Raw genomic sequence first — 47,501 nt, forward strand, 5'->3', positions numbered from 1 at the left:
TTCATAACACGATTCCCCCCCATATTCAAGATTAGTCCGTACATTGAAAACAAGATGAATCCTTTAGATTCATTGCTATTTTCTTTTTTTTACTAACTAAGGGTGATCACTATGGTAGCCGCAAAAAAAGACAACTGAAAAAGATGAGAAAAAGACAGCGAAAACTACGGCAAAAACTGCAAAAAAGAATGAGGATAAAGTAAAAAAATCAGCTAAAGCATCGAGTAAAGATTCAAACAAAGCAACAAAGAAAACTGCTGAAAAAAAATCTAAGGACAGCACTTCTAAAAAAGAAGCTGCAACTAAAGATGAAAAAGTAAAAGCTAAAAAATCTGCGTCAACTAAAAGTTCGCCGAAATCTAAAGCTGACAAAAAAGAGGCCCCTAAAAAAGCCAGCACATCAAAAACAAGCACTAAGGTTAAAGAGGAAAAGCCAAAAGCTGAGAAGAAAGCAACAAAAAAATCTTCAACAGCAAAGAAAACGGATGCTAAGGCAAGCAAGTCTAAGGGAGAAAGAACCAAGACGACCAAAGCCAAATCCACCAGCAAAAAGACAAAATAAAAAGTAGCCCCAACTGGGGCTATTTTTTTAGCTTAAGCTCGAAATAGAGTAAGGTTGTAATGGAGTGAATATGAATAATAAATCCATCCCCACACCTAAGCGTGTATCACGCGTTCATTCCAATAGTTTTGATTACAGTTTAGATTTTAAAAAGATAAATTTTCGCGAACACCCTGAACTTTATAGAATTGGACGTGGTGAACAAGGTGTATTACTCGTAGAGCCTTATAAATCTGAAATTTTGCCTTATTGGCGATTTGCTAATGAAGAAAAAGCCATCGAAAGCAGTACCAAAATTTGGCAACTTTTTGAAGAGTATTTAGACACTGAAGATTTTGTCGGTGCAGATATGGCACGTAAATTTTTGCAGATGGGTTTTACACGTGCACGTCGCTATGCCAACCATAAAGGTGGTAAAAAATATGAGGGTCCAGTCCCTAATGATAAAAAAGGATTAAGTGGTGCACATGGACGCGAAGAGCTTCCAAGACAAAAAGAGGATCCCGTCAAAGCAGCTGCTGCACGAGTATTTAAACAAAAATGGGATGAAGCTAAAGTTCATCCTAAGTATGTAGAGCAAAAAGCAAAATTTTTAGATTTTCTACAAAGCAAAATTAAGTGAATATCCATTTAGGATGAAGATGATGTTGTTTGCTGATCAGTTTTAGCAACGTAAATACGGTTACGACCAGTATTCTTGGCAGCATAGAGTGCTATATCGGCAGCATCTAGTAAACGTTGATAGTCAGGATGACCATTATACTGCACACAACCAACGCTAACGGTTAAACTAAATTGCTGACCTTGTACTGTTCGGATCACTCCGTTTTCAATATATTGGCGAATATTTTCTGCAACTTTCATCGCACGGTTTACATTGGTGTCCACCAAGAGTAACAAGAACTCTTCGCCACCAATACGGAATGCATAATCGCTACCTTGGCTGTAACGCTGCAAAGCTTCGGCAATAAATTTCAGTGCAAGATCACCTGCCGCATGACCAAACTTATCATTGATCATTTTAAAGTAATCCGCGTCAAAGGCTAGCAAAGACAAAGGCGTTTCATTTTGACGTGCAAAAGTAATTTCACGTGAAATAATAGTACTAAGATAACGACGGTTTAGGAGTTGCGTCAAAGAATCATTGCCTGACTCAATATATTCAGCCACCTGAAATAATTGATCGACTAAATGCTGAATTTCACGATTTAAGTCTCGAATCTGTTGAATCAAATGTTGCAGTTGATCTTTATCCGTTATTTGTGTGGTTTGCTGCGTTAGCTCATCCACTTGATAAATTCGATCAATAATTAATTGAACTTGATCTGAACCCGAAAAAGCATATGCCGCTTTATGAATAAACCACAATCCAAATTCTGATTTTGAAAGTAAGGAATGATAAAAACTGACATTTCCCGAAAAGATTTTAAACATCAATTCATTTTCCCAATTGAGCAATGAACCACGTTGTTTATCTTTATGCACTGCAACATCTTGCATCGCTGAAAATAAGCGATAATTATGCTTGGTTTCTTGCTTTTTTTCCGTATTGATTTCATAAGATCGGCACATAATTTCAGTGCTAAATCCCATAATTTGCACAATATAACTACACATATGGAGAATATTTTGAGTTTGGTTTAGCTCTAAAATTTCAAATATTTTACGTTCTATTTCACGTACACCACGCATAATCAACCATGACGGAATGCCGACACGCGCGTGCACCATTCCAACTTTTTGCTGCCTTTTAACCGAAATTTCAAAATCATTATTTAGTGCAACATTAAATGTTTCTAATAACCATTTTCTTAAGGTGTCGATCAGCCTTTTTTGAATAATATCGTCTTTAAAAAATTCAGCTGACGCTGGTTCTCGCGACATTTGTTCATAAAAAACAGTAACTAAATGCTCAACATGCTTCTGGATAAATTGCAAAGCTGCAAGATGTTCATTTTCAGTATATTGATCACAAATATCTTTCCAAGTCTGACTTAGACCTGTAATACATTCTTGATTCATTCGGTGACACAAACCACAGCTATTACAAAGCTAGCAATCATACCTCGCTTTACTTACATAAAAAAACAAATTTATTTGATATTTCACATTTTATCTATCTTAAAAATTAATAGAAAAATACATAACTCAATTTCAATTTATTCCAATCTTGATCATCTTGTTGCTGGTATTCGTATCCTAGTCTTAAAGCATTTTGTTGGTTGACGATATATTGTAATTCAGCATCGAGTTTCAGATTCCATTGATGTGTATCTTCCCAATACGGAAGCTCTGCCTGAACCAAACTGTTGAGTTTTTCTGACCAAATATTTTGGCAACCCAGTGTCGGCCCAAGGCCCACTCGCCATCCATCATCTAGAGACTTACCGCCCTGCACCTGCATTTGAGACTGCACATAACACAAATGTGTACGTTCCTGATTGGCCCAGCTATATCCAGATTGTGCTTTGAATTCAGCAACGCCATGTTGTTTCGTTTCGCTAAATTGACCTGCATCTACAGACACTTGCTGCCAGCCAAAATTGAAACCCCAGCTTAGCGGTGTTTTAAATGGCGTAATGGGGTTGTAAGAATTGACCGATAAAAAATCAAAATGATTGAGTTTGAGTTGGTCGTCTCGATATTGGATCGAGCCATCCCAAAACATCAACTGCGTACCAATCCGAAAGCCACCTTGCGGATCGATCAAATCATGATAAGCCTGACGATGACCGAGTTCGATGTATTTTTCACCTTGAACTTCGCCTACTGTAGCTGAAAAATTTCGCGCATGATGTCCATTGACTGGGTCTAGACTTGGCTGCTTAGGTTCAGTCCGTTGTTTTGGTTGCGAAGATTGACTACGTAAGGCCAAGATTTGACGTAATTTAGGCTGCGTTTCTTCCGCACTCACCTTTCTCCCAATCAGTAATAAATACAGATGGTCATACGCCATTTCCAATATTTTCGCTTGCTCTACTTCATTAAACTGAGCGAGTGCTGTCGACAAGTTATCAGGTTTAATTTCAGCGAGTTTATGCGCTTCGCGTGCTAAACGATATCCATGTTGCTGCGCTTGTGACAAAAGCTGCGTTTCTAATGCAGGACGATAAACCGCTGCTCGAATCAGTTGTTCATCATTGATCGCTTTGATCGTCTCAACGGGAATGGAAGCAACTTTAAATTTTTCGGTTAAATTCAGTGTCGGGCGAACCAAATCCATTAAGCCCAATAATCGATATGCACAGTTATCACTGGCGAAATAATAGGGAAAACTGACATTTTGCATTTCCCAAATATGTTTAACCAAATAACTGGTTTCTTGCTCGGTTAGTGCTAGCTCATATTCCCACAAATCACGACTTTCAAAATCACCATATTCTTTCACTTTACGGTAGTACGGCATCAAGGAATATTCGCCAGGATATTGCCCTGTTAATCCTTTCCATGCATAAGACCAGTTATCTTCACCTGCAACTGTGGCTGCATAATTAATGGCGTAAGAAACCAGATTTAATTCTTTTTGATCTTTCGGATCGAGACGCAATAAGGTATGTCCAAACATAGAACTTGGATTACCCATAAAGTCTGTGGCGTAGATTAATGTCGCTTTATAAGGCTTAATTTTTCCAAACCATGCATCAAACTCAGGGCAACTTACCGCAGGTAACTGCTCTGAACGGATGGATAACTCTTGCATCAGCCACTGACTACGCGCTGGGAAACGACAACGAAAGGCTTGATTAGGTTCGGCGGTTTGAAATAGTGCAGCGACATCTGCCTCTAATTCAGCTTGAGCACTTTGACGGCCATTTTCAGCTAAAAAATAACCTGTATAGGCAACTTCACTTTGTCCTTTATGATCTGTATATAAAAGTCGTTGTCAACTGATGTGTTCAGACAGTTTTTTTGATTGTGCAAGTTCAATATATCGCTGTAGCTCTACGGTTTTAGAGAGGTTTGGATCTACAACTTGCTGAGCATATAAGATGCTCGGAATCATAAAAGTACAAAATAAAGCAATTGATTTCATTCAGTTATATTCAAATCCATTTTTATATATTTTAGATAATAAAAAACCCTGCCGAGAGACAGGGTTTTAAAAGCATCGATTAAACGTATGCTTTAAGTACTTCATCTTTCGCCATTACGCTTTGTAATGAAGCAAGTACTTGTAAAGAAGACTGGTTTTCAGCTGAATAGATTTCAGCAAAATTTGCTTTAGACACAGCAAAGAAACGTGCTTTATCTGTTGATTGGATGTTTAAAAGCTCAGCCAAAACATTCAGGCTCTCTCCTTGACCAACCGCCATATCACGTGCAAGTGATTCAGCATTTTCATTGGTAAATGTTACCGCTTGAGCAGTCACTGTACCTGTACCGCTACAACCTAAAGTACCAAAGGTAATACCAAGTAACTGGTTAGTAAAAATACCGTTGGTAGTCGCAGCTAAAATTTTAGGAATTTTACCTGATTGACCAGCCCAAACTTGAGAACCAACACCACAACCTACGTCACGGTCAGCAAAAGCAGCTGTAGAACCTAGTGCAACGACTGCAACTAAAGCTAATTTTTTTAACATAGCACTTCTCCAGGGAATTTTATTCCATTGTTTTTAATTATTAAAACATGTGTAGTTTTGATTACACACCTGTAGATTAACTTGATCTTTCAGATAAGGCAAAACATTTTCATCTAAAACTTTTGGCTAAAAATAATACGTTCTTTTTCACTATTTTTTGAGCAACCAAGTACCATTTTCATCACGTTTTCCAAGAATTTTGAGCACTAAAACCAAACTGAGTAATAGCAACAAATACCAAGAACCGAGTTTCCCCCAACCGACCATATGCCATGCATCGACCTGACTTGGATATAACCAAATTTGATAGAAAGTACTGATATTTTCTGCGATCCAAATCAAAAATGCCAGAATCAACAGTATTGGTAACATCGGCAACTGAATCACATGATTTTGTAATTGAAAACTGAGCTTGGTTTTCCAAAAGATCACCACACTCCAAGCAAACAAAAACATACGAATATCTGGCACAAAAAATTTGGTCATAAAATTAAGATATGACAAAACGGCTAAGCACAGCATATTGCAAAAACGCGGTAAGTTACTGAACGACACTTGATATAGACGTAGCGAACGTGCAAAGAAACTTCCCACCGCCGAATACATAAAACCTGCAAATAATGGCACAGTCAGCAGTTTAAAAACCGCAGGCTGCGGATATTGCCATGAGGCAATATGTGGATGAGTCAGAAATATTTCCATCCCCATTGCAAGGATATGAAACAGTGCTATGACTTTAGCTTCCGCCCAAGACTCGAGTTTCAGGTAGAGTAAACACACTTGAATAATCAGTGCATAAAACAATAAATAATCATAACGGAAAAAGCCAAAATATTCCTGACTTCCCATTGCTGCAGTTAATGCAAAAGCGATCAGCAGTAATATCCCAAATAAGGCAGCCGAAGCTGCCTTATAAGAGAACTCAAAACATGATTTTATAATCTTGACCACGGTTGAATCCTAAACCAATTTCCCTAAAGCCTTATAAATACTTGGCACTATATTCGTGTACCGTATCAATAAAAGCTTTTGGATTGGCTGGATCTACCCACTGGGTAATACCATGACCTAAGTTCGCCACATAACCGGTTTTTTCACCGTTGGCATATGCGTCATCTAACATGGCACGCGTCGCTTTCGCAATCGCTTCAGGCGAACCATATAATGTTGCTGGGTCTAAGTTACCTTGCAAAGCTGCACGGCCTGCGACTGTTTGACGTGCTACATTTAATGGCGTAGTCCAATCTAAACCAAAAGCATCTGCACCCGTTGCAATCATTGGCTCTAACCATTGACCACCACCTTTGGTAAACAAAATCACAGGGACTTTGCGTCCATCTTTTTCACTCTGTAAACCTACCACGATTTTTTGCATGTAGTTCAGTGAAAATTCAATGTATTCACGGTGTGCTAATGCCCCCCCCAACTATCAAAGATTTGTACGGCTTGCGCACCTGCATCAATCTGCGCATTAAGATATTCAGTCACCGCCACAGCCAAACGGTCTAATAAGGCATGCAGCACTTCAGGTTGTGCATACATCATTTGTTTCGTAAAACGAAAATCTTTGCTTGAACCACCTTCCACCATATAGGTTGCCAGTGTCCAAGGACTGCCTGAGAAACCAATCAAAGGAACTTGTCCGCCCAACGCTGAACGAATCGTAGTCACTGCATTCATGACATAATCTAGGTCTGATTTGGCATTAAACTTAGGTAAATTCAGTACATCTTGTTCGGTACGTACAGTTTTATGAAACTTCGGACCTTCACCTGCTTCAAAATACAATCCTAAACCCAACGCATCAGGTACAGTCAAAATGTCTGAAAATAAAATGGCTGCGTCTAAGTCATAACGACGCAAAGGTTGTAAAGTAACTTCACAAGCAAATTCTGTATTTTTACAAAGGGATAGGAAATCACCTGCTTTGGCACGTGTTTCACGATACTCTGGTAAATAACGGCCAGCCTGACGCATCATCCAAACCGGAGTTGCATCTACCGGTTCACGTAATAAGGCACGCAAGAAACGATCATTTTTTAAGGTCGTCATTCACTTTCCCAACTTAATTCGATATTCGCATCATCATATCAAAAAGGTTGTAAATATAATAACTTCTCAAGCATTTAAAAACCGATCATGTTGAGTGCCAAAAATGATATTTACACAAAACAACTACTGCATCTCCACTTTTTTTCTGTAATACTTAGCCAGTTTTTAATACACAGTAAATGAATAATTCTTAAGGTTGAATTACATGTTCGTTCGCACCATGCTCGCACTGAGCCTAAGTTGCATATTTGCTGGTACAGCTATTGCCGCATCTACTGCTGAACAACCATTAACGCCAAAAAAAGTGACTAATGTTGCAGTTCAGGATCCCATTGATCCGTTAGCGACTGAAGCTTCATCTGCAACTAGCCAGATTAGCGCTCAAGAACAAGAAGATCTGAACCAAGCATCGCAAACTTTAGACAGCCTGCAACAATCAGAAGATGTTAAAGCCGACATCGGTGCTGCACCTGCTACAGCGACTGCTACAACTCCAACATCAACTTCGCCTGCTGCCAAAGTTGCTTGGGGTTTAAATGACCTAAATAATGCTCAGTGGTATGACAACATTGGTAAAGGTCAATTCCCTGTTTATGCACGTGCGCATGTCATGCTCAATAATGCACATGCTTCACCGGGTGCAATTGATGGTACCAGTGGTAAAAATACCCTAAAGGCGATCGCTTCATTCCAACAAATGAATGGGTTGAAACCTACAGGGACTTTAACTAAAGAAACTTGGGATGCGCTGATTGCGAAACAAGGTTCTAAACCTGCATTCATTGAATACACGTTGACTGATGCAGACTTGAAAGGTCCTTATGCAGCATCAATACCACACGACTATGCATTACAAGCAAAAATGAAAGGCTTGTACTACACACGTGTGACTGAAATGTTAGGTGAAAAATTCCACATGGACGAAGACTTTTTGAAAAAGTTGAATCCAAAAGCGACATTTAAAAAAGTTGGTGAAAAAATCTTAGTAGCGAATATTCGTAACGAAGTTCCTGAAGATATTCACTTAATCGTTGCACATAAAGGCGCGAAACAACTTTACTTGTTTAATAGCCGCAACCAAATGATCGGTTCATTCCCGGCAACGATTGGTAGTTCAGATACACCATCGCCTACAGGTACATATAAAGTAACAGGTGTTGCACCAAACCCTTGGTACAGCTACTCACCGTCTAACTTTGTTCAAGGCAACAACAGAAAACCATTGTCTTTACCACCTGGTCCAAATGGTCCTGTTGGTAATATCTGGATTGGCTTGAGCAAAAAATCATTCGGTATTCATGGTACACCGAACCCATCTGCTATTTCTAAAACTGCGTCACACGGTTGTATTCGTTTGACCAACTGGGATGCAAATGACTTAGGTAAGAAAGTGAAATCTGGTGTGACTGTTAAATTCTTAGAATAATTTTAGTCATATTTAAAAAAGCCTGCTTCGTGCAGGCTTTTTTATAGTTGCGCCTTTATGCATAACAAAAGACTCAATCTTGGCTGAGCGTTGCAAAAATAGGATGAATTGTCGCTAAAAAACTATATATCCCTATTTAGTTCAATCCTAAAATAGGCATATGTTCAATAATTAAGATAAGGATGAATGCCATGAATGCTTTTTTACATCCAAGTGAAAACCGTGGTCACGTAAAAATGGGCTGGCTTGAGTCTAAACACAGCTTTTCTTTTGGTAACTGGTATAACCCGAAATACATGGGCGTTAGTGCGCTTCGTGTAATTAATGATGACTTAATTGCAGCACATGAAGGTTTTGGTCAACACCCACATGACAACATGGAAATTTTGACCTGTGTGTTAAAAGGCACCATTACGCATAAAGACAGCATGGGCAACCATGGTGGCATTTCTGCGGGTGAATGGCAGCTCATGAGCGCAGGTACAGGTGTGCGCCATAGCGAAATGAACCAAGGTGATGAAGATGTGCATTTACCACAAATTTGGATCGTTCCAAATGAACGTGATGCTGAACCGACCTATCAACAAATTAAATGTGATCCACGTGATCAACCCAATCAATGGCATTTAATTGTCGGTCCAAATGACAATGCAGCTATGCATATTCGCCAGCAAGCGGAAGTTAAATCTGCATTTTTGACGAAAGGTCAATCTTTAGATATCCATGCAACGCAGCATATCAACTATATCCATGTTATTTCAGGTTCAGTGCAAATTGCTGAACATAAAGTTGAAGCTGGTGGTGCAATTGCGTTCTTAGAAGATAGCCAAATTGAAGCGCTTGAAGATGCTCAAGTGATTTGGTTTGATTTACCCGAAGTAAAATAATTAAAAGCCCTCAAATGTGAGGGCTTTTTTTATACAGCTTGGCTAAGGCGTTCACTGCGTTTATATAACCATATCAACACTAAAGACGGAATAATAAATCCAGCAGCCACCATGATGCCATGTAGGATTGAGGCATAAGGTTCAGCAAGCATGGCATCATGCTTCATTGGAGATGTCAATGGATGGAATCACTTTAAACATCTCGAAATCAAGCATTTTGAGATGTTTTTAAATGACGCTCAGTAGCTCAACATTTAGATAAAATTCATCAATCAATGGTGACTTTATATTGTTGTATTGCCGATACAGTCTACAGTTTCTGTCTTAAGTTTCCACGCGATAAAAATGATTTTGCATAAAGACGCCAAACATAGAAGCAAATAATTGCCGATCTTGTTCAGCTTGAAAGATGCCCCCGAAATAGTCCCGATCTGTGGTTAAAATTAAATCTAAGAATGTTGCCTGCTTGGGAACGGCACCCTTTCTTTGGCAATATGCAAAATATGCACTGACATCTTCAAATAAAATCCACCACTCCTGTGGACTTCCAATCTGAATACCACCTAATGAATGCTCTAGATCAAACATCGCATTGAGCAGGTACTGAAAATTTTGCTGTGAACTCTGAAATCGAAATCTCGGATAATCTGTTGTTAGATTTAAATCGATCAGATGTAAATAGATGCACCGAGCACGCTCTAATCTACTTTTAACTTTTACATATTGTTGATAACGACGTCGATCTTTTGCTGTGACCGTTGTTAAGCGAGACAAATCCATATTGTCGTGTAAATCACTGAGTTTTACTTCACACGCTATTGCATTTTTAGCAGTACGCTGCGCAGCTTGAAATCGGTTCTCACCTGCTGTTTTAGTCAGTGCCAGTATCGCGTCAATAATATGCGCTTGAAAACCCATAGCACGAAGCTCATCCGTCGTTGTCGTAGTATCTTCTAAAATGTCATGTAATACAGCGACGATTTTAGCATCGGGATGTTGCACATTTTGCATCACACGAAGTGGATGCTGAATATAAGCTTGACCCGCTTTATCGACTTGTCCGAAATGGCGTTCAGTCGCCAATGAAATCGCGTTTTCTAAAGTTGAAATAAAGAATCTCCCCCTTCGTGGTCTTTTTTATTTTTCTTCATCATATTAACCAATGAATACAGATATTTGTAGCTCTAAGCGCTACTTGAACGACACAGATTGACTCGTAAAATACATATCTACCGTGGCTTATCGTGAGGTAGATCTTTTGAAAATACTTCTATGCCATTCGTGCCAACATTTCCAAAGTAATTTTTTTCACCTCTTCTTTACTTTGCTGAATATGGCTGCGCATTTTCTCTAATGCCGCTGTCACATTATGCCCAAGGATCAATTGTAAAATCTGTTGATGCTCTGCATAAGTGGCTTCAATTCGATAATCTTTAGAAAAATCTAAGCGACGAATAATACGAATTTTTTCACTCACATCCCGATGCACCTTTGCCATTTCACTATTACCGATTGCTTCAAGCAATTGGCAGTGAAATGCTTCATCTTGCATCGATAAAGTTTTTAAATCATGCAAAAACTGCTCAGGCGGAATACACCACACATTTACTAAGTCCTGTAAAGCCTGTTTGAGTTGTTCTGGTTCCATTTTGCAGAGCTGCTCAATGGCATAGCATTCCAGCAAAATCCGTAAATCATAGAGTTCTTCATAGGCTTTAAAATTGAGTGGCTTCACCTCCCAACCGCTACGAAAATTTACCCTTACATAGCCATCTTGCTGTAAACGGTATAAAGCCTGCCGTACGGGCGTACGGCTCACTTCATACAACTCGGCAATTTCAGATTCGGTGAAACGTGCGCCCGGTTTGAGCTGGAAATCAAAAATATCGCTTTTTATTTTTTGGAAAACCAGCTCAGACAAGTTTTCTGAGCTTTTCCCAACAATAGCTGAGCTCATGTTTATTCCATATAAACTAGCGGTTCACCGCTATGTACCGTTTGTCCTGCACGGCAGATAATCGCTTTCACTATGCCGTCATCATCGGCATAGACTGGAAGCTCCATTTTCATCGCTTCAATAATGGCTACAGTCTCACCTTTCTTCACAGACTGTCCAGCTTCGACAAAAATTTTCCAAATGTTGCCGGTCATCGATGCATTTAAGGCTGCATACCGGCTATAGTCGGTATCATCTTGCAGGATTTCCATTTCCGCAGGTGCATCAAACTCATCTTTCCAGCGTTCAACTTCAGTTGTAAATGCCTGCTGCTGCTGTGCTTTAAATTCGGCAATACTGTCCTTCTCTGTTTCCAAAAAGGCTTGATAGGCTGCAAAATCAAATTCAGTTTCTTCAATTTTGATTTCCGCCACACCATTGGCAAAGTCAGCACGGAATTGATCCAGTTCAGCTTCGGTTACTTCATAATATTTAATTTGATCAAAGAAGCGTAAGAACCATTGCTGATCGCCAAACTGTTTGTTCTTTTTAAACTTATTCCAAATAGGCAGTGTACGGCCAATCAATTGATAACCGCCTGGTGAATCCATGCCATAAATACACATGTACATCCCGCCAATACCGACTGTACCTTCTGCGGTAAAGGTACGTGCAGGATTATATTTCGAGCTGAGTAAACGATGACGTGGATCAATTGGTACAGCACAAGGTGCTGTTAAATACACATCGCCCAAACCTAAAATTAAGTAATTGGCATCAAAAAGAATGTTTTTGACTTGCTCACGGCTGTCTAAGCCATTAATGCGCTGAATGAAATCGACGTTATTTGGTAACCACGGCGCTTTAGCACAAACACTTTCTTGATAGCGTTCTACAGCACCTAAAGTGGCCGAGTCCTCAAATGCCATCGGCAAGTGAATAATACGGGATGGAATCTTGATTTGGCTCAAATCTCCCATCTCATTTTCGAGTCCTAATAAGAACTGAATTAAATTCGCTTGGCTGAAACACAATCCATCATATTTAATTTGCAGTGAACGCACACCCGGTGAAAGCTCTAAGATGCCATCAATATTCGCTTCACGAATCAGCTGCATCAGTCGATAAACACGTAATCGCAAAGCCAAATCGAGGACGTTTTCGCCATATTCCAGCAAGATATAACTGTCACCTGCCTGACGATAGACAGCTTTCGGCGCATGTGCATCTGCTTCACGCACCGCCAATATCCCTTCAGGCTTACACTCAAAATTTGCCAACTCTGACTTTTCAGGCGCTTGAGCAAAGTTTTGAATATCGGCAATTTGCTGAACTTCTAAGGCATTGGCTTGTTCCACACTCATTGGATAGAAACTGATGCTGTCATCTGCCTTCAGTTGACCAATCTTCCAAAGTTCTGCTTTGGCAATCGTCACTGGGCAAACAAAGCCTCCGAGGCTTGGACCATCTTTCGCCAAAATCACAGGGAAATCACCAGTGAAATTAATCGCCCCAATGGCATATTCACAGTCATGCACATTGGATGGATGCAAACCTGCTTCACCGCCATTTTCACGTGCCCAACTTGGTGTTGGGCCAGTTAGGCGAATACCTAAACGGTTTGAGTTAAAGTGCACATTCCATGTTGAAGCAAAAAATTCTTCTATATATTCAGATTTAAAGAAATCTGGTGCACCGTGCGGGCCATAGAGCACGCCAATTTTCCATTCTTTGCCATAGCTTGGAATACGTTCTGCTGCCAAAGCTTGCGGTACTGCTGTTGCAATTTCCAGTCCATCCAAAGGCAGGCTTGGATTGACCATCTTAATCATGTCACCTGCACGCAGTACTCGCCCTGCATGACCACCAAAATTACCCAATGCAAAGGTTGAGCGGCTGCCTAGATATTCAGGTACATTTAGTCCGTTGCGGATTGCAAGATACGTACGGCAACCCGACTCAACTTGTCCAAGTACTAATGTTTGCCCTGCTTTGATGCTGATCGGTTGCCAAAAATCGACATTCACACTATCTAGAGTCGCGCTACATGGCGCACCTGCAAGGGCTACAATGTTGTCTGCATGAAATTTTAGACTCGGCCCTTGTAAGGTAAACTCAAAGCCTGCTGCCGATTTTGGATTACCGACAATTTGATTGGCCAACTGAAATGCATAATCATCCATCGGGCCTGATGGCGGTACACCAATATCCCAATAGCCCACACGCCCCGGATAGTCTTGAATCGTACTTTGCGTTCCCGGTTGCAGCACTTCAATTACATTTGGCACGTATTTAAAATCATCCAGTAGACGTGTCCAGATTTGCATATTTTCAAAGCGTGCATCTGAAACTACGGTATGTGCATAGTCTAAGTTGGTACTGATGCCATTCAGGCGGTTTTCAGCCAAGGCTGTTTTTAGCTTAGCAATCGCACTGTCTCGGTCTGCGGCATGCACAATAATTTTGGCAATCATCGGGTCAAAATATTGTGAAATTTCAGTACCTGTAGACACCCACGTATCCACACGAATGTCTTCAGGGAAATATACATCCGTGAGTACACCCGGACTTGGCTGGAAGTTTTTCACTGGATCTTCCGCATAAATACGCACTTCAATGGCAGCGCCATTGGGCTGAATATTGCTGAGTTTTTCCCAATCTAAAGCATCACCTGCTGCCACTTTCAGCATGCATTCAATCAGATCTAAACCCGTCACCATTTCCGTTACAGGGTGTTCAACCTGCAAACGGGTATTCACTTCAAGGAAATACACTTCATCACGGGCAGCATCATAGATAAACTCAACCGTACCTACGCTGCGGTATTTCACCAATTGACCAAGCTCTACAGCAGCACGGTGCAATTTTTGACGTGTTGCTTCTGGTAAGTGCGGTGCAGGTGTTTCCTCAACGACTTTTTGGTTACGGCGCTGCAATGAACAATCGCGCTCCCCAAAAGCAACGACTTGACCTAAACCATCACCAAAAATTTGTACTTCTACGTGACGAGCTTTATCGACAAAACGTTCGAGAAACACGCCCGCATCTTTAAAGAACTGCTCGCCTAGACGCTTTACACTTTCATACGCATCTTTTAATGATTGTTCATCATCACAGCGGGTTAAACCAATCCCGCCACCGCCCGCAGTACTTTTCAGCATGATGGGATAGCCAATCTCTGCAGCAGATACGAGTGCTTCATCCAAACTTGCCAATAAACCTGTGCCGGGTGTCATGGGTACATTGGCTGCCGCAGCCAATTCACGTGCACGATGCTTCAAACCAAATTCTAAAATTTGTTCAGCCGTTGGCCCCATAAAAGCAATGTTATTTTCTTCACATGCACGGGCAAAGTCGGCACTCTCAGACAAAAAGCCATAACCGGGAAATATTGCTTCAGCGCCGGTTTGTTTGGCTGCTTGAATCAATTTTTCAATACTTAAATAAGTTTCTGCAGGTTTAACACCTTCAAGTGAAACCGCCACATCTGCATCTAAGACATGCTGTGCATAACGGTCTGTCTCTGAATACACGGCAACTGATTGAACACCGAGTTTCTTTAATGTACGAATCGCACGAACAGCAATTTCACCACGGTTTGCAATTAAAACTGTTTTAAACATGATTATTTCCCCGAATTTTTTAATTTGATTTTGCTGTTGTTGCTTGCAGTGATTGGATATAAGCGCGCCAGCCGCCAAATTCACTGATATTTTTTGCACCGTTTAGGCCATAAGGTTCACAAATAAAGCCTTTCACCCAACGTCCATCGGCAAGCTCGATATTGCCCATACCCAGTGGTGTTGGAATTTCAGCAACAAATTCACCAAAGCGTGCTTTTGGAATATCCCAAAGCTCGACAATAATTTTTTGACCCGCTTCCTGACGCGCTAAACCTGGTTTCGGAGGTACTGTGCCCGGCAGTGCATAGAGGGCGTAATCGGCAGAAGTGGTTGTGGTTTCAACATGCACGGCTTGGCGTGTTGTCAGTTGGAAATTGAGTGGCATGCCTGTGAGATGTGCGCCTACGACTGCAACTCGAAAATGTTGTGCGGATGGTGCAGACATGACTGAATTTGCTTCAGGCAATGTTTTCGCTACTGCACCGAGTGGTAATTTCAAATGCTTTTGCCATTTTTCGGCAAAATCTGCTAAAGCCGTATCGTGCCAAGCCGGTGCAATGAATGTGATTCCAAAAGGCAGCCCGTCGGCACGAAAGCCTGCAGGTACAGCGATGGCACTCAGGTCTGCTAAATTGGTAAAGTTGGTATAGGTGCCAAAGTGGCTATTATTTTCAATTGGCGATTCAGCCATTTCTGCAAGTGTGTGTATGGTTGGCGAGCTTGGCACCACTAAGGCATCAAATTGCGCTAAGGTTTGCTGAATGTCTCGAGCCAATTCTTGCTTTAAATATTCGGCGTTATAAGCATCCACCGCAGTGTACTGCTGGCCTTTTTGAATAATTTCTAGAACTGTTGGATCAAAGTCTTGTACCGATGTTTCTAATAAGTCTGCAACTGCAGCAGTACGCTCTGCAACCCATGACCCTTGGTAAAGTTGGCTCGCCAATTGACTAAAAGCACTGAAATCAATTTCAGTTAGTTCTACACCTAAATTTTTTAATTCAATTAATGCTTGCTGAAATGCAACAGCAGATTGAGCATCGCCAAAAAAATCTAATTGTTTTGGAATGGCTAAATTTAATTGTGCGCTGAACTTTGCAGGCGCTGTAGCAGGATTCACACGTGAATAACTATCGGTTACATCAAAACCTTCCATAACTTCTGCCACTGCAGTTGCATCAACGACAGTTAAAGCAAAAATTGAAATGCAATCTAAGCTTTTACACGCAGGCAGTAAGCCAGTATTTGAAAAGCGACCTTTGGTCGGCTTTAAGCCAACAATATTATTAAATGCTGCGGGTATACGCCCTGAGCCTGCTGTATCTGTACCGAGCGCAATCGGGACTAAACCGCGCGCCACCACACTGCCTGAACCTGAACTTGAACCACCGCTTACAAAGTCAGAATTAAAAGTATTCGGCACTGCACCAAATGGCGAACGTGTACCGACCAATCCTGTGGCAAATTGATCTAGATTAGTTTTGCCTACAATAATCGCACCCGCTTGTTTTAAGCGTTGCACCACATAGGCATCTTCAGTTTTTATGTCCGTAAATAATTTAAACGCAGCCGTTGACGCAAAGCCCACCACATCAATATTGTCTTTCACTGCAATAGGCACACCAAATAAAGGTAAGGCCCCAGCATTTTCGATTTGTTTTAAAGCGTCAATCTGTGCAGTTAATTGTTCTATAGAGGCAATTGAAATCCATGCTGGATCTGCATGATCAAATTGCTCGACCAAGGCATATAATTCTTCGAGTTGAATTGTGTTATTCGTGTAGCCCGCTTTCCATTCCGCTAAAGTCCAGCCTAAAGTTTTTATTGGGTTCATTGATGTGCTCATTCTTGTATCCAAGTTTGAATACTGTATTGCACACATCATGCCAACTATAATTATTATTTATTTTTCAATATCTTAATACAAAAATACAAATCATTTACCTATTCTGTATAGGCAGAACAATACGCTAAGTGTTCTATTAAGTTTCTCATCTCCACTATTTTGGTGCATAACTTTTAATATCGTGTTTTCAATAGATTCTTTTCATTTAGATGCGGATATAAATACAGTGAACTTTCTATTTTCACTCTTTATAAACTTTCAATTTAAATGTTTTTATGACTTTGAACTTAGAATAAAAACAACTGAGAAATATTTTGAATTTTATATATAGAAAAAGATACATCAATGAAGGCTAAAGCAATATTAATCTTAGAGATTGATAGAAGTGAATAGAAATAGAGAAATAAAAAAAGCAGTTGATTTGCAAAATTTAGTTGGAGAATAAAAACTAAAAAATGGTGCGCTCAGCGTGCACAAGATCGTATAAATATATAATTGTTTTATATGATTTTATTTTTATTTATAATATTTTGTACCGCTAAATGTACTACTAAAATAAAAAATGCTCTGGGTTCTAGTCCTTAATTCATAGTGCACAACCAACACGCATTAATTTTCGGAAAGCTACAGCTCTACTATGTCAAGGACAAGCTAATATATTAAATATCAATATTTTAATTTAATACTGACGCTAAGTTGTCGCATATTTCATTTAATCCATTTATGCATTTTACTTCATACTTATAGTTTGTTCGGGATGATATTCACATTACATAATCATATACTCACATGATCTTAAGATACGGATGCTAACAATGATTGTCATGAAGAAAAATAAAAAGCCCTCACTTGAGGGCTTTTACTTTTAAAAAATAGCTTTCAAAGCATTAAAAGCTGTCTTAACTGCATTAATAAAACGGATAATCAAAGGAATCCAATAATCAAGATTATTAAACACTTCCTTGATTTCCTTTTTAGCGTACTCAATAACCCAACTACGCTTTTCTTCACCAGATAAAGTACTGTTCTTTAGTTTCTCAGCTGCATCCATGTACTTTGCGATTTGGCTCAGAATCGGCCCACCTGATTCTGCAATTTCCAAGGTGGATTTAGATACTTGTTCAATGGTTATTGTAGTCATGCCTTATACCCCTTTTTCATGTTTAATGATGACTTCAGCCACAGCTTTTGCTGCAAGCCAATATTTTTCATTGAATGCAGCAAGTTCGGCTTCATTCGAAATAAAACCAAGCTCTACAATTAACCCGCCAGCATTCACGTATGCCAGTCGACCACGCGCAGATTTAGACTGATCAATCCAGCCATTGTCACCACGTAATCGACTACCAAGAGCATCCGCTACGGCTTTGGATAAGTCTTGAGCAAGCTTTTTGTCTTTTGGCAGTGCGATAGTTTCAATGCCATTCGCCTGTTTTGATGTTGCGGCATTCATGTGAAATTCGACTGCTACACTTGAGCCTTTAATTAATTTTACCGCAGCAGACAATGGATCGTTTTTAGTGCCAATACCATCGGTTTTGACTTGCAGCCCTGCTTCATGCAAATAATGAGACACTGCATTGCGGAAGTTGACCACTAGATCGGCTTCTTTGTATTTGCCGTTTACTGCACCCGGATCAGTATTACTATGCCCTGCTGTGATTGTGGCGAAGCCTAAAGGCTGATTGTGTAATTGTGGCTGTGCAATCTTACGACCTATCCAGCTCAAAGCTGGCAATACTGTACCAATAATGAAAGGCGCATATTGTTCAGGGATAAAATTAAAGTCTAATGCCCACTGCAGCACTAAAACCGCAAGCATTAAAAAAGCCCCCAGAAATGGGAGCTTTACAGATAAATATTTAAACGCACTTTCGTTAATCAGCTTCACGCTTCACCTCTCTTTTTAAATTTTGCATACGCTGTTCATATTCAGCTTTTCGCATTTCATGTTCAGTCTGTTCTCGTTTATTTCTCTGAATTGAGAAGTAAAATTGAATAATCAAACCGATTACAGCAACAGACAAGCCACCCCACGCAATAACATCAACTTTCGCTAAAAATGCAAAAAATGATGTTGCCCCTGCGGAATAGGTAACTTTCTGAGTAATTGCGACAGCACTTGCTTCAAGCACTGTCTGTGTTTCAGACATCGGTTTCCCCTAATTTTTGGCAATAAAAAAACACCTGAAGGTGCTATAAACTAACTGCGTCAACTTGTTCTCTTGTTTCAGCTTCATAAATCAATTGTCTTGCGATTCGCCCACGCTCATGTGCGCTCGCAATATGCTGTTGTAATGCTTCATATAGATGTTTCACTTGGTTGCTGCTTAATGCAACTACTGTATTATCAGCTAACGTCCACACTTGATCGACTCCAGCCATTGCTGCGCCCATGATGCGACCCTGAGAAACCTGATCTGAGTCGTATGTCTGCCCCTCAAACACAAAACCACTTATCTCAAGCGCGTTACGCTGTTGTTTCAATTCCTCCCATTTTTGATCCTTCAAGTCATCAAGTGTGCGCGGATCGACCCATTCCTTAGTTGCATAATCAAAATAACTATAATCGTCAGGCGGATCGCCAAGCGGAATAAATGCGCCACCATCCCAATAGTAATCCGGCGACTCAGGAGCGTACCCAATGATAAAATACGGCGCTGGTACGCTGACGCTTTTAAGATCAAATGTCTGCACTTCAATAATGTTCAGCAGCCTACCGTGGGCATCAATCATACTTATCTTCATCGTTTAGCCTCCAATAGCATCCAGTCGCACTTCATGTTTTGTTGCATCACGTTATGCTGATCTTGTGATGTTGCGTATGTACGCATTTTTACCCAATAATTTGCATTACCACTATTTGTAGGTACGTCTAAGTGCATAAATTGCGCATCAATGACAAGTATGTACTGAACGTCTCCGAACGAATCGTATACTTGTTTAGTAGGAAATTTTCGGTACTCTAGTGCTACCGTATCACGCATTAACCATATCTCGCAGTATGCTGAAACAGCGAGCGCATAACCTGTATAGCTACCGTACATTTGAACCCAGCTCATTACGCGCTTAGTGTTCGCCGCAGTAACTGCGAAGGATACGGTATCATTCCATGCGCTTTTTACAAGTGTCCCTGACGTTACTGATCCGTAAGCGAGTTTTAGCGTATCAACCTGCAAGTCACCAATCTTACCTGTTGTCACCGCCAAGTTATTGATCTTCGCAGTAGTCACAGCAGCATTATCAATCTGCGCAGACTTCACCGCCAACTGCTTGATATGAGCTGTATCTATAGACGCATAATCCATAAACGCCGACTTCATATAAGCGCCGATTGGAAACACAGTCCCTGTATTTAGGTCTGTATAAGGTGTGCTGCGGAAAATGAATGGGTAGTAGCCTGTGCTGCCACCGCTTCCGATTGCAAACGAGTCAAAATTTATGATGAAATTAGACTCTTTGCCAGTGTTAGCACCACCCCAACCTGCCACCTTGCCGTTGACGTCTAGTTTGATGTACTTCTGGGCGTATAAGCCATTGACTGATTGGCTGACCTCCTGAATTGATGCGGTGTTTTGGCCTACAGTTGTTTGCAAAGTGTTGATTTGAGATGCTGCTGCACTGTCCGCATCAGCCAAAACTTCTAGCTCTTGCTGAATAGTGGCAATACTACTTTGCAAGTCATCACCAACTTGCGCTTGTAAAGTGTCAATTCTCAAGCCAAGTGCTGAATCAGCATCCGCACGCGCAGTAGCTTCTGTTGTAATTGCAGCTGTGTTATCTGCGATCTGTGCAACAGTAGTGTCGATGCGCTGACTTAAAGCTATGTCGTTTTCAATCATTGCTGATTGCAAAGTCCATGTTCCCGCAAAGCCCTCGGTTGAGCCGATGTAATCTTCACTTGAGCCAACCATTGCCGGATTGACTTGCGCATACACACCGTCAATCTTGGTTGTATTTGCTGTTACTCGCCCATTAATTTCAGCAACATTCGCATTAGTTTGATCCAATGCACCCGCACTAGCTTTAGTTCCAAGCTCGACAGTTAAAGCGTTGATCTGTGATGCATTTGCGCTTGACTGCGATGCTGCCACGTTTGCTGTTGACAAAGCTGTTGCCGCGTTTTGGTTTGCTGTGTCTGCTGTGTCTGCTGCTTGATTAGCTACTGCATTCGCTTGAGATGCCAAACTTGCCGCAGAACCCGCTTCTGTGGCTGCTGTTTCAGCTTTGGTTAATGCAGTTGCAGCGTTTGTTTTCGCTGTGTTTGCATCACCCTCAGCAACAGTTACACGGCTATCTAAAGCCTGAATTGCTTGCGTATTCGCGGTATTGCCTGCGACTGCTGTATTCACTTGCTGCTGAACATTAGCAAGCGCAGTATCATTACTGCTCTTGTAGTTATTCAGTGCTGTTAAATTTGCAAAATCTCCATTTTCGCGATCTAAAATTTCTTGCGTCAAGCCATCATTAAGATCATTTACAGCTAGAATGCGTGCTGCTGTTTCCGCATTTAATTCATTGTTGAGTTGATCAACTTCAATTTGCACAGCAGTAATATCATCAATCAGATTGCCGATATCTCCATCAAGTCCTGCAATGGTGTCGATCTTATCGATCTTGGTTTGCAGATCTTGATGCAGCTGCGATTCAGTAATCTTACCTGACAAAATATCAAGAACAGCCGACGCATCTGCCGAAGTTGTAGCACTAACCCAATCCGACCATGGGCCAATATTCCCGATGCGATCAATCAAACGACCTCTGAAATAACTTGTCAGATTTGGCTGCATACCTTGAATGGTATGTGTATCCGTTGGATAAGCAAACAAACCTAAGAGCGAAGCGTTTGCACCATTGTCTGTAGTTGCAATCTCAATTTCTGTGTAAGCCGTGTCAAGCGCACCAACCGCAGGGAAACTCCAATCTAAACGATAGCCGAATAAGATACCTGTTGCTGCTAAATTAGCAAGCGCAGGCGGCGAACCTGTTTTTCCTGATAATGCGGTCAACATGGAATAAGTTGGCAATGATGCAACATCGAATGCAGAAATTGCAGTCACACGCGCTTCATAGTTGCCTGAGTAAATGCCTTGAACTTCAACTGAGTTATTGCCAGTGAGCGGCATTTTAATCCAGTTGCCATCATCTTTGCGCCATTCAACTTGATACTTTGTGGCACCTTGAGCCTGATCCCAAGTAATCAGCATGGTTTCAATAGATAGACCTTGCTGCACCATGTTTTCAGATGAAATTAAAACATTGGTTACTGGCGCTTGAGTGGTTGGGTTAATGATTGAAATTGGGCGCTCATCAATGAAGGCTCCAAAGTCGATTGCATTGTATTTCGCTGACTCGTATTGCAAGCCCGTGATTGAAAACTGATGTTTGTCGTCTTGAGTAATGCTCATGACGCGAAACTTCATGGTTTTTAAATCTTGAGCATCAACGACCCATACGTTTTGTGGAGCAACAGAGTCAAACGCAACTGTGACTGTGACTGCGCGTCCAATTTTTGATGAAACAATTCGTGTTTGCGCTTTGCCATCTTCACCATTGACAACAAGACGATCACCAGCACGGCACACTACATCATCACGATCTAAAGTAATGGTTTTTTGATCTGCTGATACCAATGATACACGACCACCATTCGCGCGACCTGCAAATAGTTCATCTGCAATTTCGATCACTTTCCCTGGCTGTGGAATGTAACCATCAAGACCTACTTTAAAACTGACTGAACGCACTTCAAGTTGTTCAGACTTTAATGCCCATAATCCTGCACGTTGCGCTTGACCTTCAGAAGTACAACCCCACGCATCAATCTCGGCAATTCGAACACCTAATTTTGCGATTGCTGGCTCATCACGCACATAAACATATTCAGTTTTATAGTGATTTGCAGGGTTGTCCCACGCCACTTTAGCAACAGTGTGTCGATCACGCGCACGTGTGCCTGAGTATTCAAAAATACCGTCAGTGACGTTCGCGCGGGTGTAAGTGAAATAAGTGTCTTGGGGAATATCTGCATCACAGACGATTGAGTTACCATCCCAATAACTAATTGCACGGAAGACACCTGCCAATTTAGTTAAAATTGCAAATGCATCTTCGGTGCTTTGCAAATAAACATTACAAGTGAAACGCGGCTCTTCGCCGCCTTTGCCATCTGATACTTTCTGATCGCAGTATTGCGCAAGACGATACAGCGACCACTTATCTAACATTGCAGATGTAAGTCGATCACCCAGCGCATAGCGCTTGGATGTACAAATATCGTAATAAATCCATGCTGGATTATTGGTATATGCACGCTTAAAAGTGCCATCCCACATGCCTGTATAGGTACGTGCCGCAGGATCATAATTTGAGGGCACTTGCAGCTTAATGCCCTTTAAATCCACTGCGATTTTCGCCACGTTTGAAAATGTTTCAGCATCGTATTGCAAGCCAAGTAACGCCGTATTTGGATAACTTAACTTAAGATCAATTACTTCAGTTAGCGCATCAACATACATCTTGTCACTGATATATTCTGATGTTGAGTTGGGTGTGATTCGACGTACGCGAATAGTCCATCCGCCATCCGATTTTGGCAAATCAATACGGTGTGAGCGTTCATAGTTTGCAGATGTTTTATTCGAAACTTGAGTATTTAAAACTTCGGTCCACGTGCCGCCATTAGTTTGCAAATCGATTGCATATTGAATCGTGATACCTTTCACATCGCCATTTTCAGCATTTTGTTGGCGTAACGGCCCCCATTTAAACCGAATGCGCACAGCATCCAGATCAGTGTTGGAAATAGCACGAACCCATGGCGTACCAGAAACCAATTCAACACTGATTGCAGTTTCAGATGAAATATCTGGAAAGCCTTCAATGTGTTCCTGATCGTTGGTGCCAAATCGAAAATCTGCCTGTACATCCTGAAAATTCGATCCCCCATTAGGGTTATGCAGTGGTGTCTCTTCCAAATAAACTGATTGCAGTCCATTGGCCAAACCTTCGACTTCGCCCTCTGATAGTCCATACAAAATTTTGATATAGGTTTTGGATTGCGCTGAATCTGGTGCAATCACGGCTTGTCTAGCCTTTTTCTCACCTGCTTTTGCGCCTTTAATTACTGCATTCATACTTTATCTCAGACAATAAAAAAGGCGCGATATGCGCCTGTATATTTTTAAAATATTTACATTAAATCTTCTGGATATTGACCCGCGCTTACGATAAAGCCACCCACTTCACGTTGACCGTAAAGCACTGGCACTGGATTGCCTTGAGCGACTGTTGTAACTGCACCGCCGAAACCTTTGTTTGCCTTGTTGCCGTCTTGGTTTTGGTCTTGATTGTTGTCAATTTTTGGCATTAACATCATTGCAATGCCTCCAACCATCATCCCGATACCGGCACCAATTAATGTCGTACCAAGTGGAGCACCCACCCCTGTATATACCAACACAGCCCCTACAACCACAAGTACTGCACCAATAATGGTTTGAAAAAGCCCACCATCCCCACCTGCGCCTTTGACCTTGGGCACCACTTTGATAACCTTTGCAGATGTAGTCATATCCAGTTCAGCTTCACTGATATTTTGCTTATCCTGAAATACTGCGAACTCTAAGCCCTGCTCATGTGCATGTAGCATAAAGTGTTCAAAGCCGGGAATCTGCACACATAAAGCCCGCATGGCTTCACGTGTATTTTCAACATCAAGCCGAAATTCTTTACCAAATTTTTTCGCTAAGATGCCGTAAAGTCTAATTTTTTTGAGCATATCGAACCACCTTTACCACACGTTCTTGCCACTGTGGGCCAAAGATTTCACGTACAGATTTGCGACCGTATGGATGATGCAGAATGATTGATGAGCCGACACATGATTCTGTTTGCTCTGATTTCAATTCAGTCTGATCACCAAGCCAAATCACTGCATGATTCACATGCTCAGTCCGCCCAACACGACATAGCAAAACATCGCCATATTGCATATCAGTGACTTCAATAAAACCTGCATCACCAAAGCCATCCAGATACAATGATTTATTATCTTTAGACTCCCACCATCGGTCCTGACGTTCAAAATCAATTAATTGAATATCAAGCTCTCGCTGATAAAAATCACGCACGATTGAATAACAGTCTTGAATTCCGTGAATATAGTTGCGACCAACTAGTGGCGCACGATAGCCACACGGTTCATATACTTCAAACTCGACATCTGGATAAGCACAAATCACCCATGGCTTTTGATGTAATTCAATCTGAATAAGATCAAGCTCGGATGCACGTGCGGAAGCATTTGGGTGCGAATGTACATAAGCCTTAATTTCACCTAAATCTTCTACTTCGGCTAAATCTTCAGGATGAATTTCAAATTGATCTTGATGAGAGGAAATATTACGACATGGCACATAGTAGTCATCAATAATCACTCCGCAGCACTCAAGCGGGAAGCTCTCTTCAGCATGTGCAAGAATGCCTGCTTTCAACATTTCGGTAAGTTTCATCACATTAAACTCGACGCAGGAAAGCCACCAAAGTGGATCTCATTGTTACGAATACGGCATGACGACAATCGGCCGGAGCAACGATCTAATGCCGGATTGTCTGTTGGTTCATCTTTATCAGTGAACATTGCTGCGCCTGTGTACTGGCATTCTTCACCGCGAAAATTACCCATCGCACACCAGTGACAGTAATTTGAGATCTGCCGAACTGGTATTTTTAGACCCTCAAAATCGATTGGGTTCGACAGTTCAAACGTCACTGCTTGCGCATTTTCAGAAGTCTTTTGCTCGATATACCACAGCTGCTCTTTCGCTTCATTTGATGCTGTCAGATTGCCTTGTGAGAAATTTTCAGCATCAAGATATTTGGCCAAAGTGGTAATCACTTTCAGCTTTGCACCAGCGAAATCACTAAACTGCAAACAGTAAGCTGATATTGCGCCTTGAATGCCACCAATATTATTCGCCATGCTTAAAGTTGGTGCAGACGCTTTGCCATCGGAACGCATTTCCAAACCCGACACTTCCAGCGCCATTGGCTCAAATGTTTGGCCCTGCCAGATGATATTTCGTTGCCATGCTTTTTCATTGCCAGAATCAAAAACTTTACCAATTGAGCCTGTATCAGCACCAATTAATTCAGCTGAGCCGATGGACGTATAAATGCGCTCCCAATCTTCATAAGATATATGCCCATGAAAACGTAAAATGCCCGCACCTAAGTTGCGAGCATCCAATTCAAACAGGGTGATTAAGCTTTCTACATAGAGTTTTTGAAAATCACTGTTTAGCGCCATTCATCATCTCCGAAACTGCTTGAGCAATCCCTGTTGGCTGAAAATCCGCAGGTGTTTTTGATGTTGGCATTTCATATTCAATTGGCGGTAACGCTTGCAAACGAATATCAATCCAGCGGTTTTCTGTGATATCAATAGGCTGAGTTAAATCAGCAACAATTGATGCTGTTTCAAGATCAAACTTTTTCTTATATGTTTTTACCGAAATGTCGCCATTTTCTAATGATGTATAGATGACTGAAAATAAGACATTCCCATTTGCATCTTTTGGCGTTTCAACATACCAACCTTCTTGTGCAAAACCAGTTGAACCTGTAATTAGATAATCCCCTGTGCCAAGTTTTTCTAAAACAATTTCTTGTTTTTGAGCCTCATCATTCAAATCGATTTTGTCAGAAAAAAGCTTAACAATTGGAGAGGCTGCTTTAATGAAACCGTTTGGATCTACAGTGGTATTTACGCTTGTAAAAAAATAAGCCCACGGAGACCAACCCGGACCCATATTTTTTACTCTAAAACCTAGTTCGGGAGAAGTATAGCTATAAGCGGTTTGAACCTTTCCCAACATACCAATTGGATCTAAGTTTCTGGTGAATACACAGCTATATAGAAATTTCGGCACACCATTCGGCAACCCTACATCCTTGTCGCAAAAAACAATATCCCCTATTGATAGATCATCAAGTGAAATAGCACTATTTATATTCAGCGGCTTGGCCTTAAGAGCTGCTTGGCAAATATTTCTCTGCTCTACTAAATCCAAATCATTCATTCCCACCAAACGACTCGCAGCGTGCGCATTGTTAGTAAAGTTTTCATTGAATTTTGTTGCAGCTGAACGAAAAGTATCACCACCTGCGCCACTTGGTGCTGTGCCTAAATTTGCAGTTTGAATAGCCATATTTTTCTCACAAAAAAGCCCCAACATGTGGGGCGTGAAATTGATTTAAATCAAGGGTAAAAGACTTGGGTGAAGGTTGTGGAGATTGACCAGACCAATCCACCAACCTGTCGTGGTTGGTATGAAGTTCCAGTCTTAACTCTCACCTCGCCATCCAAAGGAGAATCCCATAAAAATGAGTCAGCACCTTTGTGGCGATCAAAGAAGGCTTTAATTGCGATAATCTCATCCTTGTAGCCAGTTCTCTGATAGGCCCATTCGCCTTTTCGGTTGTTGATGCCAACCGAGATGCTTTGCTCATACCCATCGCCGAATCTGCTAGATAACACATTGAAGTTTTGAGTATCCGAGCTGCCTTCTAGATCGCACGGGAAAGTAAATTTTTCGTTGCTCATTTAGATAACAGCCCCCCTTGACGTTGCTCTCTGCGAATTACAGCCAGAGTCATATTTTCCATCATTTTCCCTAATTGCTTTGCATCAGATTCACTGGTTGTAGATCCATCAGACGCAATATGAATGGTTTGTGTGTAATAAACATCACCACCCGAGCTAGAGCTATTAGCACCACCCGAATTAATCGCACTCACAGCACCCATACCAACACGGTGAGTATCTGCAACCAATCCCCCTGTCGCATAACCCCGACGAATCGACTTTCGCAAATCCTCAAAGCCTTGAGGGCCGCCTAGAGCTTTGATTTCCTCTTGGGTTAAAACACCTTCGCCTTTGTGGACGACACCTGCTGGCTCGTATTTACCACCGCGACCTGTGTAGCCACCGTTAGCGAAGCCTTTAGGGGTAGCAGCCTGAATCATTGCTACAAATGTGCCCTGATCCAACGTTGCTTTTGCAGCAGCAGCAACCTTTTGCCAGACCGTGCCCTGCTCATTCGCATAAGCATCAGATGCAGACTTCCAGACGTTTATGCCTGCCTGAGCGAGAGCAAACGATTGCTGTGCTGCATACAAAGCCCGATATGCCGATGATGATTCGCCAAGCATTGCACTAAACATACCCGAAAGCGCACCTGTCACTTGCTGAGCTTGATCTAGTTGCAAGTTGAGTTTGGCGTTTTTGTAATCCTCTTCAATCTGCAATAAAGCGGCCTTGTACTCCTCCTCCTTTATGAGTCCATATTTCCTAGCTTCATCTAAAATAGCTTCACGGTCTTCCAGTTGCTTTTGCAGTGCATACAATTCAGTCTGCCCAGTCAGATCCGCAGCCAGTGAGTCTAAATTATCCTGAGCAGTCTTTCTTTTTTTCTCATAATCATCCACATACTTAGCTGCTGTTGCCTCTCGCATAGCTGCACGTTGTTTAGCATCTGCGATTTTGCTTATCTCTTGCATCTCAAGACGATAACGCTCCTGCATCAAGTCAACCTCATGCATGTATGCTTGTTTGATTTGAAATAGTTGAGTCTCTTGAGCCAACATCAACAACGCCTGCTCTTGCTTCAACTGCTCATCAAGCAAGGCAACTGCTTTATCTCTCTGCTCTTTGGTTAGCTCTAAATCACGAGAAGCATAGAATTTTCGCTCATTAAAACTATCCTCCAATAGTTGTGATTCGGTCTTTCTGAAAGACTCATAATCATCTAGCTTGGTTTTTAAAGCGTATTCAGCAATTGCAATATCATTGTCAGCGCGAGCTTGGTATTCAACTTTGATTTCCTTGGCGCGCTCAGGTGAATAACCTGCTTTGTCAATCTCCTGCAAGTCGTCTGCTAGCTTTGAGCGAATACGAGTTACTTCATCAGCAACATTAAGCTCTAGGTTTTTGCGAAGTTCTGCTTGCTGCTCCGCCATTTTGGCAGCTTCTTCAAGCAGTTTTTCCCATTCTTTAGAGCCCACATCACCAGCTGTGAAGCCGTTTACTCCAGCGGTATAGCCTTTGAATTTTTGCCAGTAATCATTGTTGTACTTGCCAATATTCTTACCTTTTTGGACATTACCTTCACCAGCATGATAAGCGCGTACAGCCTTCTCCAAATCTCCCTTAAAGAGCTTTAAAAGGTAGGACATGTACTTTGCAGCACCCTCAGCGGATTGAGCTAAATCCGTACGATCTTTTACACCGTATTGTTTAGCCGTGCCAGCAAGGAACTGAAAGCCACCAGTCGCACCAGTTTGACTATTTACTTGATTAGACTTTCCAGTATTTCCTGTTTCAATTGCATGAATTGCTGATAATGTGCCGCTTGGCAGTCCGTATTTAGACTCAAGACCAGAAAAATTATATTTGGCTGCGTTGGCTTGAACTTTTGAGCTTGCAGTTAAAACTTTCTGCTGCTTCTCAAGTTCCTTGGTTCGCTCCTTTTCAGCAGCATTTCTGGATTCAATAACCTTTTTGTTTTGCTCCTCAATGCTATTGATTTTCAGTAAATATTTAACTTGCTCTACAGTAATCGACTTGCCTTCTTTTTGAAGTTTTAGCGCATATTCTGAGATTAAGTTAATTTGTTCTGCGTTATAACCTTGAGCCAGCATTGCTTTGGTTAAGCTTGCATTAAACTCACGATCAAACAAAGACTTCTTAAATTCAGCTTGAGCCTTGGCTGCTTTTTCCGCTGCCGTTGCGTTTTTATCAAGAGATTTGGAATTTTCATCCACACCAACTGCTGCGGTTTGTGCTTTTCGGCCTGAAAGCTCAACCTCATAACCAAATAAGCTCAGCTTGGTCTTGGTATTGGTTGCCTCTTTTGCGTTTTTTTCAAACTCAACAGTATTCGCTTTGATTGCTTCATAAACTTCCTTGCTAATGCGAAGCTCATTAAACCGCTGTACTGCCTCAGTCATGCTAATTGTGCCATTGCGAGCATCTTGCACAACTTGCACAACTTCCTTATTTCCCTTGTAAAGTTGCTCAATTGCATTCAACTGCATGTTGATCTTGCTGCTAGATTCAGACAATGCTGCGTTCTGACGCTCGAAAGCTGCCGCCATATCATTAACAGCGTTATCTTTCTCAAGACCTTTTAAAGCCAGTAATTCATCTTTTGCTTTTTTCGCTACAGCGGCTTGCTCTTCAAGTTTTGCATTTGCTTCCGCTGTACGATTCTTAAGGTACATGTAGCCAGCGGCTAAGCCTGCAACACCCAAAGTAATTGCACCAATTGGGCCACCAGCCAAAGCAAGCATTCTTGCGCCAATTGCTCGACTTGCATTAAGTGCATTCTGAGCTGCTGTATTTGTCGCTATAGCTGCCGTGGTTTGATTTAATGCAATACGATGTGCAATTTCTGCTTGAGTTAATCGCATGGTTGCTGCTGCGCGTGCTGTTCTCGTGGTTGCGCTATTTAACTCTTGTCGAGCTAAACCAATTTCAGATATGGCTTGAGCTGCGATTTGTCGCGTTCTTTGCACTTCAAGTGCCGCCAATTGAACTTGAGATTGCAATACCGCTGTATCTGCTGCGCGACGTGCTACTGATGCTGCAATTGATCCCTGAATGGCAACTGTTTGAGCTAGTATGGTTTTTGTGAGTAACGCCACCCCACCTACCATAGCAATATTAGCAATTGTGCCTAGATTATCAGCAAGACCGCTGATTGCGGCTGACAGTCCTGCTGCTGCACCACTTCCTGCACCTGCCGCACCGACGAATTTGGTCACTTCATTGGATAGTTGGGTGAATGACTGCGCAATCGTGAAATCTGTTTTGTTAAAAAGATCATCAATATAAGGTTTGGCTTTACTTAGCGCTTTAACAAGCTCATCGCCTGTAATTTTACCCTCAGCCGCCATGGCTCGAAGCGAACCAACATTGGTGTCCATCCCCATTGCAATTGCTTTTAAAAGGCCCGGTGCTTGTTCAGCAATTGAGTTAAACTCTTCACCACGCAATACACCAGATGCTAAAGCCTGCCCAAACTGCATCAATGCAGCTTCAGCACTAGCAGCACTACCACCCGAAACAGAAATGGCTTTTGACACGGTTTCAGTTAATGCCGCTGTTTGCTTCATGCTAATACCAAGTCGATCCGCATTGTCTGCAAAGCGCTGGTAAACCATAGCTGTTGAGTCCCATGAGGACGCTGTTTTCTGAGCAATAGCAAAAGTATCATTCATTGCTGTGTTTAGCTCGGACTGTGAATCAGTCACAAGCTTTAATCTGTTTTGCAAACCCGTATAGGTATCCATCTTGGAGATAGCAGCACCAATGGTCACAATGCCAGCCATCTGCCCCACTAGTTGGCGAGTTGCTACAGACATTGAGTCCATAGATCGTGATGCGTAATCACCATTGCGTTCTATGTTTTGAAGTTCTCGTGCTACATTTCTTGCATTTCGTTCAGCATTTCTTGAGTCGATTACGATTCGCAATACAGATTCTTGGGCCATTTCGCTTTCCTTTAGGCAATAAAAAAGCGCCTAAAGGCGCTGGGTTTGGGTATTAAAAAACCCACCGAAGCGGGTTTGTGCTTTAGTTAAAGCTTTTTGTACCAGTCGAGCATTTCATTCAGTTTTTTTGTGAAGCCGGTTAGATCTACCTCGGAATCTTTGTTGTAATTGTAAGGCCACTCCCGATATCGAATAACCGCCTTTTTACCCTCTTTCATTTGTTTAACTATCAGATTTGCGTACATAGGATTGATTAACCCCTCTTTACCCGAGTAGTGGACATTATCATCAATTTTGATTGCACTTTCTGTTCCGGGGTAATGATTCCTACCAACACTTACAGCATACCTACCATCAATATAAAGAACCATTAATCTATCTCTACTGATAGAGCATATTTTTTTACCATTAAAGGCATCTTTTCTGCAGCTTGTATCCCATCCAAACAAAATGTCATTTGTGGTTTCGCTTAATGGCTTCTCTGTTATTGTGTCTTTTGGTTTTTCAGTTTTAAAGCATTCCCATGATTTATCACTTATTTCTATTTTAGAGAGGCTGCTGGCTTTAATATAACCTTCTTCTTTACTATCAATTTGGAGCCTGAAGGTTATATAGTCTTGATAGGTATCCTGATAAATATCAGCCTCAAGAAAAGTAACGGGCACATATTTATTATCAGTGGTGTACACCGCATCTCTATATGACATCTGCTCTTTATTGGCATAAATAGGCTTTGTGGCGCAGGCGGTTGAGTTGTACCAGGCTGTTTTACCTATCATGCTATTAATATAGTTTTTAGTCTCAACTGCTCGCTCAACCAACCTTTTGTTTTTTTGATCTTCCGGTGTCTCAAAGCCCCCATAAGCGTTTAGCGCTAGAAATGACAAAGTCACCATGTAAATTATTTTTTTCATTTCAATCCTTTGTAAATGAGCTTATTAATTTCTCGGCAATCTTAATCGCTTTTTTATCTTGTACAGCATTAGCTGCTTTTAGTAAGGCTTTTCCGTCAGAAATTTTCACATGATTGTAATTTGCAAAATAAGATTTGGTTCTACGCACACCATGCTCTTTACTCCAATATGCACTCATTTCAGTAAGCATTTCATCATTAAGCTTTATTATCTTTATGACTCTCTCAATAACAGCTTTATAATCACATGCTGCTAAATCCTCTTTATTTAATTGCCGCCAAGCCATAAAGAGTCTTTTGTAGTGCCCATGAAAAATATGTGGATCCTTGCACGAGTCCTCGAGTAAATTCGCTGCCTCTCTTAATTGTCCATTTTTCTTTAAACTCTCAAACCTATCAAGTAAATCCAACTTTGATAGCGCTTCACTCCTTGCAGGCACATCTAGATAATCAGTAATATCGACCAACATACCCCACCCCAAATATTTATTGTTCAGGACAAGATACTAATTTATCACTCAAAAAGAAACCTCCCGGAGGAGGCTTGGCTTTTCTAAATAAAATCTCACCTGAGCTTGCTGAAGATGCTTATAAGACTTTTTTGGATCTCAAATCCTGCATTAGATCACCAATATTAGAGGATATCGCAGAACGAACAGCCTCTGAGTCAGTATTTCCCATCGCTTTCGGTGAAGCTTTGTGTGTTTTGATTGTATTTTTATAAATCTGCTCACCGTTTTTCGTGACGATATAATCAACATCTAGATAAAAATCAACCTCTATAAAGCCAATCCAGTCGTATTCGAATCGCTGAATATCACCTGATATCTGAATATCTGCATTCCGATCAGGATTAAAACCTGCTGCGATTAACTCCTTTGTTAGTGAGGACTTTAGTAACACATCTGCTTTATCAGACATGTACATAGTTCCAATCGCTGCTGATGGCTTCTGAAATTCATTTGACTTAACTAGCCCTTTTTCGGCTGGAAGGTATTTAAACACTCCAACCCCTACATCCCCTTGGCCTTTGATTGTTGGTGATGCAACATAATTAATAGGCATTGTTGTTGAGCACCCACTCAAAACCAACCCAAACCCCAAAACCCCTGCAATTAATAATTTTTTCATGTGAATACCCTCTTATAAGTAATCACAAGATACTAATTAACCGAGAAAAAAGAAACCAACTCACGCTGATTTCTTCTGCATTCTCTTGTAAGCCTCATCAATAAACCGATTATCCAGATCAAAGATGACTACATTAAAAATATAACGCTCCACTGGTAACTCATACTGCTCACAATAGGCGTTAAGGTCGGCAATGCTTAATGCCAATGGTGTGCCTTGCTCATATCTGCGTGAGCGTGAGATGACGTTGTAGGCTTCAACTAAAGCGTTGGCTGTGTATGAGTATTGAGGCGGGTCAGGTAGTTTAATACCCAAAGCTTCACGCTGTTTTATTTCGTGTTCGCTAAGTCCGGCGTATCGGTTGAGATAGGTGTAAAGCTCTCGGACTTTCCCAAGGTTTCATCTCGATAAGCATTTGCTTCGGCCTGAATCTGGTCGGCTTGCGCTTTTACAAAGGCCCAGATTGCGACACCAATGTCACCCATATTGAAAAGTTTGGTTGCATTTTCAGGTGAGCATTCCGGTTCAATCTCTTTGCCATCTTCAACAAAGACTACGCCTTTCCAGTCAGCTACCAGATGACATGCAGCAGCTTCAAGCAATAGCTCATGATAAAGCTTATCATCACTACCGGCAGTCGCCACATCATAGCCTTTCGATGACAGTTGATTCTGTGCGCGCTCAACCGCTACCCGGTATGCCTTGTAATCAGAGCCGCGAATCTTGAACTCGGCCAATACATTCCCTTTGCCATCTTTATATTCTTTCCAAAGTGCGACTTCTTTGCTTTGTTGGATTGCTACTTTTAAAGCCATGTTTGATCTTCCAGAAGAAAACCGCCCGAAGGCGGTCTGATGTTAAGGTGCGATAATGCGCGTAATAGTTGGTGATACGTTGATATGGTTAAAGCTCACATCAAGCATAATCGTATCTTCGCCACCACCATCCGGGTGATTGGCTTCAGACACTTCTAATTGCGGGAACTCAAATGCATAACCATTGCCCTTGCCATCTTCGATAGAGAATTCTAGTGGCATGGTATCACGCGATTTCACATAGTCCACATATTCCGCAGCTTGAGCACCAAAAATAAATTGGCTGCTCAGGGTAATATCCATCATCTTTTCCAGATAGGTCTGTGCTGAAAGCTTCTGATTGCCGATACAGCGGATTGCTTCCAGATTGTTCGAGATATTCAGCTCAAGCGACTGCATACAGGCAGTACCAACAATACCCTGCCCATTTACAGTCAAGTCACCAACATTCAATGCAGAAACCATAACAGCTTCAGGAACAGGAATTGGGGTAACAACCGGATTTACTGTAGTGCGTTCAAAGTCAGTACCAACAAGACCAAAGGTTGTTGTAATTTTACCAGTGGTCGCAATAGACATTGATGCCTCACCAATGCGCACACCACGGTAGATAAAGACCTGACCAATATCAGAGTGAAACTTTACAAAGGTGAATGTTTTGCGGACATCACCACCAAATTGAAGAACATCACCTGCCCACTCATTCATAGCCACAGCTGACCAGAAGTCGTCAAATAGACCAACAGATAATTCAACTTCAAGTGAACCAGTAATTTCTGCTTCAGTTGCCATACCACCTTGACGGAAGCGAGTATCTGAAACACTGGCTGAGGTTTCCGTGGTTACCGATTCAGACAGTCCATCTGAGACTCGGCGTACTGTTTTCCAGACTGGTACTGCTGGCAATACTTCCGGCGTTTCCTCTGCTGCATAGTAGAGGCGAATTTTTGCACCACTCGACATGGCTTAATACTCCTAATTTTTAGGCATAAAAAAACCACCTTTCGGTGGCATTGGTTTAGAAATAATTAACCCTGCACTTGGCGGGGTTTATGTCTGTATAAATGAATAAATAAGAACAATGATCATGAGCACCAAAAGGACGTAAAAAGACCTTTTCCAGTACAGTCCTTTTGCTACAATCTCGTCTAGGTCTTCATTCCATTTTTTGAAATTTTCAGAAGTGGATTCGAGAAATCTACGACTATCCTGAACTTCTTTCCGAAGCTCCTTATTTTCATTCCAGTTATCAATAACAATTTGCTGTTGAAATTTCATTCGATTGATGACTTCTTCAACAAGTTCTGCATGCGTCATTACCTCAAGCTCTTGGCGCATTTCGATGTATTCATCCAAATCATCACTCATAGGTCAGCACCAAAATTAAGCAATAGGGTATTTTTATTAATCCAGTCTTGACGTTTCTGCTTGTTGATTTTCTTTTCGCGTTTACGCTGGTGCATACCAAGACTAAAAAGAGTTCCTTTTGCTTTCGATATCTTGTCATCCATATCAATTGCATTTAGCTCATCAAAAGCCTTGTGTCTGGCATTCAATTTGCCTGTCCAGTGATTCCATAGCACATCATCACATTCTTCTTGGTATTTGATGACAGCCTCTTTGCATTCAGGCTTTACTTTGTTTGCACTGATTGAATTAAACCATCCAAATAACTTTCGCAGTGGAATACAAAGCATCTCCTGAATACCACCACTTGAAGGTATGGTCATTTTGACCATACCCCATCTCGGATTTGAAGCAAGCTTTCTGTGCTGGCTCTTCCAATCCAACCCCATACCTTCGACAACCAATTTCATTGGCACGTAAGGCTGATTGTTGTATTCAACAATTGATAATTGAGTATTGTGAAAAAATACAGTCTGCGGTTGCGCTACCATCTTCATAGCATTCTCCTGATCATGCTCAAAAAAAGAAACTGGCAGGCACGTTGAACATGGAAACGTGCTTTTCGAACCGTCGTTCTAGCCAGTGGTTTGCCTGAAAACAGGCATAAAAAAACCGCCCAATAAGGACGGTTTGATTGAGTGTTTAAGCTAGTTCACTCGAAACTCGGCTCTAATTATTTTTGCGTAAAAGTCTTGGTCATCCATGCTTTGCGGTGCATGAACCTTATAGACTTCAAGATGAGATGTGCCGAATGATTGCAGCAATTCTCGCCACTGGTCACACAATGCGGTCATGGCAAGTGTTCCATTGCTTTTTGGTGTAAAGCACTGAATTAAAATCATACCGTAATCACGGATACATGGGCCATCACCGATAGACGCAACTTGGCTGTCAGCGTACTGTATAGAAACTTTACACCATGGTTTATTTGTTGGCGCTTTGAAGTGCTGACCACCGCCTAACGGCTGGCTTTCAATGCGCAGATTGGCTTTATCTACGCCAGTGAATTGACCTATTTTTTTATAAATTTCAGTTTCAGCCTGAGTAAGTGTCATCATTTGTATTTACTCGCTACTGATTGATAAGACAGCGCGTAAACGCCATTAGGCGCTTGCTGACTCCAACCGTTTTCTAAACGTGTGCCGTATGGGCTCAATGTTTGGATATACACAAGACCACCTATTTTCGCTGTAGATGCGACTTTCAAACCTTTTGCTAGTGTTGCACCGCCTGACAGGTCAAAACCTTTCTCATAGCTGTTTTGAGGTGAATCTAGCGTTACCTTATGCGATGCCCGAAATTCACCGTCCATCACAGGCGAGCGCACAATAACTTGCTGCAATGTTTCACCTACAATCTTTTTGAGATGGCTGTCTGCATTCTTCACCACTTCAAGCGCAAAATTAGTCGGTTTGTTTTTCCATCCCATCGCTATTCTCGATATTCAACAGTCACATCACCAAATAAAACTTCATGCGCCAATTCACTATTAATCACAACTGGTCGACATTCAATATCAGTCTTGATTCGAATTAAGAAGCCTTTTTCCAAATCCACATAAAAGGCATCTCGAATCTGCTCACCATTTAAAAACACCGATTTAATGTTAGTAGCGCGAACACCAACATGAAACGCCTGATCTGAATCAACTGCACGTTGAATTAGGTTTGAATCATCAATGTAAATCATCAGCTTCACTCTCCTGAAACATTGAAAATAAATCCTGAGCAATACGCTGTATTGAATAAGCTTCAAATTCAGTACTAGGCTTTTTCTCACCCATTAGCTTTCTAATTTTCTGCCAGATATGCACAGCCTCATGCAATAAAAGCCCATGCACTTCAATCAATGTTCTTTCACTACAATTGCCCAACTGAACAATACAGTGTTTGCCACCATCGTAATAATCAACCTGAGCACCTGCACCCAAATGCATGAACTCTTGCGTATCGCTCATATCATCAAACAACAAATCAAATTGATCTTGGTTGCGAACTAGAGTGTATTTTGAATGCTCAAAGGGTGAGATATGCCATTCGGGTACATAGTTGTTGCTGATCATGTGCCCACCTTTCTAAGTTGGCAAGTCCAAATACCGTTTGTTGGGTCTGCACCAATATTCACGACCTTGAAGTCACCTTTACTGGTCACCCAAACATCATCAATCTGTGGAACCTGAGTCACTTCGTTTTGCAGAACAATCGCTTTTGCATCTTCGGCTTGATAGTCGGCAGGCTTCACTAAGTCTTTTAAATATGAGCCAAACAGGACGCCACGCCCTGAATATGATTCACTTCCCATAATTGGATAAGTCTGCGTTTCAAAATCAAACTCGCCTGAGTAAATTGGCTTCTCACAGGTGAAGGAGTCGACTGCATCAGCAAGCTTTTTATCAAAGGCTTTGGCAACCTTTGATTGGATCTTATTTTTGATCATGCTCGATACACCTCAAAACCAAAGCCTTTCGGCTTTAAATCCAATGAAGCAATGTAAGCCCGCGCAATTTGCTCAAACTCAGATACTTCAATGCTGCCCTCGGCAAAACTTTCAGTGACCTGCACTGTGTCTGCTTTTACGCTTTCACTGGTAGTTTGACGAGCAATACCGGTATAAATCACACCTGCAATAATGCCTTTAATGATTTCACATGCAGCATCAAGTAAAATTGGATCAATTGGATTTGGAACAAAGCCAACTTCATTTTTCATCCATGTATTGGCTAAAAGAATGAGGCGAGCTTTATCACCAGCTGGTGCAAAGTCTGCCCCTAGAATTTGGTCAGCCTGTTCTTGGGTAATAAAGCTCATTGGTTATTCCTTTGTTTTGTTAGCTTGTGCAGAATCTTCAGCTGCTTTTGCTGCCTTTAATTCTGCGGCAGTTGGCTTTTTAGGCTTTGCTTCAACTTGAGCTTTAAGTGCTTCATTTTCAGCAGTTAGCTTTTTGACAGCTTCACACTCTTTGTCCAACTGTTCTTTCAGCTCAGCATTTTCAGCAACAACCTTTTCACATTCAGCTTTCGCATCATCAATGGTTTGTTGTAATTCAGGTGTGATGCCAACTTTTGCTTCAATGGTGACGATATTGGAATTATTGCGCTTAATCAGATCTAGATAAGCCTTAGGAACATCACCAGCCACTTCTGAGCACGGTTCCAAAGTATCAGCTTCGTGATAAGCACTAGCTTTGCGGAGGATATAACCTTCACCTTGAAGTTTTGCCACATTTTCGGGAGAGAAGTCATCCGTGAAATATAGGCGTTTATTAGATTCTTGTTTCATGTTTTCTATTTCCAATCAGGCAAAGAAAAGCCCCTTTCGGGGCACTTCATTTATGCAGATTTAATTAAGACGCCAGCTGTATCTTTCACGCTTGATGCGATTAGATCCCAGTTAGTTGGAGTGCCAATTGCTGCATCAGTTGGAGATTTGCCACCAGTAGCGGTATCCCATGCGTAACCTTTCACACCTGCACCGAATGTCCACTCAGCTTGGTAGGTGTACTTGATATTCTCACCACCAGTGCCAGGCACCAATTCAGCATTGAAGTCATTGTTGTCATTCACGACAACAGCACCTTCTACGAGGCCTAGCGAGTTATAGAATGCAGTACCAGCATTATCACCAACCAGTGCAGGCGCATCAGTTACCACAAATACACGACCAAACGGATCTCGCACAACGTTTACACCGTCATAGCGGAAAAGGTTTTCAGAGTTGGCCAACGCATTATCAAAAAGGTTATGCATTGTGGTTGAGTGAACAATCCAAGCACGAATTGCGCTTGAACGGTCGCCAAGTTTCGCAGCACCCTTGTTTAGCAAGCGGAAGGATGCGGCATCAGTGCCATCACCATGCACAGCATTGAGATTGCCTGAAATCGCAGAAGATGCCCCCAAAATACCCGCATTCAGCATATCCGCTAGACGCGCCTTAGCCAGCTGTTCACCAATAGTTAAAGCAGCAAGTTCAGGGTTTTGAAGAATCCAAGAATACTGCTGTTTTTCATATTCAATGGGTGGTGTGCCTGCTGCGACTTTTACAGCTACATCAAGTAATTGTTCTAAACGTTTTGCAGTAACTGTGCCTGTACCATACGCATTACGACGACGCACAATACCAGCAATTGCCTTGAATGATGCTTCAATGTTGAAATCACCACCGAAAGGCTCATTGATCAATTGGATTGCGCCCTGTGATGCTTCATTGAATTTATTAATGTCCTGTGCCACTGTTTCTGTCATTGCGGCATAGGTTTGCTTGTTAAATACCTGTAAATCAAAAGGCATATGCCTCTCCTTAAATTAATTTATGCTTGTTCGCCCACTTGCTTCATGTAAGCAATTTTTTCTTCTTTGGTTTTGCATTCAGCCAAAGATTTAGGGCCCGATTTGTTTCCATCACCACCCTGAAAACCCGCACCACCAGCTTGAGAACCTTTTAAAATTGAATCCTTATGTTGGTATCCGCCAACCAAAGTTTCTAAAGCTTCGTCAAAGTCTGCGATTTCACCCGGGCGAGTGCGTGAATAGATTTTTTGACCGTCTGTACCCACTGCTACAACCTTGCCATTTTCGATTTGGAAGTTTTTCCCAAACGTGGCTTGAATCATGTCTACCGGCACAGCGATGTTGTCTTGAATGAACTTAGAACGAGCAAAACCACCGCCAATCAATTCACTATGTAATTGCTGCTGAACAGAATCACGTTCTTGTGTAAGTTTTTGGAGTTGTGGCTCATAGGTCTGTTTTAGTGCTTCGGTAATTTCAGCCTTCACCTTGTCTACCTCACCTGCATCCACAAGTTTTTTAGCATCAAGGTTTTGAACAATGTTTAACGCTTCTTTTACTTTCACTGGGTCAAGCCCTTCAAAAGCCTTGGCCTGCGCTTCAAACTGCTCTTTGGCTTCACGATGGGTTTTCGCTTCACCATTCAAACGTGTGATTGTTGCCACTGTCTGCGGTGCATCAAAAGCCACTTCTTTACCATCATCATGAACATAAACAGGCTTACCATCCTGAACCACTACATGACCGTTTTCGTCTAATTTCAATTTCATAAGTCATCCGACCCTTTTAGGTGAGCATCCGCTCGTTACGCTGTCCGCATCCGCTTTCAGCAGGTGTAAAAAAAGCACCCGATTTGGGTGCTCTAATTTGAATTTGGTTATTTAGGTTGAAATGGTTGGTCTCGAAAATCCGTGCCTTGCATGACTGGCTTTAACGCCTGAGATGCAATCCAGATCTCATTACGACATACAGGACAACTCAGCACATACACTGTTTCATTTCGATCTGATTTTACTTGAGCTTCATTTTTCTGAAACTCAAGCACCGAATGACACTTACCACATGATGCTGTGTAGGTTTGCAGCTCAGGCGGTGTGCCTCGACTAATTACTTTCATTATTCACCCAATACATTGTTAAATGTCTTTTGATCTAAAGCTTTAAGCTCTGCCAGTGTATAACCCCGTTTATTCAAAGGATCAGCAAACTTATCAATGCTGTACTCACCTTTCTTGTAAAGTTCATACTTCGATTTACCCAACCAAGTGCGCTGAAAGAACTCATCCGACTGCTCGAAGAACTCTTTAAACGATGTATTTGCATCCAACTGCCCAATTAAGTGTTTGCGCTCACCCTTGGGAATGTCCTTAACCTTGCGTTCATCCATCACAAATGGTCTCAACCCTGCAATTTCACCATCTTTATTGCAAGGCACATAGGTTGTGCGGTTATTTGGATGAACTGGAAAACGTGGCCGCGCTGAATCATCGATAGCAAACACATCCCCATCAATCGATGCACAGTATTTGCAGGTGCGCCCGTCCAAAGTGGCTACAACCTTCACATACTCGTACCCAAGCGCCTTGTACGTATCGATATAAGTTGCAGTACTAATGTGACTGCGGGCTGTTCTTACTTGACGTTCAATTGATTCACGTGACGACTTAAGTAAGCCATCTTTATAATCTAAAGCCTTTCGCCCCTTGATTCGTTGCACAATCTGCTGATTGGTCTGCCCTTGTGAAATACCATCACGAATTGCACTTTCAACTTTCTTTCGTAGTGTTGCTGCAATATCTGCAAATAGATAATCAACCAAAGCACCACCTGAAAAAGGTGCTTTCTTTGCAGCCCTATATATCTTTTCAGCATTGACTACCGCAGCAGTACCAGCAACCAACTTCGCAGAATATGAAGCCTCATAAACGGCCAACTGTAATGCTGATTTATCGAACTGCTCAAACAAGTCCACATCAATTGATTTGAACCACTCATTCAGAATGGTCTTAATATCTTCAATATTTTTACTAGATTTAGCCTTACTCGAAAAGTTTAGGCTTTTAAGTGCATTTCGCTCTGAGTCTGACAGCTCGTTTAAGATATCTACTAAGCGGTTTAAGTGGCTATTGGAAAGATTATTAAACTGAGCTGTAAGTTCATTTACTGCTTGAGATGATGCGCGGTAGAGATAAGCTGAATGTTGGCTCAGCGCATCAACCAAGGCTTTCTGCGCTGAAATGTTCATGTTTAATCCTTATCATCTAGTGAATCTATTCCACCATCTTCACGCTTTTCAATTTTCTTAACGATGTCTTCCCATTTATCTTCTGGGAAAGTACCGGTCTGCTCGTAGTGATACCAGACATACATCGGCAAATCACCTGCAAGACAAGCTTCATAAATCAATTTTGAGCGTGTTGGGTCATATTTTGGTTTATTAAAGTCCTGAGCAATCGTAAAGCTCAGCTCATCCACTTTTAGATCATGTTCAGGCATCACAAATTTGGCACACCAGCGCAGTGCATTGGTAAAGGCTTCAGATACATTCGCCACAACGAGTGACAAAACTGAATGTTGGACTGAGCTATCATTGTCTGCCTGAGTCGCTGTTTTATTAGCAGAACCGACTTCAATTAATCGAGCACCAAGCTCCTTCATTTGGTTCCACTTATCATTCATACGCTCATAAGCCAGTCCATTCTTTTCCGCTTGGACCATCTTGGCATCTGTAGGTATGCCTGATCGACTACCTACACTGGCTCCTGACTCCTTTACCATGTCGTACTGTTCTGGTGTAATATTCGGAAAGCACAAAGTAGGCTGTCCAACAATGAATGCCGATTCCTCTACATCAGCAGTACTGGTGTAATAAGACAACTCCATAGTTGCCAACTCATACAGTGGTGCTGTACCAATTTCATCTGAGTTGTCTACCGCGCCGCAGAATGTGAATGGAATATAATCCCAAGGCTGACCGTGGTAATCCATTGGAATGTATTTCTCGCCTTCTACCCATTCGCCTTTTTCATTTTTAGTGAAAATTTGAACTGTGTAAACAAAGCCACTACCAACCTCTTCAAGCGCCAAAATTCGATACTGATCGCTGGATTCAACCTTAAATCCATTACGGGTTTTTACCGTCTCAAGCAGCTTCACAAAACTTAGCTTTTTCTGGTTACCAACAATGATGTAATCCCAATCAATAATTGAACTAGCCTGAAGAATATGGATCATCGGAAAAGCACCTTTAGACTTTTCCTCTGCCTTACTGCGACTTGGCGCAACATTTGGAAAATCAACATAAACACCACAGCGGTAGTTTCGGTTAATTAAACGTGTTGCACGTTGGGCACTCTGATAAATAGATCGACCCGCACCATCAGCATTGCGCTCTAAATATTCCAATTCATCTGGTTTATTGAATATTGGTGATTTGCCATAAGCCAAGCCAATATGACTCGCCAAAGTACGGCTTGTCACACCGGGGAAAATTGCACGCATCAAATATTCGTTATAGCGATTTGAGCCATCTGGATCATTCTTTGAATTAAACAGAGATGGCTTAGGCAGGTACTTCTCTTTTGCTGCCTTAATAACTTCCTGACCACCACAAACATCATCCAACTTATTCCAAGTCGCAATGTGCTTATCATAGTCGGCATGTGTTGCTGTAATACTCATATTAGAATCCAAACATTGGTATATCGATGCGTGTGACCTGTGGGATTTTATTCATCGCCACAGCAAAATATCTAAACCCATCCGCACCATGCGATGTGTGGTCATGCAAAGGCTTATCTTTCCAACAACCACGCTTGTCATCCCATTCTTTGCGATAATTTTCCAAATGGGAGATACCTTCTGCACACTTGGTTTCATCAAACTCGCATCGAGGTAGGATTTCACGGGCTAATTCAATGCCGTCCATGATTCCAATGTTAGGGACCACTTGAAAGCGAACTGAATATCTCGACCCATCAATGTCATAACCTTCTTTGGCAATATCAAGACGAGATTTACCATCATTCATCAATGAACGGTTTTGAATATCATGCGGAGCGTAATGTGCTGAATAGTTATAGCCACGATCTTTCAGGACTTTGAAGTAATGACGCATCCCTTCACCTGAGTTTTCGTAGTAATCAATCACTTGATAACGGTCATCACCAATCTTGCGAACAAACCAGATCACCATAGAATCCGATACACCCAAATCCCAAAAGGTCATCACCTCTAGATGTGAATTGTCAGGCAATTGACCAATGCGACCATTCTCATACAAGAATTTGAATTGCTTCTTGTAGTAAGCGCCTTCTACTGACTGAGCAAATGCTTCAGATGGAATAGATGGATACTCACGCTTAATATCCTCACCAAGCGTTTTCTCTTTCTGCCAGTACCATTGCTGCTGCTCTGGTGTGGTATGGATGTTGTATTTGGCTTTTAGTTCAGCAAAGTAATCTTTTAAGCGTTGCGGAATCTCTGTCGTTACGGGTAGTGAGTAGTCTTGGTTTTTCCACCACGAGAAGAAAAAGAACTTCCAGTCTAGGATGCCAAGCGTTCTGCCTTGCAGTTGCAACTTCTCAGCGGTCTGGCAATAGTCGTAAAAATAACCAGACTTACCCTCAGCTGTAGATTCAAGCGTAATCTTTCCACCTAAACCAACCGCTTCAAAAGCACCAGTGACAATCTCACGAGCTTTATCTGGGTATTTAGCACAGATCTTACCGAACTCGGATATATGTAATCGCTTTAGCGTTCCACCACGGAATGATGTACTGACCGTGACTGATCCACCTTTGGAGAATACAAGTTCTTCCTTGGTCTCAATGCTTAGTGGATTGGCTGCACGTAATGGGTGTGGCAACTTCTCATAAGCATACTTAACCTTTTCCCGAAACAAACGCTTAGCATCATGCAGGGTATGTGCAATCAAGGCACACTTATCAGACATGAACAGTGCAGCATCCAATTGAATGATGCACATCTCAGTCGTAAAGCCGAGCTGACGCGCTTTTAAGATGATGTTTCTCGACCACTCATTTTCAAAGTATTCAAGCTGCTCAAGTGTCATCTTGAACTTAACTTGCTTGCCGTTTTTATCGGTGATGTAGTAGAGATTGTTCAAGCGAAAGTGCTGATCAATAAGTTTTGCTCTATGCTCAGGTTTAAGCATATGCCCTCCTTATTAATCGCTGCTAAGTTCATCCATCAGGTCAGATAGTGATTGAATCTCAAGCTGTCCTGAATGCTCAATCTTGTCTTTGAACGCACCAACCGAAACATGCTTACCGAGCAATTCAAGATTCTTAACCTTGTCAGGCCATTTGATCTTTTTAAGCCAACCTTCGCCATCATCCACACTGATTGTTTCGATGTTTGATATGTATTGACGCCAAATCTTAGGCCATTCGCGCAACGGTTTAACATTGCCGTCGTCGTCCATGATGTCTAGTACATCCATTTGATCAATTTCGACTAGGCGCTTTAAGACATAATCAGCATCAATTTGGGTGCGTTCTTCTCGCTTTGCTTGAGCTTCTGCAATAGCTTTTGTGATTGTAGTATTTTGTAGTAGTTTGACAGCATTGGTATTAGCCAATTTCGCTGAAAACCCTGCTCTGATATACGCTTGCGTAGCATTCAGGTCTATCAGATATTCTTCGACAAACCTTTGCTGTTTAGGCGTTAGGTTCGCCATATCTTTACTCCATTTTTAAATACATTAAATCGTCTGGCATTGTTAAATGCACACCCAACTTCACAGATGCAAACGCAACTATGTAGTCGCAAAACTCTGAAAACTGCTTCTTATTTGCCTTGCTAGATTTCACGTGGTCCTGAATAAACATTCTGACCACACGATTGTATTTAGCTGTATGAATGAGCTTCTCTTGACCATCGAGCAATCGCAACACATCCCGATAACCAATTACAGCCTCAAACGCTTCTAGTGCATCTGGATTGTCCCGGATATAGATTTTTGCCAGAAACTTTTTCTTCATTTCATATTTGATCTTTTCAGGCTCATCACCTGTGAATTTAGCCATTTGACCGAACCACATGTGAAGCAATCTATTTTGCGCCTTGCTTCGGTCTTCCTGCTTTTGATCAATCACCACCCTTAACGGCTTACCACTCTCAATCGCCTGAGTGTAATTGGTATGCATGTAGTTAATGGCTTTGGTGATATCGGCATGGGAGTTGATAGGAAACACGGCTTTTTGCATTTCCTATCCCTCTCAAGTTATTGCGCTTGATATAGCTTTTCTTTCAACAAATAGCCTTCAAGTTGCCAGATTTTATTACGTGCATTTTCATACGCAATCTTTTGACCAATTTCAGCATTGAAGTTTTCAGGACTTACACATGCTGATTCACCTGTAACAGTGAAGCCATTTTTTAAAATGATTACGCAGAATGTGAGTAAATCAAGCTGTACTGGCGGCTGAACCACGCGCATTTCTTCAGGGATTGATTTGAATTCTTCAGTTGCAGTGAGCGCACCAGCAAAGCCATCACCAGCAGTAAAGTAATGAACACTTTGAATAACTGAATTAATATGATCTGGTGTTAAGCGTGGTGCATTAAGACCCTTGTCTTGAATTTTCTGTTCAATCTGTTTTTCGTTTGACATTTCCTGCTCCCAATAAAAAACCACCGCTTGGGTGGTTAAGTTAATCTACATCATGACTCGACTTTTCAGCTCTTTAAATGCACCATCGAATACCATATTCATGAGTTTTTCTTCTTTCTGCATTTTCCAAATGTAATCAGTCGAGAACCTAATGAAGCATGAATAATTATCTTTCTTTGCTCTAATTACCACTTCTCTAGGCATTTCTTTATTCACATATTCTGCAAGCACAGAATACTGAATGTCACCATCCATTGCGCCATAAAGCAAACTAAATGCACTTCCGTCTTCTTCTTTTCGCTTGAAGTCATATTTATTCGACAAGAATATCTGCAAGTTATCCATGACTTTCACCTGTGTTTATTTGAATCAATTATATCAAAAAACATCATCCTGATCTTTAAGATTCATCATCAACTCAGTCTTAACCAACCACTTCTCAAACATGGCTTCACTTTCTGCCCGATTACCCAATTCAAAACGATCAAACGCAGCATGGCAGATTGCACATAAGGGAATTACAAATAGGTCAGAACTTTTGATTCCTCTGCCTTTGCCGTGCTTGGCGCTATTTGAATGAGCCGCTTGACTGTTTGGATTACCACACCGCACACACGGAAGCTTACGAATCTCAGCCAGTCGCTTTGAATCACGCATACAATGCTTCACGTAAATTCTTAATTCGCTCTTTCAGCTTAATCATGATGCCATCAATCGTTAGCATCTCTGCCCGCGTCAATCCCGATCTACTGAGATTCTGATACTTAGACAGCTCAGCACTGCAAAATTCTAAGTCTTGTTTCGCTTGTACTTTGTCTGTCATAAGTTCACCCAATAAGAAAA

General features: G+C 41.6%; 49 protein-coding genes and 3 pseudogenes. 3 read left to right on the plus strand and 49 right to left on the minus strand.

The window, feature by feature from the left end:
• Positions 1 to 96: 96 nt before the first annotated feature.
• Positions 97 to 537 (minus strand): hypothetical protein, encoded by a 441-nt coding sequence (locus AVJ20_RS18315; protein ID WP_162689741.1) that lies wholly within the window; start codon positions 535 to 537, stop codon positions 97 to 99.
• Between the two features lie 95 nt (positions 538 to 632).
• On the opposite strand from AVJ20_RS18315, the gene AVJ20_RS06350 reads away from it, so the two are divergent.
• Positions 633 to 1,184, plus strand: a complete 552-nt coding sequence (locus tag AVJ20_RS06350; protein ID WP_111884589.1) for a DUF4385 domain-containing protein — start codon at positions 633 to 635, stop codon at positions 1,182 to 1,184.
• A gap of 8 nt (positions 1,185 to 1,192) precedes the next feature.
• Here AVJ20_RS06350 and AVJ20_RS06355 read toward each other — a convergent pair whose 3' ends face one another.
• The 5 genes and pseudogenes from AVJ20_RS06355 to hemE all read right to left on the minus strand — a co-directional run bounded on the left by AVJ20_RS06355 (position 1,193) and on the right by hemE (position 7,197).
• Positions 1,193 to 2,584: a diguanylate cyclase gene (locus AVJ20_RS06355; protein WP_111884590.1), complete on the minus strand. Its 1,392-nt coding sequence runs from the start codon at positions 2,582 to 2,584 to the stop codon at positions 1,193 to 1,195.
• Positions 2,585 to 2,690: 106 nt separating this feature from the next.
• Positions 2,691 to 4,565: pseudogene (locus AVJ20_RS06360) on the minus strand (DUF4105 domain-containing protein).
• Positions 4,566 to 4,674: 109 nt separating this feature from the next.
• On the minus strand, positions 4,675 to 5,145 hold the full coding sequence (locus AVJ20_RS06365) for a DUF3015 family protein (RefSeq protein WP_078190276.1): 471 nt from the start codon (positions 5,143 to 5,145) through the stop codon (positions 4,675 to 4,677).
• Between the two features lie 150 nt (positions 5,146 to 5,295).
• On the minus strand, positions 5,296 to 6,087 hold the full coding sequence (locus tag AVJ20_RS06370; RefSeq protein WP_228157169.1) for a DUF817 family protein: 792 nt from the start codon (positions 6,085 to 6,087) through the stop codon (positions 5,296 to 5,298).
• Positions 6,088 to 6,127: 40 nt separating this feature from the next.
• A pseudogene (gene hemE / locus AVJ20_RS06375) lies at positions 6,128 to 7,197 on the minus strand (uroporphyrinogen decarboxylase).
• Positions 7,198 to 7,402: 205 nt separating this feature from the next.
• Here hemE and AVJ20_RS06380 point away from each other — a divergent pair.
• The gene (locus tag AVJ20_RS06380) at positions 7,403 to 8,623 is read left to right on the plus strand and encodes a L,D-transpeptidase family protein (protein ID WP_111884592.1); all 1,221 of its coding nucleotides are present in this window, start codon (positions 7,403 to 7,405) and stop codon (positions 8,621 to 8,623) included.
• A 191-nt stretch (positions 8,624 to 8,814) separates the two neighbouring features.
• Positions 8,815 to 9,510 (plus strand): pirin family protein, encoded by a 696-nt coding sequence (locus tag AVJ20_RS06385; RefSeq protein WP_111884593.1) that lies wholly within the window; start codon positions 8,815 to 8,817, stop codon positions 9,508 to 9,510.
• A gap of 29 nt (positions 9,511 to 9,539) precedes the next feature.
• On the opposite strand, the gene AVJ20_RS18320 is transcribed toward AVJ20_RS06385, so the two are convergent.
• The 43 genes and pseudogenes from AVJ20_RS18320 to AVJ20_RS18420 form a co-directional block, all read right to left on the minus strand.
• Positions 9,540 to 9,677 (minus strand): hypothetical protein, encoded by a 138-nt coding sequence (locus AVJ20_RS18320; protein WP_162689742.1) that lies wholly within the window; start codon positions 9,675 to 9,677, stop codon positions 9,540 to 9,542.
• Between the two features lie 532 nt (positions 9,678 to 10,209).
• Positions 10,210 to 10,620: pseudogene (locus tag AVJ20_RS18635) on the minus strand (guanosine-3',5'-bis(diphosphate) 3'-pyrophosphohydrolase); the annotation flags it as partial.
• Between the two features lie 160 nt (positions 10,621 to 10,780).
• Positions 10,781 to 11,467 (minus strand): GntR family transcriptional regulator, encoded by a 687-nt coding sequence (locus AVJ20_RS06395; RefSeq protein WP_111884594.1) that lies wholly within the window; start codon positions 11,465 to 11,467, stop codon positions 10,781 to 10,783.
• 2 nt (positions 11,468 to 11,469) lie between these two features.
• Positions 11,470 to 15,069, minus strand: coding sequence for an urea carboxylase (gene uca / locus AVJ20_RS06400; protein WP_111884595.1), 3,600 nt, complete (start codon positions 15,067 to 15,069; stop codon positions 11,470 to 11,472).
• Positions 15,070 to 15,088: 19 nt separating this feature from the next.
• Entirely contained in the window at positions 15,089 to 16,903 is a 1,815-nt protein-coding gene (gene atzF / locus AVJ20_RS06405; protein WP_111884596.1) for an allophanate hydrolase, read from the minus strand.
• Between the two features lie 877 nt (positions 16,904 to 17,780).
• Entirely contained in the window at positions 17,781 to 18,056 is a 276-nt protein-coding gene (locus tag AVJ20_RS06410; protein WP_111884597.1) for a hypothetical protein, read from the minus strand.
• A 3-nt stretch (positions 18,057 to 18,059) separates the two neighbouring features.
• Complete coding sequence (locus tag AVJ20_RS06415) at positions 18,060 to 18,806, minus strand: N-acetylmuramoyl-L-alanine amidase (RefSeq protein ID WP_111884598.1); 747 nt, start codon at positions 18,804 to 18,806, stop codon at positions 18,060 to 18,062.
• Entirely contained in the window at positions 18,793 to 19,068 is a 276-nt protein-coding gene (locus tag AVJ20_RS06420) for a holin (RefSeq protein ID WP_111884599.1), read from the minus strand. Before AVJ20_RS06420 ends, AVJ20_RS06415 begins: the two co-directional genes overlap by 14 nt.
• A 43-nt stretch (positions 19,069 to 19,111) precedes the next feature.
• The gene (locus AVJ20_RS06425) at positions 19,112 to 19,651 is read right to left on the minus strand and encodes a DUF4376 domain-containing protein (RefSeq protein WP_111884633.1); all 540 of its coding nucleotides are present in this window, start codon (positions 19,649 to 19,651) and stop codon (positions 19,112 to 19,114) included.
• Between the two features lie 8 nt (positions 19,652 to 19,659).
• Positions 19,660 to 24,051 (minus strand): host specificity protein J, encoded by a 4,392-nt coding sequence (locus AVJ20_RS06430; protein WP_228157167.1) that lies wholly within the window; start codon positions 24,049 to 24,051, stop codon positions 19,660 to 19,662.
• 56 nt (positions 24,052 to 24,107) lie between these two features.
• The gene (locus AVJ20_RS06435; protein ID WP_111884600.1) at positions 24,108 to 24,695 is read right to left on the minus strand and encodes a tail assembly protein; all 588 of its coding nucleotides are present in this window, start codon (positions 24,693 to 24,695) and stop codon (positions 24,108 to 24,110) included.
• Positions 24,679 to 25,428 carry a C40 family peptidase gene (locus tag AVJ20_RS06440; protein WP_111884601.1) on the minus strand — a complete coding sequence of 250 codons (750 nt, stop codon included), beginning with the start codon at positions 25,426 to 25,428 and terminating at the stop codon, positions 24,679 to 24,681. Before AVJ20_RS06440 ends, AVJ20_RS06435 begins: the two co-directional genes overlap by 17 nt.
• Positions 25,428 to 26,225 (minus strand): phage minor tail protein L, encoded by a 798-nt coding sequence (locus AVJ20_RS06445; protein WP_111884602.1) that lies wholly within the window; start codon positions 26,223 to 26,225, stop codon positions 25,428 to 25,430. Before AVJ20_RS06445 ends, AVJ20_RS06440 begins: the two co-directional genes overlap by 1 nt.
• Positions 26,209 to 27,126, minus strand: a complete 918-nt coding sequence (locus AVJ20_RS06450; RefSeq protein WP_111884603.1) for a hypothetical protein — start codon at positions 27,124 to 27,126, stop codon at positions 26,209 to 26,211. Before AVJ20_RS06450 ends, AVJ20_RS06445 begins: the two co-directional genes overlap by 17 nt.
• A 50-nt stretch (positions 27,127 to 27,176) precedes the next feature.
• Positions 27,177 to 27,521 carry a phage tail protein gene (locus tag AVJ20_RS06455; RefSeq protein ID WP_111884604.1) on the minus strand — a complete coding sequence of 115 codons (345 nt, stop codon included), beginning with the start codon at positions 27,519 to 27,521 and terminating at the stop codon, positions 27,177 to 27,179.
• Positions 27,518 to 31,471, minus strand: a complete 3,954-nt coding sequence (locus tag AVJ20_RS06460) for a tape measure protein (protein ID WP_111884605.1) — start codon at positions 31,469 to 31,471, stop codon at positions 27,518 to 27,520. Before AVJ20_RS06460 ends, AVJ20_RS06455 begins: the two co-directional genes overlap by 4 nt.
• Before the next feature lie 86 nt (positions 31,472 to 31,557).
• Positions 31,558 to 32,385, minus strand: a complete 828-nt coding sequence (locus AVJ20_RS06465; RefSeq protein WP_111884606.1) for a hypothetical protein — start codon at positions 32,383 to 32,385, stop codon at positions 31,558 to 31,560.
• Position 32,386: 1 nt separating this feature from the next.
• Positions 32,387 to 32,854: a hypothetical protein gene (locus AVJ20_RS06470; RefSeq protein WP_111884607.1), complete on the minus strand. Its 468-nt coding sequence runs from the start codon at positions 32,852 to 32,854 to the stop codon at positions 32,387 to 32,389.
• Between the two features lie 118 nt (positions 32,855 to 32,972).
• Positions 32,973 to 33,515, minus strand: coding sequence for a hypothetical protein (locus AVJ20_RS06475; protein ID WP_058952016.1), 543 nt, complete (start codon positions 33,513 to 33,515; stop codon positions 32,973 to 32,975).
• 60 nt (positions 33,516 to 33,575) lie between these two features.
• Positions 33,576 to 33,830 (minus strand): hypothetical protein, encoded by a 255-nt coding sequence (locus tag AVJ20_RS06480; protein ID WP_111884608.1) that lies wholly within the window; start codon positions 33,828 to 33,830, stop codon positions 33,576 to 33,578.
• Positions 33,831 to 33,844: 14 nt separating this feature from the next.
• Positions 33,845 to 34,330 (minus strand): hypothetical protein, encoded by a 486-nt coding sequence (locus tag AVJ20_RS06485; RefSeq protein WP_111884609.1) that lies wholly within the window; start codon positions 34,328 to 34,330, stop codon positions 33,845 to 33,847.
• 42 nt (positions 34,331 to 34,372) lie between these two features.
• Positions 34,373 to 35,293, minus strand: coding sequence for a phage tail tube protein (locus tag AVJ20_RS06490; protein WP_111884610.1), 921 nt, complete (start codon positions 35,291 to 35,293; stop codon positions 34,373 to 34,375).
• Positions 35,294 to 35,380: 87 nt separating this feature from the next.
• Positions 35,381 to 35,698, minus strand: a complete 318-nt coding sequence (locus AVJ20_RS06495) for a hypothetical protein (RefSeq protein WP_111884611.1) — start codon at positions 35,696 to 35,698, stop codon at positions 35,381 to 35,383.
• Positions 35,695 to 36,234, minus strand: a complete 540-nt coding sequence (locus AVJ20_RS06500; protein WP_228157168.1) for a phage antirepressor N-terminal domain-containing protein — start codon at positions 36,232 to 36,234, stop codon at positions 35,695 to 35,697. Before AVJ20_RS06500 ends, AVJ20_RS06495 begins: the two co-directional genes overlap by 4 nt.
• Before the next feature lie 150 nt (positions 36,235 to 36,384).
• Positions 36,385 to 36,795, minus strand: a complete 411-nt coding sequence (locus tag AVJ20_RS06505; RefSeq protein WP_111884612.1) for a phage tail terminator-like protein — start codon at positions 36,793 to 36,795, stop codon at positions 36,385 to 36,387.
• Positions 36,792 to 37,166 (minus strand): hypothetical protein, encoded by a 375-nt coding sequence (locus AVJ20_RS06510; protein ID WP_111884613.1) that lies wholly within the window; start codon positions 37,164 to 37,166, stop codon positions 36,792 to 36,794. The genes AVJ20_RS06505 and AVJ20_RS06510 overlap by 4 nt, the downstream gene beginning before the upstream one ends.
• A gap of 2 nt (positions 37,167 to 37,168) precedes the next feature.
• Positions 37,169 to 37,426, minus strand: coding sequence for a hypothetical protein (locus AVJ20_RS06515; RefSeq protein ID WP_111884614.1), 258 nt, complete (start codon positions 37,424 to 37,426; stop codon positions 37,169 to 37,171).
• Positions 37,413 to 37,799 (minus strand): hypothetical protein, encoded by a 387-nt coding sequence (locus tag AVJ20_RS06520; RefSeq protein WP_171319226.1) that lies wholly within the window; start codon positions 37,797 to 37,799, stop codon positions 37,413 to 37,415. The genes AVJ20_RS06515 and AVJ20_RS06520 overlap by 14 nt, the downstream gene beginning before the upstream one ends.
• Positions 37,796 to 38,173, minus strand: coding sequence for a glutamate 5-kinase (locus tag AVJ20_RS06525; RefSeq protein ID WP_416240540.1), 378 nt, complete (start codon positions 38,171 to 38,173; stop codon positions 37,796 to 37,798). The genes AVJ20_RS06520 and AVJ20_RS06525 overlap by 4 nt, the downstream gene beginning before the upstream one ends.
• Entirely contained in the window at positions 38,170 to 38,544 is a 375-nt protein-coding gene (locus tag AVJ20_RS06530; protein ID WP_111884615.1) for a hypothetical protein, read from the minus strand. Before AVJ20_RS06530 ends, AVJ20_RS06525 begins: the two co-directional genes overlap by 4 nt.
• Positions 38,545 to 38,547: 3 nt before the next feature.
• Positions 38,548 to 39,015: a hypothetical protein gene (locus AVJ20_RS06535; protein ID WP_111884616.1), complete on the minus strand. Its 468-nt coding sequence runs from the start codon at positions 39,013 to 39,015 to the stop codon at positions 38,548 to 38,550.
• A 50-nt stretch (positions 39,016 to 39,065) separates the two neighbouring features.
• Complete coding sequence (locus tag AVJ20_RS06540; RefSeq protein ID WP_111884617.1) at positions 39,066 to 40,022, minus strand: major capsid protein; 957 nt, start codon at positions 40,020 to 40,022, stop codon at positions 39,066 to 39,068.
• A gap of 20 nt (positions 40,023 to 40,042) precedes the next feature.
• Positions 40,043 to 40,792, minus strand: coding sequence for a DUF6651 domain-containing protein (locus tag AVJ20_RS06545; protein WP_111884618.1), 750 nt, complete (start codon positions 40,790 to 40,792; stop codon positions 40,043 to 40,045).
• A 107-nt stretch (positions 40,793 to 40,899) separates the two neighbouring features.
• Positions 40,900 to 41,139, minus strand: a complete 240-nt coding sequence (locus AVJ20_RS06550; RefSeq protein WP_111884619.1) for a hypothetical protein — start codon at positions 41,137 to 41,139, stop codon at positions 40,900 to 40,902.
• Complete coding sequence (locus AVJ20_RS06555; RefSeq protein WP_111884620.1) at positions 41,139 to 42,266, minus strand: minor capsid protein; 1,128 nt, start codon at positions 42,264 to 42,266, stop codon at positions 41,139 to 41,141. The genes AVJ20_RS06550 and AVJ20_RS06555 overlap by 1 nt, the downstream gene beginning before the upstream one ends.
• 2 nt (positions 42,267 to 42,268) lie before the next feature.
• Positions 42,269 to 43,702, minus strand: a complete 1,434-nt coding sequence (locus AVJ20_RS06560; protein WP_111884621.1) for a DUF4055 domain-containing protein — start codon at positions 43,700 to 43,702, stop codon at positions 42,269 to 42,271.
• Between the two features lies 1 nt (position 43,703).
• A complete protein-coding gene (locus AVJ20_RS06565) occupies positions 43,704 to 45,197 on the minus strand; it encodes a terminase (RefSeq protein WP_111884622.1) in 1,494 nt (497 codons plus the stop codon).
• A 12-nt stretch (positions 45,198 to 45,209) separates the two neighbouring features.
• Positions 45,210 to 45,722 (minus strand): terminase small subunit, encoded by a 513-nt coding sequence (locus tag AVJ20_RS06570; RefSeq protein WP_111884623.1) that lies wholly within the window; start codon positions 45,720 to 45,722, stop codon positions 45,210 to 45,212.
• A gap of 4 nt (positions 45,723 to 45,726) precedes the next feature.
• Entirely contained in the window at positions 45,727 to 46,251 is a 525-nt protein-coding gene (locus tag AVJ20_RS06575) for a hypothetical protein (RefSeq protein WP_111884624.1), read from the minus strand.
• 17 nt (positions 46,252 to 46,268) lie between these two features.
• A complete protein-coding gene (locus tag AVJ20_RS06580) occupies positions 46,269 to 46,658 on the minus strand; it encodes a Gp49 family protein (protein ID WP_111884625.1) in 390 nt (129 codons plus the stop codon).
• 45 nt (positions 46,659 to 46,703) lie between these two features.
• Positions 46,704 to 47,003, minus strand: a complete 300-nt coding sequence (locus AVJ20_RS06585; protein WP_111884626.1) for a hypothetical protein — start codon at positions 47,001 to 47,003, stop codon at positions 46,704 to 46,706.
• 33 nt (positions 47,004 to 47,036) lie between these two features.
• The gene (locus AVJ20_RS06590) at positions 47,037 to 47,315 is read right to left on the minus strand and encodes a DUF968 domain-containing protein (RefSeq protein ID WP_111884627.1); all 279 of its coding nucleotides are present in this window, start codon (positions 47,313 to 47,315) and stop codon (positions 47,037 to 47,039) included.
• Positions 47,308 to 47,501 (minus strand): hypothetical protein (locus tag AVJ20_RS18420; protein ID WP_213066186.1); only part of this gene is annotated, 194 nt, incomplete at its 5' end. The genes AVJ20_RS06590 and AVJ20_RS18420, both read right to left, overlap by 8 nt.

The organism is Acinetobacter sp. CFCC 11171 (assembly GCF_003268405.1).
Classification (GTDB): Bacteria; Pseudomonadota; Gammaproteobacteria; order Pseudomonadales; family Moraxellaceae; genus Acinetobacter; species Acinetobacter amyesii.

What these genes read in the sequence shown, in the direction of transcription:
- AVJ20_RS06350 (WP_111884589.1), top strand. Translation starts at nt 633, where the DNA reads ATGAATAATAAATCCATCCCCACACCTAAGCGTGTATCACGCGTTCAT.
- AVJ20_RS06355 (WP_111884590.1), bottom strand. Translation starts at nt 2,584, where the DNA reads ATGAATCAAGAATGTATTACAGGTCTAAGTCAGACTTGGAAAGATATT.
- AVJ20_RS06365 (WP_078190276.1), bottom strand. Translation starts at nt 5,145, where the DNA reads ATGTTAAAAAAATTAGCTTTAGTTGCAGTCGTTGCACTAGGTTCTACA.
- AVJ20_RS06380 (WP_111884592.1), top strand. Translation starts at nt 7,403, where the DNA reads ATGTTCGTTCGCACCATGCTCGCACTGAGCCTAAGTTGCATATTTGCT.
- AVJ20_RS06385 (WP_111884593.1), top strand. Translation starts at nt 8,815, where the DNA reads ATGAATGCTTTTTTACATCCAAGTGAAAACCGTGGTCACGTAAAAATG.
- AVJ20_RS18320 (WP_162689742.1), bottom strand. Translation starts at nt 9,677, where the DNA reads ATGAAGCATGATGCCATGCTTGCTGAACCTTATGCCTCAATCCTACAT.
- AVJ20_RS06395 (WP_111884594.1), bottom strand. Translation starts at nt 11,467, where the DNA reads ATGAGCTCAGCTATTGTTGGGAAAAGCTCAGAAAACTTGTCTGAGCTG.
- uca (WP_111884595.1), bottom strand. Translation starts at nt 15,069, where the DNA reads ATGTTTAAAACAGTTTTAATTGCAAACCGTGGTGAAATTGCTGTTCGT.
- atzF (WP_111884596.1), bottom strand. Translation starts at nt 16,903, where the DNA reads ATGAACCCAATAAAAACTTTAGGCTGGACTTTAGCGGAATGGAAAGCG.
- AVJ20_RS06410 (WP_111884597.1), bottom strand. Translation starts at nt 18,056, where the DNA reads ATGACTACAATAACCATTGAACAAGTATCTAAATCCACCTTGGAAATT.
- AVJ20_RS06420 (WP_111884599.1), bottom strand. Translation starts at nt 19,068, where the DNA reads ATGTCTGAAACACAGACAGTGCTTGAAGCAAGTGCTGTCGCAATTACT.
- AVJ20_RS06425 (WP_111884633.1), bottom strand. Translation starts at nt 19,651, where the DNA reads ATGATTGATGCCCACGGTAGGCTGCTGAACATTATTGAAGTGCAGACA.
- AVJ20_RS06430 (WP_228157167.1), bottom strand. Translation starts at nt 24,051, where the DNA reads ATGAATGCAGTAATTAAAGGCGCAAAAGCAGGTGAGAAAAAGGCTAGA.
- AVJ20_RS06435 (WP_111884600.1), bottom strand. Translation starts at nt 24,695, where the DNA reads ATGCTCAAAAAAATTAGACTTTACGGCATCTTAGCGAAAAAATTTGGT.
- AVJ20_RS06440 (WP_111884601.1), bottom strand. Translation starts at nt 25,428, where the DNA reads ATGAAACTTACCGAAATGTTGAAAGCAGGCATTCTTGCACATGCTGAA.
- AVJ20_RS06445 (WP_111884602.1), bottom strand. Translation starts at nt 26,225, where the DNA reads ATGGCGCTAAACAGTGATTTTCAAAAACTCTATGTAGAAAGCTTAATC.
- AVJ20_RS06450 (WP_111884603.1), bottom strand. Translation starts at nt 27,126, where the DNA reads ATGGCTATTCAAACTGCAAATTTAGGCACAGCACCAAGTGGCGCAGGT.
- AVJ20_RS06455 (WP_111884604.1), bottom strand. Translation starts at nt 27,521, where the DNA reads ATGAGCAACGAAAAATTTACTTTCCCGTGCGATCTAGAAGGCAGCTCG.
- AVJ20_RS06460 (WP_111884605.1), bottom strand. Translation starts at nt 31,471, where the DNA reads ATGGCCCAAGAATCTGTATTGCGAATCGTAATCGACTCAAGAAATGCT.
- AVJ20_RS06465 (WP_111884606.1), bottom strand. Translation starts at nt 32,385, where the DNA reads ATGAAAAAAATAATTTACATGGTGACTTTGTCATTTCTAGCGCTAAAC.
- AVJ20_RS06470 (WP_111884607.1), bottom strand. Translation starts at nt 32,854, where the DNA reads ATGTTGGTCGATATTACTGATTATCTAGATGTGCCTGCAAGGAGTGAA.
- AVJ20_RS06475 (WP_058952016.1), bottom strand. Translation starts at nt 33,515, where the DNA reads ATGAAAAAATTATTAATTGCAGGGGTTTTGGGGTTTGGGTTGGTTTTG.
- AVJ20_RS06485 (WP_111884609.1), bottom strand. Translation starts at nt 34,330, where the DNA reads ATGGCTTTAAAAGTAGCAATCCAACAAAGCAAAGAAGTCGCACTTTGG.
- AVJ20_RS06490 (WP_111884610.1), bottom strand. Translation starts at nt 35,293, where the DNA reads ATGTCGAGTGGTGCAAAAATTCGCCTCTACTATGCAGCAGAGGAAACG.
- AVJ20_RS06495 (WP_111884611.1), bottom strand. Translation starts at nt 35,698, where the DNA reads ATGAGTGATGATTTGGATGAATACATCGAAATGCGCCAAGAGCTTGAG.
- AVJ20_RS06500 (WP_228157168.1), bottom strand. Translation starts at nt 36,234, where the DNA reads ATGAAGATGGTAGCGCAACCGCAGACTGTATTTTTTCACAATACTCAA.
- AVJ20_RS06505 (WP_111884612.1), bottom strand. Translation starts at nt 36,795, where the DNA reads ATGATGACACTTACTCAGGCTGAAACTGAAATTTATAAAAAAATAGGT.
- AVJ20_RS06510 (WP_111884613.1), bottom strand. Translation starts at nt 37,166, where the DNA reads ATGGGATGGAAAAACAAACCGACTAATTTTGCGCTTGAAGTGGTGAAG.
- AVJ20_RS06515 (WP_111884614.1), bottom strand. Translation starts at nt 37,426, where the DNA reads ATGATTTACATTGATGATTCAAACCTAATTCAACGTGCAGTTGATTCA.
- AVJ20_RS06520 (WP_171319226.1), bottom strand. Translation starts at nt 37,799, where the DNA reads ATGATCAGCAACAACTATGTACCCGAATGGCATATCTCACCCTTTGAG.
- AVJ20_RS06525 (WP_416240540.1), bottom strand. Translation starts at nt 38,173, where the DNA reads ATGATCAAAAATAAGATCCAATCAAAGGTTGCCAAAGCCTTTGATAAA.
- AVJ20_RS06530 (WP_111884615.1), bottom strand. Translation starts at nt 38,544, where the DNA reads ATGAGCTTTATTACCCAAGAACAGGCTGACCAAATTCTAGGGGCAGAC.
- AVJ20_RS06535 (WP_111884616.1), bottom strand. Translation starts at nt 39,015, where the DNA reads ATGAAACAAGAATCTAATAAACGCCTATATTTCACGGATGACTTCTCT.
- AVJ20_RS06540 (WP_111884617.1), bottom strand. Translation starts at nt 40,022, where the DNA reads ATGCCTTTTGATTTACAGGTATTTAACAAGCAAACCTATGCCGCAATG.
- AVJ20_RS06545 (WP_111884618.1), bottom strand. Translation starts at nt 40,792, where the DNA reads ATGAAATTGAAATTAGACGAAAACGGTCATGTAGTGGTTCAGGATGGT.
- AVJ20_RS06550 (WP_111884619.1), bottom strand. Translation starts at nt 41,139, where the DNA reads ATGAAAGTAATTAGTCGAGGCACACCGCCTGAGCTGCAAACCTACACA.
- AVJ20_RS06555 (WP_111884620.1), bottom strand. Translation starts at nt 42,266, where the DNA reads ATGAACATTTCAGCGCAGAAAGCCTTGGTTGATGCGCTGAGCCAACAT.
- AVJ20_RS06560 (WP_111884621.1), bottom strand. Translation starts at nt 43,702, where the DNA reads ATGAGTATTACAGCAACACATGCCGACTATGATAAGCACATTGCGACT.
- AVJ20_RS06565 (WP_111884622.1), bottom strand. Translation starts at nt 45,197, where the DNA reads ATGCTTAAACCTGAGCATAGAGCAAAACTTATTGATCAGCACTTTCGC.
- AVJ20_RS06570 (WP_111884623.1), bottom strand. Translation starts at nt 45,722, where the DNA reads ATGGCGAACCTAACGCCTAAACAGCAAAGGTTTGTCGAAGAATATCTG.
- AVJ20_RS06575 (WP_111884624.1), bottom strand. Translation starts at nt 46,251, where the DNA reads ATGCAAAAAGCCGTGTTTCCTATCAACTCCCATGCCGATATCACCAAA.
- AVJ20_RS06580 (WP_111884625.1), bottom strand. Translation starts at nt 46,658, where the DNA reads ATGTCAAACGAAAAACAGATTGAACAGAAAATTCAAGACAAGGGTCTT.
- AVJ20_RS06585 (WP_111884626.1), bottom strand. Translation starts at nt 47,003, where the DNA reads ATGGATAACTTGCAGATATTCTTGTCGAATAAATATGACTTCAAGCGA.
- AVJ20_RS06590 (WP_111884627.1), bottom strand. Translation starts at nt 47,315, where the DNA reads ATGCGTGATTCAAAGCGACTGGCTGAGATTCGTAAGCTTCCGTGTGTG.